The organism is Falsibacillus pallidus, assembly GCF_003350505.1.
Taxonomy (GTDB): Bacteria; Bacillota; Bacilli; order Bacillales; family DSM-25281; genus Falsibacillus; species Falsibacillus pallidus.
Genome location: NZ_QQAY01000004.1, coordinates 56,947 through 114,617, shown reverse-complemented (window position 1 = coordinate 114,617; position 57,671 = coordinate 56,947). Strand labels below are relative to the sequence as shown.

The following is a 57,671-nucleotide window of genomic DNA, read 5'->3' as shown; positions in this document are numbered from 1 at the left end:
TGGTTAAAAATAGGAATCACAATTGAATGATAATCCGCTTATTTTTATCCGATGAAGACAGGCTGTGCCATATATCTGCCTACTGCTGCTTTTAAAACAAATAATGTTCCTGACATATGACATCACCTTCTTCCCATTAGTTAATCTTATTATGTATGATTTACCAAAAAAATGCAACTCTTTTCTTCTAGGCAATTCACAATTTTTTCATTTTCGCATACGTTATTGACGAATCTAAAAATAGGAGCGAGATGAATGAACAATCAAGAAATCGAATTGCAGAAGGCATCCATGTATGATTTGCTCGCTTGCTACTATAAATATCTGGATCCAACAAAGCACATCCACTATTATCAACTTCACTTGGACCATTTGAGAAAAGCCTTATCCGCGCCTTCCACGACTGAGATACAAAGACAGCAAAAGATGGCAAATGTGCGCATCCTCCACGCCGCACCTGATCTATCGAGCGTTGATGTGTATATAAACGCCCAAAAAGTTCTCAAGCATATCTCTTTTAAACAGGCAAGCACCTATCTTACATTGCCCTCTGGGAAATACCATATTGATATTTATCCGGCAGATACAAGTGTCACAACAGTCATCAGTAAAAAAGTCACCATAGAACCAGGAAAGAACTACACCTTAGCTGCTGTAGGACAGGGCGAAAAACTTCAGCTTCTGCCTTTTGCAGATATACCGGGGGTTCCACCGAACGAAGCAAAAATCCGTTTCATTCATTTATCACCTGACACACCTGCTCTCGATATCGCAGTGAAGGGACGGGATGTTGTCTTCCCGGATGTGGCTTACAAGCAGGCAACTGAATATTTAGGCATCACTCCGATGACGGTGGAATTGGAAGCGCGCCGTGCTGGAAATAAAGAAGCGATTCTTCCATTCCCCATAATGAAATTCAAACCAAACCGAAGCTACACGATTGTTGCAGCTGGTTTGGCAAATGGCGAACCCGGTCTGGAAATCATCTTACTTAAAAATTAAAAACGAGCCCTCCGGCAGCAATGCCAAAGGGCTCGTTTCCTTTTATCATATTATTGTCCAGCTCCAGCGCCTAGCCCCTCGAGGTCATAAGCCGCACCTCTACGGAAATCAGGATTTCCTTCGAGTTCCGTCTTATGCGGGTCGGGGCTGATCGAGGCGCTTGCGCTTTTCTATTTGTCCAGCTCCGCTTTTCTTATTGAGTTGGAACCAATAATGTAAATGAGATATTATCGTCCTTCAGATTGAATTCATCTGCCCGGACTTTCATATCACTCTTTAACTTCATATTATGAAAAGAAACATAGACCATTTTATCATTGGGCTGGATTTTCACCCAATCCGGCAGCTTATAGGAATCCCTGATGAACTTTAACACATAGGAAACCGGAAGATTCAATCGTCCAAGTGAAATGGACTTCTGACGAAGAACCAGATCTCCATTTTTCAGAGCTTCAGGTTCAAATGTCATTTTCAGATTCAGATCTTGTGAAAAAACTGGAATGGTTCCATAGAGTTCAACTTCATCAGTCAACAAAACTCTATAATCGACAGGGCCATTCAACCCTTCTTTCTTGATGTAATGATTAATCATTTTATTTAAGTCTTCTTTTGTCGCATTTATATGAAATTGGACATCTTTGCCGTTGGAATATGCCCCCTTTGGATTCGGTTCATCTTTTGCCGGCATGAATGCCATTGCCAAAATGATGACAATTCCAAGGATAACAAGTCCAGCCAATCCAAAAAACGCTGTCTTCCATTTATTTCTCTTCATTCATCAATCTTCCTTTACTACTAAATTGGACTCCAATAATCCGTTGATCTTTTCCCCTTTCAATTCTTCAAATATACGGTCTGCTATCAATTTATAGCCTTTGTCATTAGGATGGAAATAATCCGTATAGAGCAGCTCTTCTTCCTTGTTTTCGAAAATATCCGAAATGGGTACAAATTTTGTTTGATCAAACTCCCCGAGGATATCCAAGCTTGCATTATTCCAATTGTAAACAATCTGCTGAAGTTCTTTTACATCTGAAAACCATTTAATAAAAGGATTATAAAGGCCGACTAACACAATCCCTGCATTTGGATTCTCATTCCTTATTGTCGTAAGAATATCTTTCAATCTCTTCTGATATCCAATCCTTGCATTCTCGAATTCTTGTAGTTTTAAGTTGGAAAAGTTATCACGGAACACTTTCATAACGTCATTTCCGCCGATTGTTATCATTACAATATCAGCTTGTTTGACTTTACCCTGCACTTTTTCTGTTTTCAGCCTTGAAAGCAGCTGGTCGGTTCTGTTTCCTCTGACGCCAAAATTATAAAATGTCACTTCATCTATACCCTTTTCACTTTCAAGACCTTTTTTTAAATAAGGTATATAGCCGCCTGAGTCGGTACTGTCCCCAACACCTTGAGTCAAGGAGTCGCCAACTGATACCACAGTCAGTTTTTTTGGAATAAAGTCAGATGGAGGATCCTGCTTTTCTTCCAACCCTACCTTACGAGTTGGGTTTTCAGCTGAAATTTGTGAGCATCCAGATAAAATAACACTAAAAACTAAAAGAAAGGTGAGAATTTTTTTCATCTCTGCCACCCCGCTTTTTGTCGATAAGTATATTATATCACGATATGATCTTCATGAAACCCGTCAGACAGAATGTAAAGAGTCATTGCAGACAGACTCCCATGGCTACCTGCTTGGTCCTGAAGTAAAAGTATTGAAAACTTGCTCCACAAAAACTTTGTAATTAAAAGATTGAGCAATTAAATGTTTTGGCCACGGTGCTTTCGTTGCACTCTCTCTGAAATCCCCCAGACTTTGCCCAAACCCGGGTCCGCTATCCACATTAATCTTAATGGGGAATTCCTTAAACACGATTTCAGCTTTTGGGGTCAATGACCAGATGGAAAGTAAATCATGAAGGGGGGCACCGATGATACCCGGATAGTTTTTTTCATAAAATGCATAATAATAATCCACTAATGGTTTAATGATTTTACCCGCTTGATCATTTATTTCATGAAAGTATTTGTCAAGCAGATTAATGTTTTCCGGTGTTATGATTGAATATCTTGTTACATCAAGAGGAATGATATGAAGTTTCATCGGGGAAAGCTGAATGACTAAATTTGCAGCATATGGGTCACTGTAAAAATTAGCTTCTGCAGCAGGGGTCACATTTCCAGGAGATAAAAACGCACCGCCCATTATGTAAATATCCTTTATATATTTGATTTTTTCAGGATACAGAACAAATAAAGTAGCTAAGGAAGTGAGCCTCCCAGCTGATAGAATGCTTAAATCATATTTATATTTTTCAATCAGGTTTACGACATCAAAAAAATTTTCAAGGTTGTTGCCGCTTGGAATATTTTTAGGGATAATAGGGCCAAGCCCTGCAGGACCATGAACTTCTAAGTAGTATTTTGCCGGCAGGCCGGTCAGAGGAGTTACAGCACCGCCGAAAACCGGGATATCGGAAATACCTGTGACTTGCTGAATAAATTTCACATTTTTGACAGCCTCTTCTCTGGATACATTTCCATAGTCCGCTACAACCCCAACAATTTCTACTTCCTGGCTGTAGTAAGCGAATAATGCAGCCACCACATCATCGACTCCGAGATCACTGAAAAGCAAAATTTTTTTCTTTCCCATATTATGAACACCCCCGTCTTTTTATTTATATGCAAAGAATCTACTCTTCCCCACGTATAATACAGACGTAATCAAAAAAAATGCCCCAATGAGGGCATTTTTGATCATTCAGCGTAATAAATAAAGCCGATGGCACCAGGACCCGTGTGTGTACTGATGATAGGTGTTGTATCATCGATGTATACACCTTCATATCCTGTGACTTCCATTATTTTCGACTTTAAAGCTTGAGCCAATTCCATATTGTCAGCATGCATAATTGCCGCTGCTTTTATCGTTTTCCCAGCGATATCATTGACGAATTGCTTCGATAAGAATTTCACCACTTGGGAATAGCTTCTTACTTTTGCGACTGGGCTGTATTCGCCGCCCTCTAAAGATGCGATAGGCTTGATATGAAGAAGAGATCCCAATAAAGCCTTTCCTTTCCCGATGCGTCCGCCCTTGACTAAATTCTCCAATGTATCTACCACAACATAAAGATGTGTGGATTCCCGTATTGTCTTCAATCTCTCAAGGATGCTTTCCATGTTTTTTCCATCCTTGGCCATCTTGGCTGCCTCGAGTACTTGAAAGGCCAACCCCCTGGTAATAAATCTTGAATCTACTACAGTCACTGAGGACTTGGACATTTCTGCAGCGCTTTCAGCTGTCCGTACAGTTCCACTCATATTTCCAGTCATATGTATGGATAAAATTTGGCTGCCATCGCTTCCCAGATGATCATACATTTCAACAAACTTGCCAATAGGAGGCTGTGAACTTTTCGGCAGCTCCTTGGAATGTTTCATTTTTTCAAGAAATGTTTTTGGTGTTATTTCGACCCGATCTAGAAAGGTTTCGTTATTTATGGAAATGGAGAGCGGGATTACATTTATACCCCATTCTTCAATTTCTTCTTTTGTTAAATCCACCGTGGAATCGGTGACAATCTTGATTGAACTCAAACTATCCACATCCTAACACTGCTATGGTTTCAATTATTATATCTTTAAAAAGGGAAGATGAATATCATTTTTTCAAACTGGATGCTTTTGGCAAACAGGTGAAACCTTAGTGACTCCCCGCAAAAAAAGATGGCCGCACATAATGCACAGCCACCTTTCCATAAAAAAGATCAAGCATTATTCTTTAATTCTGCCGGCTGATATATCTCTTGATATTCAGTCCATTTTAATACTTTCTTTAAATGCATCTTAAAGGAATACACCTTATTAGGCTGAGCTTCGCGATCAATATTCTTTAAGAATGACTGCAGCCTTACATGCATTTTGAAATAAAGCGGATTTTCCTCGTGCAATACTGGAATTTCGATAACTTTTACCTTCTGTCCATTTTCCGATTTGAACTCAAGGCTTTTTAACAGCAAAGTATCAATCCTCTTTTTCACCCGTTTGTCTTCATTATACCCTATTTCTGACCGCAATACCTGTCTTAAATTGTCGTTAACTATATTTTTTATGTTTGTTGGATTTTTTTATACATTCCTTGCTGACATTCCTTGTGGAGTTGACTAATGAGGAGACAGCATAATTCGTAAGACTTCCATCCTCAATGGGAATTAGCAGATGTTTTACATCGTGAAATGGAGAATCAGACAGCCAGTGATGGATTGCTGAATCATCTTTCAGAATCACCGGCATTCTTTCATGAATACCCGCCATATCTTCATTCGCCTCAGTGGTAATGATCGTACAAGTAGTATCTTCGTTATTTCTATCCCATAGTGCTGCAAAAGCAAATGGTCTTTTTTCTTTTAGTTGGATCCTATATGGCTGTTTGCTGCCATCAATAGTACTCCATTCGTAAAAGCTGTCTGCCAAAATGATCATTCTTCTTTTTTCTAAAAGTTTATTATAGCTTGGCTTTTCTTCAATAGATTCTGCCCGGGCATTTATTAAAGGCTTCCATTTTTTCATATCTTTAACCCAATATGGGACGAGCCCCCATTTTATATAGCCTGCTTTTCTTTCATTTTTCTTTTGTACTGCGCCTAAAACATTTTGAGTTGGTGCGATGTTGTAGGATGGCTCGAAAAGTTCAGGGAAATCATCAAGGAGAAATTGTTCGATCAAGTCTTCTTTTGATGCATTTAATGTATACCTTCCACACATAACCTTTCACATCCCTTCTGCCTTTTCAAAGGAAATTCAGAAAATATTTGCAGCTTTTATGATTGAGGTTTATGATAATTTAAAATAAAGAGAAAGCGAGGTTCAATTATTGACATCCACTCATTTTGAAGACTGGAAAGAAGAATTGGCCAACGCCATTACACATGGGATCGGATTTTTATTGAGCATCCCCGCCCTTGTCATTCTAATTGTGATTGCTTCACATAAACAGGATGGCTGGTACATGGGCAGCTTTTTGGTTTTTGGGATTTCTATGCTTCTATTATATCTATTTTCAACGATGCTACACAGCTTTAAACCTTCTAAAGCAAAAAGGGTTTTTGCTATCCTTGATCATTCTGCCATTTATTTATTGATTGCAGGGACCTATACCCCTTTTGTCTTAATCACGCTAAAAGGAACCCTGGGATGGGTGCTTTTTGGATTGATCTGGCTTCTTGCGGTATGCGGAATTGTATTCAAGTGCCTTTTCATTGATAGGTTTCAACTGCTATCCACTATTTTTTACGTCTTGATGGGATGGCTCATCATCATTGCAATCCAGCCCCTGTATCACAACTTGACCCCTTCAGGTTTCATGTTCTTGTTGACTGGCGGGATTCTTTATTCAGTTGGAGCAATATTTTACATCTGGCAAAAGATACCCTTCAACCATGCAATTTGGCATCTGTTCGTACTTGGCGGCAGTGCACTCATGTATTTCTGCGTGCTATTTTATGTTTAAGACTAAATGTAAAGAGGGGCACAGGGCCCCTCTTTATTTTTTTCTATATTTCATAAACTGGTAGTCATATGGGTTTTTTTCATTTTTAACACCTTTTGTTGACCAAACCAAATTCCATTCATCCCAGATTACATCACGAAAGTATGTATCCCCTTGAAATGTTTCTTCAATTTTTGTGACATACATTTGATCGACTTCATCTATAAACAGGCGGAAAAGTTCTGCCCCACCGGTTATGAAAACTTCTTTATCCTGATTATCAATCCAATTCAGCAATGATTCTTTTTCATGAAAGAGCATGTAGTCGCCTTTTTTATATGCGGCATCTCTGGTTAGTATAATATTCGTCCTGCCTGGTAATGGCTTCCCGATGGATTCATACGTTTTTCTCCCCATTACGATCGGGTGATGCATGGTTGTTGTTTTGAAAAACTTAAGATCTTCCGGAAGTCTCCACGGAAGCGAATTGTCACTTCCGATCAAACCTTCTTGATCCATAGCAAATATAAAAGAAATCATACACTCACAGCCCCTTTTATATGTGGATGGGACTGATAGCCCGTTAATTCAAAATCTTCAAATCGGAAGCCGAATATATCCTGCACTTCAGGATTGATCTTCATCGTTGGGAGTGGGTATGGATCCCTTTCCAACTGAAGTTTGACTTGGTCGATATGGTTGGAGTAGATATGGACATCTCCAAAAGTATGAACGAATTCTCCCGGTTCAAGACCGCATACCTGCGCCACCATCATCGTTAAAAGCGCATAGGATGCAATGTTAAACGGCACCCCGAGGAAAACATCTGCCGATCTTTGATAAAGCTGACAGGACAATTTTCCATTCGCAACGTAAAATTGAAAAAGACAATGGCATGGCGGAAGGGCCATCTTGTCAATTTCCCCGACGTTCCATGCATTCACAATCATCCTTCTTGAGTCAGGGTTATTTTTGATTGTTTCTATCAGTTCAGTGATTTGGTCAACTGTCGTCCCGTCGCCGGTACTCCAGGAGCGCCATTGCCGCCCATATACCGGCCCCAATTCGCCATTTTCATCTGCCCATTCATTCCAGATTCGAACACCGTTTTCCTGCAGGTAGCGTACGTTGGTATCGCCTTTTAAAAACCATAGCAGTTCATGGATGATGGATTTCAGATGAAGTTTTTTTGTGGTGATCAGCGGAAAGCCTTCATTGAGGTCGAATCTCATTTGATAGCCGAACGTACTGAGCGTTCCTGTCCCTGTTCGATCTTCTTTTTTTGTTCCATTTTCTAATACATGTCGGCATAAGTCTAAATATTGCTTCATCTGTTGTCCCCCTAAAGAATGATTACCTCTATTATGAAATAAAAAGATAGTATTCGTAAACCTTGTTGTTAAAATCTTAATGCCGATTTTAACGTCATTGTACCTGTTGTGTACGTTGAAATGGAGTATCCAGGCTCTTTTCTAACTATATTTCTTGCATAGTTTGCATAAGTTAGCACGTTTTTATGGCTAAAGCAGCAAACTTTGAGAAAAGAGCCAATAAAAAAAGAACCTTTCAAGGAAGGTTCTTTTTAATCTCAAATAATATCAGCCTATGCAGACATCCATTTTGGCGGGGTATTTTTATCCCAATAGATCATCCCTAGATCATAGTGGGTCTGGAACTGATCATGGTATGTATGATAATGAAAATTGAAGTAATATCCTTCGAGCGGCGGGTGGTCCCTTCTAACATGAAAGCGAATTACGTCATTCCCGGTATTGGCATTATAGATATGAAATATTTTTTCACTTGTTCCACCGCTTGGATCTTCTGAAATGGCCAGATGGCTTAGGTCCTCTTTCGGATATTGGTCAATGGTCATCTCGATTGCCTTTTGAATATTCGGCAGGATGATGTCCTTGAATTCATTTTCGATGACCGGAGTAATTTTTTGCCCGAATTTTTCAAAGGATTGCTTCTCTGCTTCTTTCATGACTATCCCAATGATTGCATCCCTTGAATCGGTATCATCAAATAGGCCGCTTCTTTCTGCCTTGTCATCATAATTATTTTCAAGTTGTGGAGTAGTCTGCTGTTCTGCTTTATCTAATGTCTGATTCTCGGCCATGAACGCCTGTGACGGTGTTACCATGCCGAAGGACAAGATGGAAATCAGGACAACAAACGATTTGCGAAGCCATATTTTCATGCTAAAAATCCTTTCTTGCGAATTGATCGTGTCATCTCTTCATAATTATTATACTAGCTTTCTACGAACAAATGTAGAAAAGGTTTCAAATTATCAGACAGAAATTGAAAAATAGGAAAAAAGTTTGTTCATAGTGAAAAAAGGAAATAATAATAAAAACAGGAAAAAGGGGTGTATCTGGATGGCTGATACTTTTGCTGTCATTGGATGTGTAGTAATGCTTGCATACTTTGTTTTTTTATCGATAACAGATTAATTAAGAAAAGCGGAGCCGACTGTTCAGAGGCGTAGAGACTGGAGCGCAGCCACACGAGATAAAGGAATCACGTTGAGCACAGCGAATCGATGATGACTTATCGTAAGTGTGCTGAGCGAAGTCTCCCAGCCTCTAGGAGGCGGAGCTGGACAAAGAAAAGCGCAAGCGCCTCGATCAGCCCCGACCAGCATAAGACGGAACTCGAAGGAAATCCTGATTTCCGTAGAGGTGCGGCTTATGTCTCGAGGGGCTAGGCGCTGGAGCTGGACAGAACTGAAAGGGCGCCTGAATACTCAGAGCGCCCTTTTACTTATCCAGGACTCCAAAATGGAACTTGGATGACTTGCGGATAATCTGCCGAAAACCATATTTTTTAAACAAAGGGGAGCGAAAATGCTCTTTGAGTACAACCTTTTTTGCTGCCACCCTCTTGGCCTCTTCAACTACTTCATCTGACAACTCAGTATAGACTGCCCAATCCCGCATCGCATTGATTCCCTCTGACTCCTTGATGGATTCTTCGAACATGGGATCAAGATAAACAATATCAAATGAACCATCCTCGCAGCTCTTTAAGTACTCCAGGTGTGTGGAGGAAATAACTTCAATCCTTTTCATGGCAGCATCCAATTCTGGAATGCCTGTCCCCCAGGAATGAAGTCCGGCAGCTACTATATAGGCTACATACGGATTACCCTCAAGACCTGTAATTTTTCCGTCCTCGCCTGCCGCGAAGCTCATTACAATACTGTCCGATGCAAGTCCGAGTGTACAGTCCAATACCTTCATACCCGCTTCAAGCTCCATGACCTCTATTAATGGATCCGATTCCCCTTTGATCAATCTCTTGACCCTGAAATTGGCAGAGTTCGGATGAAAGAAAAATGGGACCTCTCTCATGGAATCCTTTTTGAAATGATATAATTCCATTCTCGTCTTCCCCATTACAATGCAATTATCCTGTAGTCTTTCCTGCATGGAAACCAGTGTTTCTTTTTTTCTGTCCACATATGGGATGCCTAATTCCTGTGCAGCAATTTTAGCTCTGTCAGTCAGATTTTCATTGGTTCTTTCTGATGTAGTTAAAAACAAACTCTTCACCTCTTTTACATTCAAATAGAAAGGATGCCATTTAGGCATCCTTTTCGCTTCATTAACAATGTTTATCAAACGCACCCATTAAATTATGGATGATTTCTTCCATTGTATGATCTTCTATGTCTTCCCTTGGAATAAAATGAAGAACTTCTTTTCCTTTAATAAGTGCCATGGATGGAGAGGATGGTTCAAAGCCTTCGAAGTATTCCCTCATTTTTTCAGTAGCCTCTTTATCCTGGCCGGCAAAGACAGTTACAAGATGATCAGGGGATTTATCAGATGCTACAACCGCTTGAGTGGCTGCAGGACGAGCCAATCCTGCTGCACAACCGCATACAGAATTGACGACCACCAGTACAGTCCCTTCATTGTTCTCCATAAATTCCTCTACTTCTTCTCCAGAAAGTAATTCCTTGAAGCCAGCTCTAACCAATTCCTGTCTCATAGGAATGACCATCTGTCTCATATATTCTTCATATGCCATTGACATTTACGTTTCCTCCTTTATTCTCTTTCTTTCTTATTTCTCGCTTCCGTCATTTGTTTCCAAACCGATCCTTTTGCTTCTTCGCCGCCCTCAATTCTTTCAATTGCCATTTTAACTTGGAGGCTCACTTCGAATTCAGGATCATTTTCTGCGTTCTTTAAAGCTGGAAGCGCCGTTTCATCTCCCACTTCGTATAAAAACATCGCTGCACGCCATCGGACAATTTTGCTTGTGTCCTTCAATGCTTCCATCATTTCTTCCATTGCTTCTTCATAGCCCAAGTCGGATAAGCAATCTCCCGCTGTCCGCCTTACCATGACCGTTTTGTCCTTAAGTCCTTTATATAGAAATGGAAGGACACTCTTATCCTCGATCATCCCTAAATATACGACAGCCAAACGGCGAATAGAAGGTTTTTCATCATTCAATGCCTGCTCAAGAAGAGGAAGATCCTCCAACTCAGGATCGTCCATTTGATCGAGGAGCTGGTATCTTTTGCGCCAATCAGGGTTGTCAAACATTTCAACTGTCACTTTTTTCTTTTGGCGTACTGTTTCGCTTTTCTTCTCAGGGGACTGTGCTTCACTTACCAGTTCATCCAATCTGGATTGAGGATAAGCTGCCACGATTTCTTCCTTAAGTTCTTGACCGATTTGGTCAAGTTCTCCGTAGCGGATGCCGTAGTCTTTCCATTTTCTTGCCAAAACTACATTATCTTCTTGCTTTTGCGCAGCACCCACTGCAGTTATATATGCTTCAGGAAGGCCGAATCTTCTTTCCTCATTCCCATCAGTCAGTTTGATCTGCATTGGAATGCCTTTGAAAAATTGTACGGAGGCATTTACTTCACCGAAGTGCTCGTCGGGTTTGATCCCCTCTTCTCTAGCATCAGCTTCTTCACCAAAAGCCGTCCGCACTTTAGGAAGAATTTCCTGCCAATCCACCTTCCCATATCTTTCTACCGCTAAAAAATCTGCAACATGATAAACACCCTTTACACCTTCAATCTCCAGGATATCCTGGATGATTTTTGGTGCATCGGAAGCAGTTTCTTTTTTATAGTTATTGCTTTTTCCCGAAGGAAGTTCTTGATTCAAAATAATTTTCATTGTATTAGGGCTGGGAGTGGGTTCTATGGATTTAATATTCATAATCAAACAGTCCTTTCCACGAAAAAATCCATCATCATTGTAACATAAAGACTTTTTTATCTGCTAATCCGCAAGCTCGGATAAATAGGACCACCGTTCAATCAGCATTTCCAGATTCTCATTATATTGTTCAATCTCTTCCATCAGGACTCTTGCTTTATCGAAGTCACTGCCGACATTTTCCAGATCATTCTGCGCGTTTTCAAGCTTCTCTTCTGCAGAAGCGATTTTTTCTTCGATTTCTTCCCATTCTTTCTTTTCCATATAGGTCATTTTCTTCTTTTTAGGAGTCTCTTCTGCGACCGTCTTCATTTTAATTGGAGCCGCCTTCTCTTTACTCTCCTGTGCTTCTTTTTCTAAATATTCACTGTATATCCCGTAAAAAGGAACTATCATTCCTTCCCCTTGAAATACAAGCAGCTGTGTTGACGTTTTATCCAAGAAATAGCGGTCATGGGAAACAGTGATGACTACACCAGGGAACTCTTCTATATAATCTTCGAGCACTGTCAGAGTCTGAGTATCCAAGTCATTTGTCGGCTCATCAAGCAGGAGCACATTCGGTTTTTGCATCAATAGCCTAAGGAGATACAGACGCCTTTTCTCTCCCCCTGAAAGCTTCCTGATAAGCGTCCCATGGGAATTCATCGGAAACAAAAACCGTTCGAGCATTTGTGCAGCTGAAACAGTTTCTCCATCTGTCGTTTCAATGACGTCCCCATATTCCCTGACATATTCAATCATTCTCATATTTTCATCCATCTCTTCATGGTTCTGTTGGAAATATGCGATTTTCACCGTCTGTCCAATTTTAATCTCCCCGCTATCGAGGACCATATTGCCGGCGATCATATTTAAAAGAGTGGACTTCCCGCTTCCATTTTTACCGACGATGCCAAAACGGTCTCCCGGTTTCACAAGCCAATCAAAATCCTTCAAGATACATTTATCTCCAAATGATTTCTGAGCATTTGAAAATTCAAGAACTTGTTTTCCAAGCCTGCTTCCTTTAAAAGACATTTCCACTTGTTCTTTAGCAGGAACGCTTCCCAATTGAGACTCAATGGATTCAAAGCGCTGTATCCGCGCCTTTTGTTTAGTCGACCTTGCTTTAGCGCCTCTTCTCATCCAGGCAAGCTCATTGCGGTAAAGATTCCTTCTTTTATCCTCCGATGCGGCCATCTGCTCTTCCCGAAGGGCTTTTGCTTCAATAAAATCCTGATAATTTCCTTTGTATTCATAAAGGGAGCCATTATCAAGTTCAAATATTTTATTTGTGACATAATCAAGAAAGTACCGGTCATGAGTAACGAGCAGCAAGGAACCGCTGTATTTTGACAGATAATCTTCCAGCCATTTTACAGATTCATAGTCGAGGTGGTTGGTAGGCTCATCCAGTATCAGGAGGTCCGGAGTCTCGATAAGCACCTGGGCAAGAGCCACCCGTTTCCTCTGACCTCCGGAAAGTTCCGCCATTTTTTGCTTGAAATCTGTTATTCCCAGCTTCATTAATATCGTTTTTGCGGCTGAATTTGCTTCCCATGCCTGATTTGCATCCATATCTTTTTGGAGCCTGAAAAGCTGCTGCTGGATCTCTTCGTTCTCAGGCTGTATTTCAAGCTTTAATAGGGTCTCCTCATATACTTTGAGAAGCCGGATGATTTTGGCTTCGCTCAGAAATACCTGATCGAGCACCGATATTTCTTCATTGACCTCAGGTTCCTGAGGAAGGTAGCCAATTGTATAATCCTTTGGAGCACTCATCTCCCCAGTATCAGGAAGGTCGATCCCAGCAATCAATTTCAAAAGACTCGACTTGCCTGTCCCATTTACCCCGATTAAACCAATTCTATTTTTTTCTGATATTGTAAATGAAATATTATTAAAGAGATCTTTTTCTCCATAAGATTTAGATAGTTGTTCAACTGAGAACATTTTCATTCATAACCATTCCATTCTTTATAAAATTGCTCTAAAAATTGTTCCATGAAATGATGGCGCTCATTAGCGATTTCTTTCGCTGTATTGGTCATCATTTTTTCTTGAAGCACTAATAGTTTTTCATAAAAATGATGTATTGAGGAAGATTTCCCTTGGCGGTACTCCTCTTTCGTCATATTCTTTCTGACATTGATGGCAGGATCATACATGGGCGATCCTTTCTTTCCACCGTATGCAAAAGTCCGGGCAATCCCTATCGCTCCGATAGCATCCAGGCGATCTGCATCCCTTACAATCATTGCTTCCACTGAATTCAATTCTGCTTCATGGCCGCCATTGAAAGAAATGCTGTAAATGATTTCAAGGATGTGCTGTTCCTGTTCTTTCTGCAAAGAACAGGAATCAATCCATTCCGAAAGGATCCTTTTCCCTTTTTCTATATCCTCATTCAGCTTCTCATCGGGAATATCATGCAAAAGAGCGGCCATCTCTATAATAAAACGATCGCCTTCGTTTTCTTGATCTGCGATGTGAAGCGCCATTTTCCTGACCCTGTCAATATGATGCCAGTCATGTCCTGATGAATCACCTTTTAGACAGCTCTTCACAAATTCCTCTGTCTTCCTGATACAATCTTTCATTATCAAACCACTTCCTTGATCATATTTTATCATGTTATCCCCTTAGCCTTTAACAACTTCATACTTTTTGACAGAACAAAAGCGCAAGCGCCTCGATCAGACCCGACCAGCATAAGACGGAACTCGAAGGAAATCCTGATTTCCGTAGAGGTACGGCTTATGACTCGAGGGGCTAGGCGCTGGAGCTGGACGTAGATTAACTTACTTTAAAGTTATCTACAAGGTAACATTTTTATAATTTCATAAACGATAAAAAAAGCCGGCATTTGCCAGCTTTTACGTTTTAAGTTGAAATAAATTGATTAACTTTCACAGAACCAGCTGATTCCTAATGTATGTTCGCCTGCATGCAGACCGATGACCGCCCCGAGTGGATGTATTGAACATTTAACAACAGGAAACATCACCTTAATATTATTCTTCCATTTTAAAGCTTCTTCATCATGGAGACCATATAAAATAAAGATTTCCTTAATAGCCCCTTTATCAGAAGAATCTTTTATATAATCCGCCATTTTTTCTAACCCTTTTTTTCCGCTCCGCACCTTTTCCTTTACAAGCAATTGTCCATCTGAAATGGAAATGATCGGCTTGATATTCATAAAGCTGCCAATGAAAAATTGAAGCCCATTCATTCGCCCGCTTCTATGAAGCTGTTCTATACTTCCGACAAGTACATAAGTTTCATTTGATTTCAATAAATCCCCTATTACTTCAACAGCTTCTTCACTCGAACCTCCGTCTGAAATAACTTTCATCCCAAGTTTGATAAGATATGAGAGCGGATATGATAAAATCTTCGAATCTATCACCTTTATGGGATGGTCAATCATATTGGCCGCCTGTACGGCAGTGGAATAGGTACCACTTAAATGTGAAGATACGTGGATGGAAATAATGGAATCATATTCGTCTTTTAGTTTTGAATATAGTTCTACAAAGGAACCGACTGATGGCTGTGAGGACTTTGGTGCATTTTTTAGTCCTTTCAGCTTTTCATAAAGTTCTACCGGTCCAAGGGTCACCCCATCAAGATATTCTTCCTCATCCAACAGAATTGTCATTGGCAGCACATACAAATCAGGATGGGATGAAAGCTCTTCATCCAAACACACTGTGCTGTCGGTCACCCAGGCAATCTTCAATCCATTTCCCCCTTGTCTATCCCCTATCTGCTAAGGGCTGTCAGTGTTTTTACTGTGTGATGTGTCATCTCCAGCAAATCATCAACCATTTCTTCTGTAATAATCCGATTAAAGGTCAAAAGGAGAGATCTGGCAGGTGGATTCAAGGAAGAAATAATGTTTTTTTCCTCGAATTCTCTATCCGTCCCCCACATTTCTTTAATCAAATTGATATTTCGGTCTGTAAGATCTACTTGGTCCCCTTTAAACTCGATCTCGGCAACTACACCTGGAGAACTGTCAGTAAGAGCCAGCAGCTCTGATGCCAATTGCTGCAACCCTGCTTCTATCCTGATGGAAGCGGTGATTCGGCATTCTTTAGAAGATAGAGAAGCCGTGACTTCATACAGTCTTGAAAGAGATGCGAGATCAATTGAGTCCTTCCGGCCAATGACCTTGATTTCCCCGCTTAAATCAAGATCATACAGCGCACCTTCAAGAACGACCTTTAAATTTTCATATGCCGTAGGATCAAACATAGCTATCTCCCCAAAGTTAATATAATCTATTTATTATTTTTGCTAATTAGAAACCTTTTTTAGAATAGACCGACAGCTCTTCCCTCATCGTCAACGTCCATGCCATTTGCTGCTGGTTTCTTTGGCAAACCTGGCATGGTCATGACATCCCCGGTCAAAGCAACGACAAATCCTGCCCCAAGCTTTGGAATTAATTCCCTGACGTGAATAGTAAATTCAGATGGCCTTCCGAGCTTATTAGGGTCATCTGACAGCGAGTACTGTGTCTTGGCCATGCATACTGGCAAATGTCCCCATCCATTTTTTTCAGCTTCCTTCAGTTGCCTGAATGCTTTTGTAGAGAATTCAACACCCTTGCCTCCATAAACTTTTTGAACGATTGCCGTTATTTTTTCTTCTAATGAATCGGAAACATCATACAGGGAGTGAAAGTTATTTTCTTGATTTTGAATCGCTTGAATAACTTTTTCCCCTAAATCCAATCCACCTTTTCCACCATGTTCCCACACCTCTGTCAAAGATGCAGATACTCCATTTTCTTCGCACCACTTCAACAGGAGAGAGACTTCCTCCTTTGTATCAGTCACGAAACGATTGACAGCCACTACAAAAGGAAGTTCGAACTGTTTAATCGTTTCAATGTGCTTCTTTAGGTTATCTAGACCCTTTTCAAGCGCCTGTACATTTTCTGTCATTAATTCTGTTTTAATGACTCCACCATGCATTTTCAACGCTCTGATTGTTGCAACGATGACAACTGCACTCGGTTTTAACCCAGCAGCCCTGGATTTGATATGCAGGAATTTTTCTGCACCTAAATCCGCCCCGAATCCAGATTCTGTAACGACGAAATCAGCCAGTTTAGCTGCTGTTTTGGTTGCCATGACGCTGTTGCAACCATGGGCAATATTTGCAAACGGTCCGCCATGGACAAGAGCAGGTGTATGCTCTACAGTCTGTACCAGGTTGGGCTTCAGTGCATCTTTTAAAAGAAGCGTCAATGCTCCTTCAACACCTAAATCTCCTACTGTCACTGGCTCTTTATCCACATTGTAGGCGACCACAATAGAAGAGATCCTTTTTTTCAAATCTTTCAGATCAACTGCAAGGCAGAGCACCGCCATGATTTCGGAAGCAACAGTAATATCAAATCCATCTTCCCTTGGAACACCTTGAACGGGCCCACCCAAGCCGATGACCACTTTTCGGAGTGCCCTATCGTTTATATCAAGCACCCTTTTCCAAATAATCCTTCTTGGATCGATTTTCAATTCATTCCCTTGATGAATATGATTATCAATCAATGCAGATAAGGCATTATTAGCCGCAGTGATGGCATGGATGTCGCCTGTAAAATGCAAGTTGATATCTTCCATGGGAAGAATCTGCGAATAGCCTCCGCCCGCAGCTCCTCCTTTGATTCCCATTGTCGGACCAAGGGAAGGCTCCCTCATCGCAATGATGGTCTTCTTCCCAAGCTGGCTCAATGCATCACCCAAACCGACTGTTACAGTGGATTTCCCTTCACCTGCCGGGGTGGGGTTGATTGAAGTCACCAAAATGATCTTTCCCTCATCTGTCTGAGGCAGATTATTGATCGCCTCATAACTGATTTTTGCTTTATATTTCCCGTACAATTCTATATCGTCTGGTCCCAATCCAATTTTCGCTGCAATAACACTGATGGGCTCCATTACCGCTTCCTGGGCAATTTGAATATCTGATTTATAAACCGGCTTTGTTTCCATGCATCCTACCTCCAGAGTATGTAAACTTCAAACTGATTAAGATTGTTGAGAATAATAGACTTCTTCAAATGGCTGTACAACGACAAATCCATGTCCTTCGAATTTCATTTGGATGGACTCTCCGCTGCCTCTTCCAAAAAATGTTTTCAATGAAATATCTGTCACAAACTCGGGGCTTAAATTACCCGACCATGCCACTGTAGCGTTTGGGTCGGTATATACCGGATTACCGGGTTCCACCAGCAATGTCAGAGGTTCATAATGAGAGGTGATGGCAACCATGCCTATCCCCTTAAGCTTCACATTAAAAAGCCCGCCGGAAATAATCCCGGCAATCCTTTTCATTAACTTGATATCCCAATCAATCGTTTCTTCAAATGCCAATAGGTCATTGCCGTTTACAAAAAGGCTTTCCCCTTGAAGATTCAAAATGGATATTTTCTTTCCTTGGTCAGCCAGATAAAGTTTTCCGCTACCGGAAGCTTTCATGAGGGTCGTCCCTTCACCCGTGAGTGCTTTTTTAAACATTTTTCCTATTCCATGTTCCAAAATGCCTTCTCGCGTAAATTTCACTTGACCCCTGTATGAAATCATTGAACCTGTCTTAGCCCAAACCTTCCCTTCAAGGTTTACTTCAAGAAAGCGGGGGGTCTCCAATTCGAATAGTCCCTGACCTTTATCCTGCTGTTCTGTAGCCTGTATGAATTCCTGAATCGAATAACGTTGATCCATCATTGTCAACCCTTCCTCTTTACGCTTTTAGCATGAATAATGTCATAAAACTCAATGCTTGCTTTAATTCGCTGGACAATTGATCTGCCATCTTTTTGTCCACTCCCCTTTTCAGGACATGCCGTTCAGCGATTTTTTCCCATCCTGCCAGTTCCGCCAGTTTTTCGAATTCCCATGGCATCATCGTATTGCAGATAACTTGTTGTCCGGTCAATCTGGCAAAGCTGTTGATTCTCGGCTGGGCTGTCGGACCAAGGATTCCAAATAATGCATATCCACCTTTTTTAACACTTTGAAGTATGTCCTTCAACACCTTGAAAGGATCTTCTGTCCATTCCAATGAGTTGATTGCCATAACACCGGAAAGTTCATTTTCCTGAAACGGGATTCGATTTAAATCACCCACTATGAAATCGAGTCTTTCACTTTTGTAAGCGTTGGACATTTCAACCATCCTTGGCGAAATATCCATCCCTGTTACACGATAGCCCTCTTTTGATAATAAGAAAGCACCGCAGCCATCACCACACCCGAGATCACCAATTTCACCATCTAATGGAACATATTCTTTAAAGAAAGGGACGATGTCCTTCCTGCTCCCGGTTTCCCACATCTCTTTACTGTTTGCATGCCAGAAATCAGCTCTATCATCCCAATCCTTTTCTGCTTTTTCATGCCAATTATATGCCACTCCATCCACTCCTCTAAATCTATTTCCTTCTTTATATATTATGGATAAACCTAAAAACTCCTGCCAATATTAAGATTATGCTAATCGGGCATACTTTTTAAAAAAAGGAGGATGTTTATGGAATCGATTGTAAAGGTGCAGCGTAATCACAATGGGAAGATCATAAGTTTTGAGACAAATACCGGAAGAATCATTTCCTACCAAAAGGCACTTGCTGAAGCTGAGGACGGAATCATTTCCAACGTTGAAATTCAAGGGGACTCTGATGGGTTTTCTTTTTTATCACACACGGATTCAGAAGATCCCGGCTTCAACCTATTTCCCCCGATTTATTGACAGAAAAATTCATGAAGTATTAAAAAATCCATCCTTCATAAAACAAGGATGGATTTTATTAGTTTGCGGTATCAATACAATTTTATTCGTCGCTTTTGTCTTGTAGAGATTTAAGATTTTCAATCCTCACTGGTTCTTCTTCAAAATACTGAACAAGGTCACCAATGCGGTCAATTGAATCCCAGCTTAAATGATGCTCAATCCCTTCAACATCTTCATAAATATGCTCTTCTTTTACGCCAATCATCTTCAAAAACTGTTCAAGAAGTTCGTGGCGGTAAACCAATCGTTTCCCGATTTTCTTCCCTTTAGGGGTCAAAATCAACCCTCTATACTTTTCATAAATTAAATAATCGTCCTTATCTAGCTTTTGAACCATTTTAGTAACTGAGGAGGGATGGACGGAAAGGGCATCTGCTATATCCGAAACACGGGCATAGCCTTTATTTTCAATCAACAAATATATTTGTTCTATGTAATCTTCCATACTGGGTGTCGGCATCCCATATCCTCCAATACACAACATTTTAACCAATCATTAAAAGTTTACTATAGTTCCGGTCATTTAACAAGCAAAGCAAGTGATTACAGCCCGGTATGCCGCTCATATTAAAAAAGTTGAAAATTTCAACTACTCCGTCTTCAGCTTCTTGACTAACGATTATTGATGTTGTATATTTAAGTCATCATTTAGTATACTTTTATTTACATACATAAAAGCTATATATAAATGATAATATTTTTGAAAGCATCTCAAGATGCTTGTGTACATTTAGGAGGATTTAAGCATGCAAAACGGTAAAGTAAAATGGTTTAACAACGAAAAAGGTTTTGGATTCATCGAAGTTGAAGGCGGAGACGATGTATTCGTACATTTCACAGCTATTCAAGGCGACGGCTTCAAATCATTAGAAGAAGGCCAAGAAGTTTCTTTTGAAATCGTTGAAGGAAACCGTGGACCACAAGCTGCTAACGTTGTAAAATTATAATTCCTGAAAAAAATATAAAGGCTGACATTTTGTCAGCCTTTTTTTGTTATTCTTTTTTTGCCTCTACTCAAGACAGCTTCTTGCCGTATTCTTTTAATTTTTGGCCAACTGTACACTTTTGAATACAAAATTTATGTGCATTCGTTTTACCAAACTCCTTGCGATGATAGGCTTTTAAAAAGCAATCTTCACAATAAGTTGCAAGGATCTCTTCCAATTCTGCGTATAATTCTTGTCTATTCAAAACTTGCCATCCCTTTCAATCCTCATCACTTTTATTGATCATTCCATTACTATGAACTTTTATACCATCCAATGCCTGCTGTGCAAGCTTATCTGCCTCTTTATTATGATTCCTCGAAATGACTTCCACGTTGGCTTTTATTCGGAGCCGCTTCATTTTTTCTTCGATTTTATCAAGCCATTTATTAAACACCTCATCAAAACAAGGCCATTCTCCGGTCAGTTGATTCAATACCACTTGGGAATCCCCTTTAAACGTACAAGGGATTGATGAAACCCCAAGTTCCTCAAGGATATTCAATGAGGTATATAGAGCAGCATATTCAGCTTCATTGTTGGACTCAAGCTGGAGAAGTCTTTCATTTTCCCGTACCCTCCATTGCTCTTTTCCTTTTTTATAATAAACAGCCACTCCAACCCCTGAAATCCCATCGTCTTTTTTAAACCCACCATCAAAATAGACAATTACATCATGGGGTTCCTGCTCAACTTTTTGTTGAAGTTTTAGAAATTCTTTTTGATTCCATTTGCTCCCCATTTCATCTTCGATGGAAAGTTCTGCGACACGCCCTGTTTTGATTAAATCATTAATGATCACTTCTACTTTATCGAAGGGAATCCAATCTGACTGAAATTCAGCAGGATAGACACCTTTATACTTCCAATTTATTTTTGCCTGCATATTCATCTCCCCTTCAAATAGGATGGGATGCGGTTGTACAAACATGGCACCCCCGCTATAATTATTAAGTATTTATAATCTTATCGAATTTCAATTCGTTTATCTATTTTCTCACATTTTTTTAAAAAAATCCTTCATTGAATTGAAAGGCGGCGTAAGGAATGGTTGAAGTATATATAGATGGTGCAAGCGCAGGGGATCCCGGTCCTAGCGGGGCGGGAGTATTCATAAATAATAATGGATCCGTTGAAAGATATACGTTTCCTCTCGGGAAAATGAACAATCATGAAGCTGAATTTGTTTCCTTCTTAAAGGCAATGGAGATTTGCGTTGAGAAAGGTTATCGAATCGTTTCAGTCCGGACTGACTCAAAAGCAGTAGTGGGGGCGGTTGAGAAAGAATTCGTCAAAAAAGAAAAATACCGGGTCATCTTTGAAAAGGGATTGGAGCTTTCAAAGCAGCTGGACCTCTTTTTTATCAAATGGATTCCGAGCAAGGAGAATCGGGCAGATGAACTTGCAAGAAGAGCGATCCGCGAGAATGGAGAAATGAACGAATGACAAGGAAATGGGTATATGACCTTCTTTTAATATTTGTTGCGTTTGTGTGTGGAACAACATTTGTCATTGTTTAAAATGCAAATGCCAAAAAAACAGGTGCATCTAAAATCTATGCACCTGTTTTTAAGCAAGCAGCCCAATATCCTTTACAAATTGTAAAGCTTTATGGCGGGAATTGATTTCATTTTCTTTCAATGTTTCAAGGAGCGAAATGTAAAAGCTCCCGTCAAATGTTTTCTGCGTCTTTAAAGTTATTTCAATGGCAAATTTTACGAGTTGATCGGATGCATCGGTAGAGCGCTGGCCGAAATATATGAATCCGATTGCATCTTGTTCAAATTTAAAGCCTCTACCTTTCATATCAAGCAGAAATTCCCCTAAAGAAAGATCCTTTTTCACTTTACTCTCCCCATCCTTACCTATTTCTGCTCTTTAATCTTACCTTAAATCCGTTTCTTTTGTCATCCCTTTTCGACACCGAATGACAACGATAAGCTTTTCAACCTTCAATGATAAAAAGCTTGGGGGACTACCCCCAAGCTTTGATTATAATGGCGTTTGACTATCCAATATATTCCTCTAAGCCATGATTTTGCACTAAATATCTTCCCAATGATCTTAATTCTAGAGAGTTGACTATTTCAACACAGCTTTGAGGCACTTTGCTCCATTCAGCCAGCCCATGTTCAAAATCAATCGGCACTTCGCAGTGGATTTCAGCCAGTCTCCTTGAAAGATGAAGCATTTCCAGATCACCTTCAATTTTTTTGCGCTGTCCTGGAGTTAATTTATCAAGATTCTCTAATACTCCTTCAATAGAGGAATGTTCCTGTATCAGCTTCAATGCAGTCTTCTCTCCGATTCCTTTGACCCCGGGATAACCATCACTGGAATCTCCCATCAAAGCTTTTACATCGATAAACTGCCTCGGTGTGATGCCCTTCTCTTCGAAGAAACCATTTTTTGTGTACCATTGATAATTCCCGAATCCTTTTTGCAGGATAAGGACTTCAATGTGATCATCCAATAATTGAAGCAAATCTTTATCACCTGTCAAGATAGTGACTTTTGTGGAAGGGTCTACAGACTTTGCAATGGTTCCGATGCAATCGTCCGCTTCATACCCGGCCAGTCCGATATTGGGCAGCTGGAATCCGGAGACGACTTCTTTTGCCAAATCAAATTGCGGCAGCATCTCAACTGGGGGAGCTTCGCGATTAGATTTGTAATCCACAAATAATTCGTTGCGGAAGGTTTTGCTTCCCATATCCCAGCAGACAGCTGCGTGAGTGGGCTTTACTGCATTCACTGCAGTCAACAGATGCTTCATTAGGCCTTGGACAGCATTAGTAGGAGTTCCGTTCGAATTAATCATATATTGTCCAGTCACCGCTGTTGCGTAAAAGGAACGGAATAATAAAGCCATTCCATCAATTAATAGCAGATTTTGCTGACGATCCAAAATTATCACTCCTTCGGTCAAACATTATAACACGTTCATCATTTCTTGCTTATATTTTCTACAGGATTTTCAGGATAAGATACCCAGTCACTGTAGCTTCCGGCATATAGCTTCACATTTTTGTAACCCGCCTCCAAAAGGGAAAGCACATTCGGAGTTGCAGTGACACCGGATCCGCAATAAACAATAAGGGGATCTTCTTTTTGGAACTCTGAAAATCTTTCTATCTGATCTTCAATCGTCTTCCATTTCCCATCCTCGAATCCTTCTGACCAGTCTTTATTCACAGCACCAGGTATATGCCCTGCAATTTTATCGATTGGCTCCTCTTTCCCTATGTATCGAGAATAGGACCTCGAATCAATCAATATCGCGTTCTTTTTGCCTTCAGATACTTCTTTGACTTCCTCGCAGCCTGCGAGCATATCATTTTTGATGTGAAGTTCATAATTTCTGGGCTCATAGGAGGGAATTTCTTTGTCTATCGGAAGGTCCTCATCAAGCCACAATTGATATCCTCCATTTAGAATGAAGGCTTCTTTATGGCCTGCGTACTTCAAAAGCCACCAGCACCGTCCAGCAAAAGCGCCATCTCCTCCGTCATAAATGACTACTTTCATATCAGGATCAATCCCCGCCTTCTCAAGCGTTGATTTAAATCCCTCCATGTGGGGCAGTGGATGTCTCCCTCCATGTTCCCTTACCGGAGAAGACAAATCCTTTTCCAAATCCAAATAGATTGAACCTGGAATATGGCCTTTTTGATATTCCTCCCTGCCCTTTTCTGGACTCCCTAGATAAAAGCGACAGTCGATCAGTCTGAATTCTTCCCCTTTTTGCATCATCTTCTGCAATTCTTCTAACTCAATGATGTATTTCAAAGTTCTGCCTCCTTCGAACGTTTGATCATCAAATCCTTCACTTTCTTTTTTGGATCCCAGCAGTTAAATACGTAATCTGGCTTCGTTTCATATCCAAGTCTTTTGCAGTAATATTTCATATGGCCGTTAACCTTGGAAGCTTCAAAATGGATGCAGGATGCGCAGACATGATAAGGATTTTTTCCGTGTGCCCGCATCCTTATCAAATCCTTTTCTCTAGAGCCGTCCTGATTTCTTTCCACTCACTTACATCTACATCCTGGCTCAAGACTTCTTCCCATGCCGTGTATTGGTCATGACAGTCCTCTTTTACGGAATCCAAAAGAATGTTGAATTGCTGATTAATATAGTCGCCAAATGATTGTTCCATTTTTATCTTTTGTTCATCCAAGTAGTTTTGAGCAGCAGGTTTTAACAAACCTTCCAATTCTTCCTGCATAGCTTTTTTCTCATTCTTCTCAAAGAATGATTTTGGGTTTTTAAAATATTTAAAGGATTTTTCCAAGTAGGCAAGATCGTCGCCCTTGAAGGCATCTTCGAACGTCATGCTTGCCTTATCCGCTGGCTGATATTGATTGAAAACCAATTCATTATTGATCCTTTTTGTCTTATGCTGCAGATCATCAAACTGTCCGATCAGCCATTTTTTTGCTTTATTTTCAAGTCTAAGAGCAGTGGCCCTCATTTCCTGAGAAAAATCGAATCCTAATGTGGAAACTAAATCATTCAGAGCGGTTTCAAGCAATTTTCTATCATTTTTTTGAAGGAGTGCGGGATTAAATGACTCCTTGAAGAAATCTGAAAATCTGAAAAATACTCTTTGATGAACATAATGCAAGAGTTCGGATATCTCTTGTTCAAGCCTTAGGAGGATATCATTGCTGTCTGCCGCAGAAAAAACATCCATTAAAGCAGCGAGACTTTCCTTCAACGCTCTCTTATTCATTTCTTTTTCTTCAATGGATTTTTCGGAGCTAAGGATGATCTGATTAACTCTCTCTGCCACCTTTTCTAATTCTCTATTGGCTGAATCAATGGCCATGGCTGTTAAATCATGTTCAAGGAAGGATTCAAAAGCCCTGCTGAATTGTTGAATCTTTGATTGCTCAATGCTGCTTTCCTGCAAGGCAAGCAGGCTTGAGACCCCATATAGTCTTGGATTCCTTATTCCATAGGTAAGAAGTTGATCATTTACATAGTTTAACACTTCTTCTTTTTCATCTTCTGACTCTGCCAGATCTATGGCATTCACAATAAAGAACATTTTATCAAGTTCAAAAGCATCCTTAACACGACCAAGTTGAATCAAGAATTCCCTGTCAGCTTTTGAAAATGCATGATTGTAATAGGTGACAAAAAGGATTGCGTCCGAGTTTTTAATATATTCGAATGAAACCCCGGTATGGCGTGCATTGATCGAATCTGCCCCTGGTGTATCCACCAAAGTGATCCCCATTCGGGTTAATGGGGAATCATAGTGCAAATCAATGGATTCGACGAAACATGACTGGCGTTCATTGGCTACAAACCCTTTAAAATCGTCCATATCCACTGATAATATTTCACCAAGACGGCCGCCATACTGCCCATATCCTTTTTGGAAAGCATCTAAAAATGAAAGATGTACTTTTTCTTTCCCTTCCCCATTATTCCCTTTAAGAATGGATGGGATTTTTTCCACCGCTTCATCCAATGTGGAGCATGCCGAACCAAACATTTTCAGTGACTGTTGAATATCTGCGAGCATATTCTCCTTCGATTTGAAATGGACTACAGCTGTCCCGTGTACATATTCTTCTGTCGGCGGGCATATTCGGTTAATAGAAGCGGTAGTCGGATTAGGTGAGACAGGAAGAACTTTTTCACCTAATAGCGCATTAGCAAACGAAGATTTCCCTGCACTGAATGCCCCGAATAATGAAATGGTAAAGGCACGATTGCCAAGCCTATCCGCTTTCTCCATCAATAATCGCGCGGTCTTATCAAAGCCGACCTTCCCTTTGACCGCTGCTGCAGCCCTTCTTAATTTATCTGCCATTTCAGAAACAGAAATGTTATGAGATGATGCTGCAGGTGCATTCCCTTCATCATCCTGAACGGCTTTTCCGTCTCCGGCGTCAAAGGTATCCTCTTCCAAATCATTGTCAGGATTGTAAACCTCAACATTAGAATGAGAATTTTCCAATTCCGAAATATACATTTGAATTTCACTGTCATTGGGTTCAATGCTTTGATTGAAAAAGGCGGTTTTCTCAGCCGTTTGTTCACTGACTTTCATCATCTTCCTAACCGCATCTGCCTTTTCCTTTATTCCTTCCAGCTCTAAAGAAATCCTGTCTTCCTCAGCCCTGCCAAGATCTGAAATAGCTTCTCTATACTTCTCAATCAGATTTACCGAAGCCTCTTTTGCTTTCTTCTTCAGTGCATCTGCAATATCGTTCGTATAGTTCAGGACATAATCCCCTGTTGCTCCTGCCCCTTTTTTCACCATATCCTTCAGCAGTTGTTCGTCAAATGAGACTTCAATTTTCTGTGCCTGCTGCAAAATGCTTGGGACATCCAAAGCCAGTTCATTATATTGATCAGTGAACAATTGTCTCAGATGCCATTCCAACTGTGATTGAACCTGCACTTTCAAGCTCTCATAGAAAGCAGAAAGCCTCGCTTTTCTTTCATCTTCTGTCTTTTTCTTCCCAAAAAGGAAGCCTACTTTAAAATCAGATTGGATAGATTGCAAGTATGCTTCAGCAAAACTCCGCGTTTCAAATGGAAGCAAGTAAGCATTTTTAAGAAGAACATCGATCTCCTTCCCAATCGATCCTTTCCAGTTTTCCTGATTGTCTTTTATTTGAGCTAGTTCAGCCTCTAACCGCCCTTCTTTCTCAAGCATTGTTAAGTAATCTGTTTCAGGAATGGAATCGAGTATTTCCTTAAGAGGAGACAACCTTGATTCTTCCTCCGATTTCAGCCATGCTTCATGTTCTTCTTTCAGACGGCTTATAGCTGCTACGGCTGAGCGGTGCACAAATGCATCTTTTTCCTTCATTTTCTCAGAAATTAGGGATTGAACCTCTTTAAATTGATTAAATAGAACCTGGGCATCTTTCGTTGAAGTAAAAAAGATTCCTTTAGGGTGTACATTCCAAGATTCAAATGAGCGGATGACAGATTCCTTGAAATCATGGAAATCTAGCTCTTCGTCCCGATGTTTATCGATTTGATTGACAATCAGGTAAAGCTCTGTCCCGTGTTTCAATAATTCCTTTGTATAAACAAAGTTCAGTTCTGACTGAACATGGTTATAATCCATTACATAAAAAACGATATCTGCTAAATGGATGGCAGATTCTGTGGATAATCGATGGGCATCATCAGTCGAATCGACTCCTGGTGTATCCATGACTGTGACACCTTTAGGTATCCTGCTATCGTTCTTCTCAATTTCAATGGATTGAACATCTTCTCCATTTTTACAGAATTCCTTTATCTTTTTGAAATCATATGGTGATGGAAACAAAAGTGGGGCCCTGTAGCGATAATGCACCATTGCATAATCTTCAGAACCGCTTCTGATTTTCACTAGATTAGCGCTTGTAGGAATCGGACTGGATGGAAGGACCTGTTCCCCAAGCAGCTTATTGATCATAGTTGATTTACCGGCAGAAAAATGGCCGGTAAAAGCGGCAATGAACTCACCTTTGAATATCTTTTGTGACAATAAAAGGGCTTTTTCTGCTCTTTCAATATCCCCATTTTGATTGAATTTTTTATTTAAGACATATACTTCTGACAGCAGCGTCTCTGTTTGGACTTTCGATGCATTCTCCATGACAATAATTGCTCCCTGTAAATTAGTTTACTTTTTTTGATAACGCTTTTATTGTAACGGATTTTTTCATGTATTCCTATTAAATGCACAAAAAATAAAAACGTTCACTTTAAAAAGTGAACGCGATAATATCCAATATGCTATTGGACACTTATGATTGTGTATTTGTGACTTTCAGGATGTTCTTTAATACATAAGCCAGTACGAATCCATATATGATAAGGGTAGAAGCGGCAAATAGCCAATTCATTCCGTTCACCAGCCTTCCAACTTTAAATGAGATTGATTTTCAAGTTCAATTAAATCGTAACATAAGTGATAATCATTTTCAATGGAAATTCATTTTGAAAGTTTCGGGAAAAACCGGTTTTTATGAAGATGACCCTCTACATGGTCATCCACAAGAATGAGCGCCCGCTCCTCCAAGGGGATCCTGATGGACAATATCACGGCATTCAAAATGGCGAAAATAATCATTGTCAGATATGCATTGAACATGAAAGGTATAATCAAGAGCTCTAACGTTACGATAAGATAGTTAGGATGCTTGATAAACTTATATGGTCCTTTAGTAGTCAGTTTTGCCTCTGGCAGGATAATGATTTTTGTATTCCAAAACTGTCCCAAGGAAGATATCACCCAAACCCTTGCCGCTTGAGCCAACAAAAATCCTGTAAAAAGGAGGACCCATAATGAATTCATTCCCCTTCTGGATATCATCACCTCTGCAAAAAGAGCAGCAAAAAACAAGCTATGCATTCCTGTCATAAAGTAATAATGGAGTTTACCAAATTCTAAAGCACCTAGTTCTTTCATTCTTCTCTCATTTTTCTTCGCCAGCAAAAGCTCAGTAAGCCTTTGAAAAATTAAAAAGATAAAAAACACTAAAAAAAATGTCATCATTCCCACCTCATTAACAGCAATTCTGAACTGAAGCCCGGTCCGAGTGCTGCTGCCAAACCGACTTCCCCTGCTGCGATCTCCTTCAAAAGGAATTCTCTCAATACATATAAAATCGTGGCCGAAGACATATTTCCATATTTCTTTAAAATATTCAAAGGGATATCAAGCATGGAGTCTTCAAAACCCAATGACGCTTGATAAGCTTGAAGTACTTTTTTCCCACCGGGATGTGCAATGAAATGAAATATATCCTTCATTTCCATACGATTTTCTTTCAAAAATTCCAATACATTTGGACGGAGCCAGTTGGTCACTATCGATGGGATGTCTTTTGAAAAGACCACATGGAGGCCATCATCTTCAATGTCCCATCCCATTACATCCAAGGAATCTTTCATTAGTGTGGAACGAGTCTTTACAATGGAAGGTAAAGGTCTCTTTCTTTTTGGGGATACGCTGCTTTCATCCCCGCACACTAATGCGCAGGCCACACCATCTGCAAAAAGGGACGTTCCGACCAAGTTGCTTTTCGAGTGGTCATTATGCTGAAATGTCAGACTGCAAAGTTCAATGCTCAAGACCAATACTTTTGCATTTGGATATGCCAAACAATATTCAAATGCCCTGGATAGTCCAGCTGCCCCCCCTGCACATCCCAATCCCCAAATAGGTATTCTTTTTGTATGTGGAGAGAAGGGAAGAACATTCATGATTCTCGCTTCGATGCTGGGTGTCGACAATCCGGTTGTACAAATCGTATATATGGCATCAATCTCATCATACGGAACTGCTTCCGCCAGAAATTCTTCTGAAGACAGGCATTTTTGGATAGCTTCTGCCCCCAGCCGTACAGCTTCCTTAATGAAAAAATCATTTTTCTCTGAAAAACGATGGTTTTCTGCAAACCATTTCAGATCCTTTACAAAATAGCGCGTTTCAATTTCTCCATTTATGAATACGTTTAATAGCCGGTTCACATTCAGATTCGTTTTAGAAAATAAAGATCCTATAAAACTTTTCGCGTCCTTTTGATCGATAACATGTGCAGGCAGCCCAACTTCCACTGAAACGACCTTTGGCATAAAAGTCCGCCTCCTTACTCATAAGTTAAGGATAGGTTTTCCTTATTTAACTTGAGTATTCAACAGGTCTTTAGACAGGGGATTTTCGTGCTATCTTTTCCGGAAAGTTTTCAGATTAATGGGAAATTTTTACCCTATTTTCCATCATTCTATGGTATTATATTTTTAGACAAAATACCGGGGGTTTCGACATGACTATTACAAAAGCAGTTACAGATGTCCTGAATTGTACGATCCATTCAATCAAATCGGTCATCCCAATACCGTTGCAGATCTCAAAGCCATCAATGATTTCAAATGCTTATTATCATGATAGTATTGCAGTATTAATTGGGATGACAGGAGATATAAGAGGAAGGATCATGATTGACGGCCAGGAACATGTTTTTGCTCAAATAGGTTCAGCCATGTTTGGAATGCCTCTTGAAGGAGAAATGCTTGAATCGTTTTCCGGTGAACTAGGTAATATGATAGCCGGCCATTTATCGACTCAAGTCTTTCAAGATGGTTTTTCAATGGACATAACACCTCCAACGGTCATGTCAGGAAACTCCAAGGTTTCAGGTTTTGATAAAGCATTCCGGCTTCCAATATTACTTCAAGAAGTAGGGGAGCTCACAATTATTCTAATGGTCGATCAAAATATATAAATGCTAAGTCCAGCCTTGTTATATAGAAAAAAAGAACGAAAGGAACCCTTAACGGTACCTTTCGTTCTTTTTTAAAAACCATTTATGGTCATTCCACCGTCGACGAATATTGTTTGGCCAGTTATGTATTTGCCTGCATCTGAGGCAAGAAAGACTGCAGGTCCAACCAATTCTTCCAGCTCCCCTATCCTCTTTAATGGAGTGACTGCAAGAATATCATTTACATAATCAGGATCCTGAAGAAGCTTCTCAGTCAATGGAGTCTTGAAATACCAAGGACCGATGGCATTGACATTGATGTTATCGCTGCCCCATTCAAAGGCGAGGACCTTTGTCATCTGAATCAAGGCTGCTTTTGTTGCAGCATATACCACCCCGGTCCTTAAAGCCACAGTCCCTGCTACAGAAGCAATTGTAATGATTTTTCCATCTTTCTGTTCTTTCATGATTTTTCCGGCTTCCTGAGATACCATGAATGCGGATTTTAAATTCGTATCCATTATCTTCTGCCATTCATCATCCGTTACAGAAAGTGCATTAGACCGGATATTCATACCTGCATTATTGATGAGGATATCAATTCTTCCTGCTTCTTGCACAACCTGTTCTACGGCGCTCTTTACTTCAACCCTGGATGTTACGTCTGTGGGAAGTACATATGCTTTTTTTCCAAGGCTTCGAATGGCATCCGCCGTGGATTCCAGGTCCTCAAGGGTTCGGGATAAAAGAGCTACATCCGCCCCAGCTTCAGCAAGCCCGATGGCAATTGCCTTCCCAATCCCTCTTCCAGCACCAGTTACCAAGGCTGTTTTTCCATCAATACGAAAAGACGGCAAATACATTAAATCCACTCCTTGCTTTCAGAAATTTCTTTCTAATCTTAGCATAGAGTTTTGTGGACTACTATGAATCTGCCTCAGTCGTTCTCTTTTTACCATCCTGTACTTCTATGAAAATCTTTTTCTGTCCATAACTTCCACAGTTTTTGCAAATGCCTTCTGTCTCAGAAAGTGTCCGGCACCTGTCACAATAATACTTTTCCATATTTCTCCCTCTCCTTACCATCCTTCCATTAGTTTATTGTGATTTGCTGCCGCCCGTTCCAAAGGCAATCATGACAAAAGAAAAAAGAGAAGCTTCTGCCCCTCTTTCTTCTCATTATTTAAGATAGTTTATAGATTTCATCATATTTCTGTTTCAGGTAGTTGATCAAATATGATGCATTCAATCCTTCTCCTGTAGCATCTTTGAGAATTTCAAGCGGTTTTTTCGTTTTCCCAAACCGATGCACATGCTCTGTCATCCAGTTTTTGATAGGCTCTAAATCGCCTTTTTCCATAAGTTCATCGAATTCCGGTAAACTTTCATCCATTTTATGCTTCAATTGGGCTGCATACATATAACCAAGGGCATAAGAAGGGAAATAGCCGAAGCTTCCTCCTGACCAATGGACATCCTGTAAAACGCCTTCCCCATCATTTGATGGTCGGATACCGAGGTATTGTTCATATTTGTCATTCCAAATCTCAGGCAGGTCCTTGACTTCAATTTCATCATTGATCAGAGCTTTTTCAATCTCATAACGGATCATGACATGAAGTGGATAAGTCAATTCGTCTGCTTCAATTCTAATAAGGGAAGGCTTAGATTCATTGATTGCCCTGTAAAATTCATCAAGTGGAACGTCATCAAATTGTCCATTGGAGTAGGTTTTCAATAACTCATAATTCTGAGCCCAAAAAGATTTATTCCTGCCTACAAAATTCTCATAAAACAGAGACTGGGATTCGTGGATGCCTGTTGAAGTCCCCGTACATAACGGCGTCCCTACAAGTTCATTAGAAATATTCTGTTCATATAGTGCGTGGCCACCTTCATGGATTGTGCCAAATACAGCGTTTCTCCAATCATTTTCATCATACTTAGTGGTCACCCGTACATCTCCCGGGTTCAAACCGATCATGAACGGATGCACGGTCTCGTCCAGTCTTCCTGATTCGAAGTCATAGCCCATTTTTTCAAGGATTTTCAAACTGAATTCTTTTTGCTTCTCTTTAGGGAAATGTTCAGAAAGATATGCAGTTTCAGGTTTATGATCAGACTCAGAAATCTTGTGTACCAATGGGACGATCTCGCTGCGAAGCTCGCTGAAAACTTCATCAAGGACTTCTACGGTGATGCCCGGTTCATAAAGGTCCAATAAAGTGTTGTATTTGTTCCCTTTATATCCCCAGTAGCCAATGAATTTTTTATTGAATTCCACTAGTTTTTCCAGATACGGGCGGAAAAGCTCAAAATCAGCTTCCTCTTTCGCCTTCTCCCATACACTCTCTGCTTTAGAGCATAAAACAATATATTCTTGGAATTCGGCAGCCGGAATTTTTTTATTGCGGTCATAATCCGATTTGATTTCATGTAATGTTTTTTTAGTCACTTCATTCAATTCATTTTCCTGTGGTGATAATTTTGCTATGTATGCAGCCATTTCTTCAGATACTGACATGGCAAATGCTTCAGATGAAAGCATCCCGATTACTTCTGAACGCTGTTCGACTCCTTTTTTGGGAGCACCTGTCCTTAAGTCCCAATACATTAAACTGATTGCTTCATTATAAGCTTGCATTTTTTTTACGTAGTCTAAAAAGTCTTTTTCTAAGCCAGCAATCGCTGTTGTCATTGTATTTCCCCCTAACAATTGAATAAATCCCTATTCATGATATCATACTTTTCTGAAAAAAGGAAAAATATGCAATGTACAGGATAAAATGCCAAAAAAAGAACCTCCTGAAAATGGAGGTTCATTCAAATTAAACAGTTGTTGTTTGTGGGGCCACCGGCAGCACTGACTGCAGGTTTTCTGCGTAGGTTTCCAGCTCTTCAGGGCTCATCAATACTGAAATTGAGCCTGAATCCTCTGAGGTTCTGATCAGTCTTCCTATTCCCTGCCTGAAACGCAGAAGCATGTATGGGAGATCTACTTCCCCGAACGCATCTTCCGCTCCTTTTCGCTTTGCCTCGAAGACAGGATCCTTTGGCGGGAATGGCAATGAAAACAGAACGACGTTTGATAAGGATGAACCAGGGATATCCAGTCCTTCCCATAAATGATAAGAGCATAGGAAGCTTTCTTCAACTGATTGGAATTCTTGAACAAGCGTACTGATTTCCTTGTCCCCTTCAAAAAGAACCGGATAATGGATGTCCTCAAGGTTTTTAATTTTCTCCTTGAAGGTCTCAAGTTCAGATTTTGAATTAAATAGGACAAGCGTTTTTCCATTTGAATGTTTAATAGAGGAAATGGTTTCTTTTATACGGTCCTCAAAACCATTTGCCGCAATAAACTCCACTTTCATATTCTCTTCGTAGTCGAATGGGGACTCCACTGAAAGTGATGAGAAAGTATCGATTCCCAAGCTTTTGCTTATATAAGTGAAGTCTTTGTTATTTGAAAGTGTTGCAGAAGAAAAGATAAACGGCAGCTTTTGGGAGAATACTTCCTCTCTTAAAATATCTTCGACAAGTCTTGGCATAATTACAAGAGTGCTTCCTGAAAGCGACTCTTCAAACCATACAATCCCTTTATCATCTTCAATGAACAGCTTTAGGGAATAGACGATCTGATCCAAGTATTCTTCAACGATTTTCAGATCGTAATCATTGATGACATACATCTCCGCATCTAAAACCAATTCCTCCAAAAGATCGTCAATCATGTCTTTCAATCGTGTTGCCTGTTTAAGTACAATCATAGCCTTATTCACTTGCATGCGTTCAGATCCTTCTACCTGAACGAGATTTTCCTTAAGTAGATCGAACCATTCATCATTCAAAGCCAGAACATCTTCAATGATATTCAATGTTTTTTCCCTTACATCATTGGATAGCAATTTTTCCAATAAATCATTTAATGTCTGCCAAGTAATGCGGTATGTCAACGCTTTTTGACTGGCAAATTCCAAAAGATGCCCTTCATCAAAAATAATAGAGCTTGCCTCAGGCAGTAAGGGAAGTTGTCCTTCCCGGACTCTTGATTCTTTTGTCCACACATGTTCCATATAAAAATCATGTGAGCAGATGATCAAGTCCTCTGATTTACGATAATATTCGCGATTCAATGTCTGACCGCATCTATGGCGCAAGTCGCAGGAGAAACAATCCTGAAGAGGATCCCACCCGATTTGTGTCCATTCTTCATCTGACAATGCCGAATAATCCTTGCGGTCGCCGTACACATCAAATTTGTTCATGGAACCAGGCGAGTGGACAAATTTTGGGAGCTGGTCGAACACATCATCAAAGTGGTCGTTATCAGTCTTTTCTAAAACACCGTTCAATTTTTTCAGACATAAATATTGTTCGCGGGATTTTGCCAGACGCACATCGATAGACAAGTCCAATGCTTTTTCAAGCTTTTGAATATCGCCGCCTTCTTTGACCAGCTGTTCAATCAATGTTTCATCTGCACATGCAATGATTGCCGGTTTCCCTGTATATCTTGCATAGCAAAAGGCATACAATAAGTACACAAGTGTTTTGCCTGTTCCCACCCCTGCTTCTGCAAAGATGACTTGTTTATTTTTATAGGCATTCAAAAGCTGAAAAGCCATATAAATCTGTTCGTCTCTTATTTCAAACCCTTTTTCGGGTAAAACATCGTAAAATACATCTCCGATCCAATCATTCAATTGGTCATAGAAAGATTCTGTTTTGGATAGGGAGAATGGCAGTGTTTTCTTCATTTTGTGCCTCCGTTCATTATTCAATTACCAATAAGCAATAATTTCTACTTTACCTGAGAATCAATGAAATTTCCATATGAAAGTTTTCACAAAAGAAACGCAGGAGCTTGTTGCACCTGCGTTTCTTTATTTAAGAAGTTTACGTACAAAACGGATTATTTATTCCACAGCCTGACCATGTTCTTGCTCTTTTTTTCTTGGCGGCCTTGGCCCCCAGTATTGATAGTAGTCTGTTCGGATGAATCCATTGAAGAGTTTTCTTTTTTTGGTTGCGGGTTTCCCATAGCACGCTTCGAAGTTCTCATTCGATGTCAGCATATAAATAGACCACGTATCAAGCTTTTTGAAGGCCTCTCCCATTTCGCGATACATCTTTTCAACTTCAGGCTTATCTCCAATCCGTTCGCCATAAGGAGGGTTTCCTGCAATAACCCCGTATTTTTTCTCGCTCGTGAAATCTTTTACCTGCATCTGTTTAAATTGAATGATTTCACCTAATCCTGCTTCAAATGCATTTTCCTTTGAAATGTTGATCATCCTGTGGTCGATATCAGTACCCATGATATCCAATTCACGATCATACTCAGCCAAATCTTCACTCTCAATCCGTGCCTCATCCCATACCTTTTGTGCAATCCACGGCCATTGCTCCGAAATAAATTCCCTGTTGAAGCCAGGGGCAATATTTTGACCGATCAATGCAGCTTCGATAGGAAGGGTGCCTGATCCACAGTAAGGATCAACAAACGGACGATCCGGCGTCCAGCTTGTCAATTGTATCATGGCTGCTGCAAGCGTTTCTTTAATAGGCGCTTCCCCTTGGCCAGTCCTGTAGCCGCGTCGGTGCAACCCGGCACCGCTTGCGTCTATCGTGATCGTAGCTGTATCCTTCAGCAAAGAGACTTCTATCTTAAATAAAGGGCCTGTTTCTTCAAGCCAGGAATTTCGTTTATAATGGCTTTTTAATTTTTCGGCAATTGCTTTCTTCACAATTGCTTGACAGTCAGAGACACTGAATAGTTTTGATTTCACTGATTTTCCTTGAACCGGAAACTCTGCATCAACGGGCAGGAAATCCTGCCAATTCAGTGCATTAGTCTTTTCAAACAACTCGTCAAAAGAATAGGCTTTAAATTCCCCTACCTTTATCTTTACACGGTCTGCCGTCCTTAGCCATAAATTAGAACGTGCAATGGCTGTTTCGTCCCCTTGGTATGTAATCTTTCCATTTTCGACTGTACAGTCATATCCTAAATTCTTTACTTCATTGGCCACTATGGATTCAAGTCCCATTGCAGCTGTCGCAATAAGAGAATATTTCGACATACTTTCACCCTTTTCCGATCTATTTTCAAACAATTGTCAACCTCAGCTTATATATGATAAAAGCTCTCCTTTATGAGAAGGAGAGCTTACGTAATAAAAGTATCATTATCAACGTCCTGTAAGCCATGTTCTGTACCTTTGTACTGCAGGCGACTATCGTCTCGTACTTAGGTGGTAATCATCTATCTACAAATGCAATGCACTTGTCCTTCTCTTTGTTCGATTCCTCAAAGAAGGTGCCCCTACCATAATTTGGGTTTCTCGCTCGTGGGGTTTACCTCGTTCCACCCTTATGATTTCTCATAAGGCTCCGTCACTGTGGCACTTTCAAAGTAGTCACACCATATCTTGCGACTTAGGTGTTTTCCCTGCCGTCAACCCAGAATTACCGGGCTGCCCTAGCTTATGAATTCACTAGGCACGAACACTACAGGCATCTCAGCACTGTGCGAGCATGGACTTTCCTCTACAGCAAAGCTGCAGCGATTACCTGAACGTTAATAACGCTTCATACAATGACCAATTATAGGCCATTCACGGAGCTAAATCAACTGGAAATTTAATTTTCTCGATCAATCGTACAGCTTGCTGCCAAAAACATGCTTTTCCAGGTTGGAAAGGCGCTTCAAGATATCAAAATTTGTTGTACCTGCAGCCTGTTGAACTGGCGGTTGGCGTCGCGTGGAATCATCTGCCTGTTTCTTCAAGCGCATATTTTCCTGTTGAAGCTCTTCAATTGTTTGATGGAAAGTCTCATAGTCTTTTATGACCAAATCAAGAAACTTATCAACATCTTCAGGCTTATACCCTCTCATTGCTTGTTTGAATTCTTTTTCTAAAATATCTTTTGCAGTCAATTTAATTTTATCTGATAACATGCATTACACCATCCTATCATTACCCATTATTATTAATTTTTTCAAATACTACTGTTTTTGTCAATTTTCTTGGATGTATATTTTGTGAACATTTCACTGATTTTCCCACTGTTCTTCTTCTATTATCGTTTGCAATTCATAAAAATCAATGGTTCGAATTGGAAAATCCCGCACTTCCTGATATTTTTCGGCTAATTCCAAAATGAATTTTGGCGATCCTTCTTTCTCAGGATCGTATAATGCAAGAAGTCCATCGCTCTTATGTAAAAAAATTCGATCTCGATTTCTGAATTGATCCGGGCTTGTATAAGGTTGATTAGAAATGGTACCAAGAAAATCAGCTTGTGAAGTCACCAGGTCATAATATTCCTTCTGAGGTTCCTTCCATTTGGAATGCTGATCAATAAATGGCGTCAATACCGCAAGCTGTATATCATAGTCTTCATCCTTTAATTCAAGAACCATCTCAGCTGCCCAGAGTTCCACTCCCTGCTGGCCAGAAATCAGCACCCATTCCAATCCCTCTTCTGCTAATCGTTTGATTTCCTTTTTCAATGCTTTTTTTATGATTCTGACAGCAGGGTCATCATTATTAAATATTCCCAGCTCAAAAGGTTTATATCCAGTAACCATAAGAACTTGAATCATTATCGATGCTCCTTTAATAAATAATAAAAAAACAAGGGCTAGCGATTTAGCCCTTGCAGCCGTTTCTGATTATCTTCCGTATCCGTAAGGACCCATTTGCTGTCCCATAGGACCCATCTGTTGTCCCATTGGGCCCATTTGTCCCATAGGACCCATTGGTGCCGGGCCAGGTCCTGAGCAATTAAATTGTTGGTTGGATACTTGATTTACCATAGATTGTGTTTGAGGGAAGTAGTGTTTATGCTGGTACATTGTATGGTTTACATTAGTTGTATGTGACGGATGAATATGCGGTACTTCCACTGTTGAAAAAGTATGATTTACGCAGCATTTTGTAGGATGAACAACTGCAGGAAGTACATGTGGTGGTCTGCAATACATGGTCATATCTCCTTCCTATTTTATATTTCTTACACTAACAAAATATGTAAAGGGAAGGGAACATGTACTAATACAAATACCTATTTTTACAGCATTGTATAAAAACTATCCCTCATGTTGGTGAGAACAAATGCCATGATGAAAACAACAACGAAAAACAGAAAAAAGATTGTTCGATACAATTTAAATCAGCCCTATCCTTAAATCTTGAATACATTTCAATATTTTACAGGTTTCGACAAATTGGCACAATAGGTTTGGGCGTTAAAGAAACATTTCAAACATTAAATTTTGTTAACAAAATTGGATTTTCATTCCTCAACGTTCTTTTTTATCTTTTGGTTAAGGCGTTCCAATCTTTTTTGCAGGGATTCGATTTTTTTGTTAGTCACTTTTTTGTTTTCCTTGTTTTTCAAAGCTGTTTCCAAAGCGATATAGGCAAACTCAAGAGCCTGTTTCAGACGACGAAATTGATGTTCCTCTATTTTTGCTAATTCTATCATCGATTCCAGCTGTATCCATCCCTCACATTCCTTGGATGCTTCGAGCCACAACTCATGTGCCTTTAGATAATCCTTTTCTCTTTTATAATAGAAGGCTAAGTGAAATTTTGCTTCACCAGCAGAAGGATCCTTCTTTTTAGAAGCTTCTTTTAATGAAACAAAAGCTTCCTCTTTATTGCCCACATAATCAAACCATTTTCCGACGTTCAGAGCTTCTTGATCAGACCTTTTAGGATCAGCATTTAAAATCTGAAATGACAGATGGACATAAAGGGATACAAGGGATAAAATATCTTTTTCATTATGGATCAGGATTTTTATCAACCCTTCCGGATCTTTTCTTTCTACGAAATCGAAATAGATCATGGGGGCGAGAAAGCCCGGCACATCATCGACGCGGTGAAAATCAAGGATTTCTTTTTCGACATCCGTTAATTTGACTCTATCAAGTTTGTGCTTCCACATCCTTCTGGACGCATGGAATAAATCGAAATGGCCGAATGAGGGAAGCTTTGGAACATGTTCCCTTATCAATGTATGCCTTGTTTTAACCTGCGGCCAGTCAAATGCCTTCCCATTATAGGTGACAAGTGTTGTATAATCCACTTTTTCAAGAAAGCTTTGATATAGAGGGATTTCGTCTCCTGGCTGTGGGAGGATATGCTGTTTTAAAACTAGTTCCTTTCCTTCCACTCTGGCATACCCCAAAAGGAAAATGGTGTTCCCAGCCCCTCCTCCGAGTCCTGTCGTTTCTGTATCAAAAAAGAATAAATCTGACGCATCATGGCCAAAAGAAGATAGGGGATGCCCCTTACCAAACTCATTCCAAAGATCTACAGCCTTCAACAATTCTTTAAATGAATATTTTCCGTGTGCAGTCTCCAATGGATATCTTACTTCACGAATCAGACAAAAGCTTCCATCGAAGCAGTATGGAGATACATTCACTTTTTTCCATTCATCCATAAAAGGGATTTCACCCTCGTTGGCTATTTTCACTTCCTCCACAGAGGGTGTATTTTCTTTGTCCTCTTTTGCAATATGATGCTTCATCCGTTTCAATTTATTTTTAAGGGACATTTATCACACCTCTTTTAAAATCGTCATGCACCAAGCAGTTTTAAAAGCTCAAGTGCATCTTTTTTTGATGATAGAGTTTCTGTGCCGATGCAGGATGGGCAGCCATTATTACATGGACAGCCGTTAATCAGTTTCTTGCATTCACGAAGAATCATATCAGCTTGTTCAAATACTTTTTTGCTTAGCCCAATACCTCCTGGATAATGGTCGTAAATGAATATCGTAGGAAGTTCATTGTGTTCAGCCTTCACTTGCGGTACAACCTGAAAATCCTGAGGATCACACATGACAAAAAGTGGGATGATCGCTTTCATAGAATGAGCAAGTCCGATAAGCCCCTGCTCGATTTCTTTTGAAGATCGCTGTTTTTCCTCATTTTTGATTGAGAGCCAGCAAGAGTTCGTATGAAGTTCCTCTTCCGGCAGATGAATAGGTCCTGAACCAATATTCTCATGTGTATCAAACTTTATCTTTTTAAAAATGGTTGCCATTGCTCTGACGGATACATCCCCATAGCCCATTTCTATTTCAGAGAATTCTTTTTGTTCATCGGCTTCGAGCACCTGAAGGGATACAGCTAAATTAGCATCTGTAAAGTAGTCAACATCTACTTCTTTCACATATGCTTTTTTCTCTTCCCAATCCAACTCCTCGACTTGAAATTGAGTTCCTTGATGCAAATAGATAGCTTCATCGTGCAGCAGCGTCATTGCACTGAATCGATCCATTTCCCCGATAACCTTTGTTTGGGATGGGATGCTATAATCAATTATGATCACATTTTCCTGTGAAGCCGAACGAAGACTGATGTTATGGGCAGGAAATGCATCATTCATCCAATGATATTTGCTGCCATTTTGATGCAAGATCCTCTCCTCGACAAGGAATTCCAGAACCTCATCAATTTCGGTGCCTCCGAATAAATCTCCACTTTTAAAAGGCAGCTCATAGGCTGCACATTTAATATGATCAATTAAAATAATCAAATTGTCCGGATTAATTCTCGCGACTTCCGGCGATTGATTAAAAAAGTATTCTGGATGTTCGATGATATATTGATCGAGCGGTGTGGAACTGGCGACCATAATGACCAAGGATTCCCCATGCCTTCTTCCTGCCCTTCCAGCCTGCTGCCAGGCACTTGCAATCGTTCCGGGATACCCGGTCATGATACAGACCTGAAGCTGCCCGATATCGACGCCAAGTTCCAATGCGTTGGTACTCACCACACCATAAATTTCTCCATTTCTCAGGCCTTTTTCAATTTCCCTTCTCTGAGTGGGCAAATACCCTCCTCGATACCCCCGTATCGATTTTGGACCGAGTTCATTCTTCACAAGCTCTTTCAAATACGTAAGAATGATTTCAACCCTCACCCTGCTTCTGGCGAAAACAATGGTCTGAATTTTATTCTTTAATAAATCTCCTGCAAGACTGCGCACCTCAAGTGTTGCACTCTTTCTAATATTCAAAGGTTTATTCACAATAGGCGGATTATAAAAAACAAAGTGTTTCTTTCCGCTTGGGGCCCCATTGTTATCGACTAGCTCCATTGATTCTCCTGTAAGCTCCTGTGCCAGCTCCAATGGATTCGCTATGGTAGCAGAAGTGCAGATGAACTGTGGATTGCTGCCATAATAAGCACAGATTCTTTTAAGTCTTCGGATGACATTTGCAACATGGCTGCCAAAGACCCCGCGGTAGGTATGCAGTTCATCAATTACGATATATTTCAGGTTTTCAAAAAGGGATACCCATTTCGTATGATGCGGTAAAATGGCAGAATGAAGCATATCAGGATTCGTAATGACAATATGCCCTGCTTTCCTTACTTTTTGGCGGATATTCGCCGGCGTATCACCATCATATGTATAGCTGTTGATAGACAGCCCCGACTCCTGGATCAACTCGTTCAGTTCACTTTTTTGATCCTGGGCGAGAGCTTTTGTAGGAAATATATATAATGCCCTTGACTGATCTGAATCCAGTATGGATTGCAGCACAGGAAGATTGTAGCAAAGAGTCTTGCCTGATGCCGTCGGAGTGATGGCAACAAAACTTTTTCCTTGTGATGCAATACTATAGGCGGATGTTTGATGGGTATATAATTCTTTTATTCCCCGTTTACTCAAAGTATCTTTTATGGATGGATGAATATCCGAAGGAATCGGATCGGTTTTGGCTTCTTTTTCCTCCATCGTATGCCAATGAACTATTCGTTCGATATATTGGGAGTCCCCTTTTAAATAATCAATGATATCTGTCAGCTTTTTCTTCCTAAACATTCGATTCACCTCATTATCCTTCTATCTTATCGAATATTTGTTCGTTTATAAAGAGGGAAACATTATGAAATTCGATGTTTCCATTACATAGGCACTTTCTATAGCTGTTTTCATATAATGAATCGAAAGATACTGAAAGGAGCTCAAGTGATGCCTCAAAAACCGAATGATGGACTGCCTCCAAAAAAGACCCAATCGGTGCATTTTGGAGAAGTGATGGATTCCATGAATGAACTGTTCAGAGAGAAGCCGCTTAAAGGGATTCTCGAGAGCATTGATGACTTCTTTTCAGCCCCATTTCCTTCCGGGCATAACAGCCTGAATGTAGAATGGGCAGAAACAGATGATTCTGTAATCGTCACTTCAAAGCTTCCGGGAATCAAAAAAGAGCAAATATTCATTAACATCTTCCCTCAATATCTCACGCTGGCTGTCCAGGATTCAGAAACTCTTGCAAAAGAAGATCAGAACCAGGGTACCTTCTTTAAAAAACATGCCATGCAAAGATCTTCAAGGACCATCCAGCTTCCTTCTATTGTAAATGAAAAGAACGCAAAGGCGACTTATGAAGATGGACTGCTCGTCATTAAGATTCCGAAGCTTAAAGGGAAGCGACTTCATATTGATTAAATAAAAAGAGGCTGAAAATTTACTTTCAGCCTCTTTTTATTTATTATATCTTGAACATTCCGCCGAGCCCCTTGACCATCGAACTCACCTGGTTCACTGCACTCATCATCTGCCCTGCAGTATTCATCATTTTATTAAAATCGATATTTCCGTCTTGTCCCTTGAACGAATTCATCACAGAACTCATTGGAGAACCTTGTGGTTTTTGAAGAAAGCTCGCTTTTGGATATGGATTCGCATAGCCTTGACTTTGCTGTTGAAGGTTCATTTCCGGCTCCGGCGGTTGTAGAGGGTTCTGAAAAATTTGGGATGACTGCTGATATGGATAATAGGCGCTTTGGCCATATGGATTGGCGCCGTTTCCTTGCTGGGGAAAAGGCATGCTGCCCGGGCCATATTGTGGATGAGGCATCATATATGGTCCTTGCCCCGGATATAGTGGGGCGGGCGGCTGCTGATAAGGGTTCCTCCCTTGATTCAACCTTTGCGCCATGCCGGGTGAATCCCATTGTAAACCATTTAATCTCCTCACTTGACTACCTCCTAAAACATAGCTGTGTGATAGTAGTCTATGCGTTGTTGAATAAATGGTGAAATGTCCTATTCAGAGACTCCCCCAGATAGGGAAATCAGAAGGTATTTCCAGATATGTCGACTCACGTTGAATATTGTCGGAAGTTAAATAATTCTTAAAATAAGGAAAAAAAACTTTTCATGTTACCATGAAAAAAAGAAGATAGGGAGGCATTAAAATGAATGTTCAAGAATTAAAACAAAGGTTTGAACAGAAGAGAGCATTTGCCACTGAGGATTTGAATGAACTTTTGGTTTTTGCCAAAAAGGCTTATCTTTACAACGAACTATCTGCTTATGAATACAAAAAAATTGTAGAGGAACTTGAATCTGCATACGGAACGGAACATATTAAAAATCAAAATACTCACTAATCAATAGTTCTTAAGGGATGATGCCACATTGCATCATCCCTATTTATCTTAAGACTTTAATTCGTTGTAAAGCTGATTCAGTACGTAGTCTATGGATTGTATATGGCTTTTGAATTTGTTCCAGCTGGTTTCCGGGAAAAATGCCTGGATGGATACCATTTGAAGATTCTCATTTGTGTGAACGATCTGCCTGGGATGAATATTTTTTCTTGAGGCATCGTTCAACCATTTTACCGCCAAAGTTTCCCATTCATCCCCGATTTCTTTTATGTGGTCAGCAAATGGTTTAACCTCTGTAAAAAAGTCCCCTTTTTCCTTTGTCTCCCTTACCTCCAGATAACGGGTATGAGCTTTTTCGTTCAATGATATAAGTTCTTTAGTCAATTCTAATAATCTATTCTTTTCCACAGGATTCTCCACTCCATAATAAAAAGCAGCGTGTAAGCTGCTTCATTTTTAAATATAAATATTATTTTAAAGATTGAGTCAGCTAAACTCAAGCTTAAGCCCGTTCAAAAATACATTTCCTTGTAATTTTGCAGTTTCCTGAATCCCCATGAGTTCATCCATTCTATTTAAATGAACGTCCATTTTTGTATGGATTTCCATCGCATCCGCTTTTAGCTTTGAACTCACTCTATCCTGGATATCCTTTTCCAACTGATCCAACTGTGCTTCAATATCTTTTAATTTCTCTAACACTGATTCGCTGGCTAACATGATCATGCGCCTCCCCTTTATTCTTTACTCCATAATTCTTCGTCTTTTATCTACTTCCTCCCCCCCTGACAAAACTAGAAGCATTTCGTCAAAGAAAGTGATTTTTCACCCATCACAGTTTGCACTTTCGACAATTTGTTCCTCAACGGGAATGGCTTTGCAGGATTAGTAAACAATATAGGCAGGAGGTGTTTAAACATGAAGAATAAAGGGAAAAACACAAATGAAAAACAGGAAGTTCGCCAAAATACTAAAGCGGGATCCGGCAACCCAAAATTAAACGGTCCTAACCGCCCTTCGACCTGATGATTTAATTGGACTACCATAGCACACGATGTAAAATGAAGGGTTGATCCAAATGAGAGTTCATTTTTGACAAGTGCTTTTTTGGCAAAAGCTCAATTATGAATTCTCATATATACGGATCAGCTCTCTTTATTTGCCGTCAAACAGTTTTTTATCGTCAAGATTCTTTTCTGTTGAAATTGTTTATGCAAAAACCAATCGGTCAAATGGATACCTTCTTTTAATTGAGCTGGATAAAACCATTTCTCTTTCCAACTTCCTTCAAAGGACCAGTCTGCCTGTTCTCTAATATGATGTTCAACCACAGGATAAACGGTCCTCAAAAAAGGGGTGGTTCTTGATAGACGGTGCTTGAATCCTTTTTCATAATCATATCTTGAACCTGTATGTTCAACTTTCATGGAAAAATCTAAAAATCGGGGGTATAAATCCGGGTGGAAAAGAATATAATCCAATCTTTTTCCGAGTTCAATCCGCTCATCAAGCTTGGTAAATTTGGAGACAGCTGCCCCATATAAATTTCCGATTAGGGTAGGAAATACTACGCAGCTGAAATGAAAATATTCCTGAAAGTGAAAAAGGATAGTTTTAAATACCCTTTTCTTATAAACGGGATGACTTATAATAGGTTTTTGAATCAGATTCTGTTCGTTGATGATCAAAGCCTTTGTTAATCGATCACTGTCTGAACCGTGCCAGAAGGTTTGCCATTCCTTTATCATAAAATCGGACACCATAAAATTTTTCAAAAGATGAAACATTGGCTTTCTGGACACCGTCGAATATTGATAGATAAGAAGCTGTGGAAATGCGTCATGAAAAATCAGCCAATTCGCTCTTTCGTAAGTTAGAAACAGCCTCTCCCTGATTTCCTGGGATATCCCCTGCAGAAAGCATGTGCTCATTAAATCGCACATATTCCACCCCGCGTTCCGGGAAACCATGGAGGCCAGAAAAGACCAGCGGATTTCGGGATGAAGAAAATAAAATTTTTGATAATATTCTGTTCTGGATATGTTATCTAAGTTTCCTTTGAAAACAATAGCCCTTATATCATCTATTATTTCTGATTCAGTCATTTTCTCAAAGCTTTTGGGAAAGAAATTGTGAAAATCGTCTTTTTTCTTCATATATTCCGCTCCCTTGGTTTTTCTAACGTTATATTGGGTGGAATTGACGCTTTTTATTCACACATCCATTCTTGCTTTCTGCTATTATAGGAATTAGCTTGAGAGGTGAGTTTTCCATGAAATTCCATTATCCGAATGGAAAAAAATTTGTACAGCCCGCAGTTAAATCGTCAAAAAAAGATAAAGCAAATAACCAGGTTGTCTACAGCAACCGTGGAATGACACTGGAGGAAGACCTGAACGAAACAAATGAATATTACTTGCATAAAGGAATGGCAGTCATTTATAAAAAGCCCACGCCTGTCCAGATTGTGAAAGTCGATTATCCACGCCGGAGTGCGGCAGTCATCAAGGAAGCATATTTCAAACAAGCTTCTACCACAGATTATAACGGAGTATATAAAGGTGCCTATATTGACTTTGAAGCGAAAGAAACACAAAATGCCACCTCTTTCCCCTTAAAGAACTTTCATGAGCACCAAATATCCCATATGAAGCAAGTGGTAAACCATGGAGGAATTTCATTTGTCATTCTTCGATTCTCTTCAACTGATGAAATTTTCTATTTAAAAAGTGAACATCTAAGTTTCTTTTGGGAGAGAATGAAGAATGGAGGAAGAAAATCCATTTCAAAAGCTGAAATTGAAGAATTCGGATTTAGCATTCCGATCGGACTCCATCCAAGAATCGATTATTTATCAATTGTAGACAATCATTACAACTTTGATTACTAAGGGTATTCCCTTATAGATAGAAAGTGAGGAATGCTGAATATGGCAGGTAAACAAATGTCACGAGAAGAACGCCGTAAACAACAGCAATCTAATAAAAAAGGCAAAAAGAGAAAAGGAAGTACCTTTAAGAAAATAATATTAACCATTTTCATCATTGGATTATTGGGACTTGCTGCGGGTGCAGGCACCTTTGCCTATTACGCAAGCGATGCCCCTCCATTGGATGAGAAACTGCTGAAGGATCCCCTCCCTTCAGAAATTTATGATATACATGGAAAGATGGTCACCACCATTGGCTCAACCAGACGGGACTATGTCCAATTCAAGGATATTCCTGATACTGTAAGAGATGCTGTATTGGCTACTGAGGATAATAGATTCTATCAGCATCATGGTATCGATCCGATCCGACTTGCAGGAGCTGTTCTTGCTAATATCACGCACGGCTTCGGCTCTGAAGGAGGAAGCACCATCACTCAACAGGTAGTGAAGAATTCCTACCTCTCACAAAATAAGACGCTGAAAAGAAAAGCACAGGAAGCATGGCTTTCCATCAAGCTCGAACAAAAATATACCAAGGATGAAATCTTTGAAATGTATGTCAATAAGGTATATTACAGCGATGGCGTCCATGGCATCGAAACGGCATCCAAGTATTACTATGGCAAGGATTTAAAAGATCTATCCCTGCCTCAGGTAGCCCTATTGGCCGGATTGCCTCAGAGCCCGAATAACTATAACCCATTCGATCACCCGGAAGCTGCGAAAAAACGACGTGATACTGTTCTTTCCCTGATGTATCAGCATCATAAGATTTCAAAGGATGAAATGGAAAAAGCGAAGAAAGTATCCATTGAATCCATGTTGAAGAAAAAAGAAGAACGTCAGCGCAACGATCAAAAGTATGATTCCTTTGTTGACGAGGTAATCAAAGAAGTCAAAAAGATGGGAGATTACAACCTCTTCTCTGATGGCTTAAAGATCTATACGACACTCGATCCCGATGCCCAGGAATATGTTGAAAAAATGCTGGATGGAAATGATATTGTCCAATATCCGGATGATAAATTCCAGGCAGGCATCACCCTTCTGGATACTAAGACAGGTGAAATCAGGGCAATTGGCGGCGGACGCAACCAAAAAGTCAAGCGAGGATTCAACTACGCAACTGACAGCCAAAGACAGCCTGGATCGACCATCAAGCCAATCTTGGATTACGGCCCTGCCATCGAATATCTAAAATGGTCCACTTATCATCAGTTGGATGACAAACCATATAAATATTCCACAGGTGACGAAATCCATGACTGGGATCAAAAGTATCTCGGTGAAATGTCCATGAGGAAGGCCCTTTATATGTCCCGTAATATCCCTGCCCTGCAGGCCATGCAGGCTGTTGGATTGGATAAATCCCGTGAATTCGGAAGCAGACTGGGGCTTGATTTTAAACACTTCTATGAGTCGTATTCCATTGGAGGAATTGACGAAGGTGTTTCTTCCCTTCAAATGGCTGGAGCATATGCGGCCTTCGGAAATAACGGCATCTATAATACTCCTCATGCAGTCAAGAAAATTGTCCTGCCTGATGGGGAAACAGAAATTAAAAGCCCGCATGAACCAAAAGTGGCGATGAAAGATTATACAGCATATATGATCACAGATATGCTGAAGGATGTATTGACAGCATCAGGCGGTACTGGACATATGGCTAATATCCCAGGTCTTCCTCTAGCAGGGAAATCCGGTACTACGAACTACAGCGAAGACTATCGCAAAGAAAACGGCATCCCTAAAGCTGCTGTCCCAGACGCTTGGTTTGCCGGCTACACCACCAACTATACCGCAGCGGTATGGACTGGATATCCTGATAGGAAAGATCCTATACAGCCTGGAAGTGATCAAAAAATATCCCAGCTGCTATTTAAAAACCTGATGGAACATGTTTCTGAAGGAAAAGATACCCCTGATTTCAAGAAGCCGAACAGTGTAGTGGAGGCAAAAGTGGAAGCTGGGTCGAACCCTCCTAAGAAACCAAGCGAGTTCACTCCTGAAGACAAGGTTCTTTATGAACTGTTTGTCAGAGGAAAAGAACCTACTGATGTTTCTCAAGAGTTCGATAAGCTTAACGCCCCATCAAATGTTAAAGGAAAATACAACCCAGACAGCAACCAGATTGAACTTACGTGGGACTTTGATGACAGTGAAGCGAAAGATGTTAAATTCGAAGTCAGCGGTTCTGTTGCCGGTGGTAAACAGCAGGCAATCACAACCACTTCAGATAAGGCCATTAACATTAACAATCCTCAAGCTGGAGAAACGTATACGTTTAACATCGTAGCCGTTTCAGGCACTGAAAAGAGTGATTCAGCATCAGGGACTGTAACTGTTCCTGGCGGCAATGAAGGAAATGACAATGGCCAAGGAAATAATGGTGAAGGTACTGATAACGGTACCGGCAGCGGTTCTGGCGGTAATTCCGGATCTGATAATGGCACCGGGGACGGTTCTGGCACCGGGTCTGGCAATGACGGTTCTGGTTCTGGTTCTGGTACTGGAACTGGCGGAGGTTCTGGATCCGGAACTGGCGATGGATCTGGCACTGGTGACGGGTCTGGCTCAGGTACCGGGTCTGGCACTGGAACCGGGTCTGGCTCAGGTACCGGATCTGGCACTGGTACCGGGTCTGGCTCAGGTACCGGATCTGGCTCAGGTACCGGATCTGGCACTGGCACCGGATCTGGCACTGGCACCGGATCTGGCACTGGCACCGGATCTGGCACTGGTACCGGATCTGGCTCAGGAACTGGATCTGGTACTGGTACCGGCTCAGGAACTGGTTCAGGAGATACTGGCGGGACCAGTACAGGCGGCGGGCAATAAAAAAAAGCAGGACCGCCTCTACCCTTCCTAATAAATTTAAAAAACCTCCTCAAACCCTTCGGTGGGTTTGGGGAGGTTTTATAATTTCTTCAGGATTTTTTTCATTGCAAAATGTTTGGCTGTCTGCTTCATTTGCTCATTGAATAACTCCGAAAGCTGTTTATAGGCATGGAAATAGCTTGTACTTTCCATCAGGAAGCAAAGCCTTTCTTCAACATTTACTGGTTTGATTTTTAAGCTTCCCAAACAGGAATCTAACTTGTTTAAGGAGACAGGCTGCCCATTTGACCAAAATAAGTACTTAAAGAAAGTACAGATCGCTTGCACCATAATGGGCTTTACACCCCTATCGCGTATAGAAAACATAGACTGCAGACGCTTATCTAACTGATTCCATTGGTCTTTTAATAAAGGCAGATGAAATTCAGGATAAGCCCACGGCATTTCCCCCTTTTTTTCCAAAAAAAATAGGAATTCATCAAAGAAATAGATTTCACTTTCACTATCCGGCCAGAAAAATTTAGGATCAGGATAAAAAAAAGAATGCTGTAATTCATTGGGGACATGCATCAACTGCCCTTTATCAATCATTTTAGCTGCTTCCCCTTCATTCTTTTCCTGCCTTCCCTGCACAAATCAAGAAGCGGACAATCAGGGCATTGAGGGTTTTGCGCCTTGCAGTGATATCTTCCGAAAAATATCAAACGATGATGAGTGGCAGACCATTCATCCATTGGCACTTTCCTCATAAGCGTATTTTCAACTTCCAGAACACTATCTTTCCATCTGCATATCCCAAGTCTTTTGCTAACACGTTCGACATGGGTATCTACCGCAATAGCAGGAGCTCCATATGCAACTGACATGACGACATTGGCCGTTTTTCTCCCTACCCCAGGGAGCTTAACGAGATCTTCCCTATTATCAGGGACGATTCCTCCGAAATCATCCAGCAGCATCCTGCAGAGCTTTTGAATGTTTTTCGCCTTATTGCGATAAAGTCCGATGGATCGAATGTCGTTTTGCAATTCTTCTAAAGATACCTGCAAATAGTCCTCCGGCGTTGTATATTTTTCAAACAGGTCCTTCGTCACTTTATTGACCAGTACATCAGTACATTGAGCTGAGAGGGCAACAGCAATCACAAGTTCAAATGGATTGCGATGCCTTAGTTCGCAATGAGCATCTGGAAACATTTCAGCGATTTTATCCAGACAGAATCGGATTTGTATTTTCGTTAACATTGATAATCACCTTAAGTTCATCCTTCCGGCAACAGCGGCTATTGCTCCAGCCAATTGTAGAACGGCACTGTATTCGAAGAAGTTTTTTCGTATTCGATTGGTCCTTTTCGAGAACTGCCCCTGAATTTCTCTCCATGTTTTCTGGCTTGTTCAATTGTTTCAATACCATTCTTTTTCCATTCAAAGAGAATTCGATCGATATAACGGAAATTCAACTTTCCAGAAATAACCGATTCCTTAAGAGCTGCTTTTATTATGACAGCATCATGATGATCTTGATCCATCCACATCCCAAGTGTTTCGCATTCCAACGGTGATAGTGGACGTCCGAACTCTTTCTCGAATATTGTATAAAGCTCATTTTCATTGAAGCTGCTTTGTTGACGCTGCGATTGCTTTTTTTCTTCCTGCAAGCAATCCAAAAGTTTCAGCCACAAAGGCTTTAATGAATATTTTTCAAATAATATATCCTCTGTCGTATTTCCTTCTTCTATCGAAATAAATCCTTGTTGAACAAGTTTTCTTAAGATGGACGCACATTCTCCCGATGTAATGGTCATATTGGAAGACAATTCTTCAGGCGTCGGAAAGGAGTTACCTTTATTTTGAAAGGAATATACCTGCAAGATCAACATGATATCCGTCTCATTAAGACCCATTCTTTTATAATTTGTAAAAAGGATTGAAGGAATATTAACTGTTCCTTCTTCTATCCAAGCTAATAAAATATCTTTTTCCATACTAGACGACACCTCCCTTTCAGTATAGCATGGACGCTTTAGAAATGGGATGGCAACATTAGTTGCAAATTCCCATCATGAAAAAACTCCCACCAAATGAATGATGGAAGTCTTAAGATTTCAGGCGGAATGGGATGCACTCCCCCATAATTTCCCTTAAACGGTCAGCTTTTGACTAATTTCGAATCTACAAAGGTGTGGATCCGTTCCACTGCTGCTTCTAATAAATCTAATGAAGTGGCATAGGAGAGGCGAATGTTGTCCGGCGAGCCGAATCCTGATCCTGGAATGACTGCAACTTTTGCCTCTTCCAAAAGAGCAGCTGCAAACTCATCCACATTTTGATAACCCGTTTTCAAGGCAGCTTCTTTGACATTGGGGAATAAATAGAAAGCACCTTGTGGTTTTAAACATGTTATTCCTGGAATGGCAATTAACTTATCATAAACGATTTCGAGTCTCTTCTCGAAGGCTTCCCTCATCTCTTCCACAGGACTTTGTGTTCCCATATATGCTGCAATGGCACCGTATTGGGATGTTGTCGTGGGATTGGATGTAGAATGACTTGCTAAATCCGTCATCGCTTTAATGACAGCTTTGTTTCCTGCAGCATATCCGATCCTCCAACCAGTCATGGAATGTGATTTGGATACACCGTTGATGATGATGGTCTGATCCTTGATCTCCGGTGAAAGCTCAGCAATGGAAATATGACGGCTGCTCCCATATACAAGCTTTTCATAAATCTCATCAGAAATGATTAAAATATTATTTTTCAAGCAAACTTCTGCTATGGCTTCAAGCTCGAACTTGGAATAGATCATACCCGTTGGGTTGCTCGGTGAATTCAAAATCAATGCTTTTGTCCGTTCACTTATCGCAGTTTGAAGCTGCTCGGCTGTTATTTTATAGCCATTCGACTCTTTTCCGTCAATATAGACAGGCTTTCCTCCTGCAAGCTTCACCTGTTCAGGGTAGCTGACCCAGTAAGGAATCGGAATGATGACTTCATCATTTTCATCTAAAATCACTTGAAAAAGCGTATAAAGCGCATGTTTCGCTCCACTTGACACCATAATTTCGTTTCTATCGTAAGAAAGCCCCTGATCGTCTTTCAACTTTGCTATGATGGCATCTTTAAGCGCTGGAAGTCCTCCGGCGGGCGTATACTTTGTCTGGCCTTCATTCATGGATTGGAAGGCAGCATCAATGATGTGCTGAGGTGTATTGAAATCCGGTTCACCCGCTCCCAGTCCAATTACGTCGATTCCTTTTGCCTTCATTTCTTTTGCCTTGGCCGTAATTGCCAAGGTTGTAGAAGGAGTCAATGCTTTAACACGTTCAGCCAATCTAATATCCACGAAAAAGTCCTCCTCATTAAATATTTTCGATTTTCTTCCACCATTCACCTGATTTGAAAACAATATAGAAATAATTCAAATCCTTTTCATCATCCAAATAAGATATTTCCCAAACTGGCCCAACATCTTCCATGCCCAGTCTTACTCCAAGGATTTTTCTTGGTGTCTTCTCTTCTTTTAGTTTATTGAGGGCTTCCTTTTTGGAAATTCCATCTGCCCAATCCACTTCTACCAAATCATGTTTTTTATTTTCAGGTATGAATACTGCCTTTTTTGTTCCATCCGCATCTTTTCCTACAACCGTATAGTAGGTACTGCTTCCGTTATAAAGATAAAATTGCTCAACTTCCTTGATTCCGGCTGAATTTTCTGCTGTCTCAACAGCTGTTTTTTCAGCCTTGCTATAAGGTTTATGCCCATATAGATATAAACTTATTGCAAACCCCATGATGATAACTAAAAAGACAATAATAATCAGAATCCATTTTTTCAATTGCCTGCTCCCTATGTACGATAAATCGTAAAGACTGCAGTATTCTGATCATCTGGATCCAATGCAAGTCCAAACATCAGATCTTTTTGCTTAAGGGTGCGATTCAAGGCGTCCACAATTTTATATAAATCGGGATTATTTTCGATCCTGACTGTTGATAATATTTCGATTTTACTCTCCATAAAAGTTCCTCCTCATTAAACAAATATTGTTACTAATAGGCCATAAACGCATCGGCAACAATAATGGTACTGAAACACTCACTTAAACATTATAACGCAAATTTAAATCCAACCGATTATAATATTGGTGTCGTTTCACAAAAAAAAATTCTAATCCACACTCGTTCACGCTGCTCTATCAGCAGCGTATTTTTTTATTTCCTAAGAGTCAAAGCCACTCTTCGATAAGATCGGTGATTTCATCCAGCTCCGCTTGTATAAGAGGGATTCGTGGAATGGAAGAAATGAATGACTTGCCATAGGAAGTTGTAACGATCCTCCTGTCAAATACAATGACTATGCCCCTATCCTCATTCCCCCTGATCAACCTACCAAATCCCTGCTTGAACCGAAGAATGGCTTCTGGCAAAGCAGAGGCTGTAAAAGGATTGACCCCATTGCTTTTCAACTGTTCATTTTTTGCCTGGACCAGTGGTTCATCCGGAGGTGAAAACGGCAGTCTCACAATGACTAGACATGATAAATCTTCCCCGGGGATATCTACACCTTCCCAAAAACTATTGGTGCCAAACAATATTGCTTTATCAAATTTTTGAAAGTTCTTTGTCAACCTGGTCCTGCTTCCGCCGGAAATCCCTTGAGCCATTAAAATGAAATCCTCAAGAATCCCACTGTCCTTAATCAGGTTATACGTTCTCTTCAACATATCGTAGGAAGTAAAAAGAATGAGCATCCTTCCCTTGGTTGCTTGTGCCAGTCCAATGATATAATTGCTGATTGCATCTATATAATGCTGCATCGGAACCGTTTTTATATCAGGAATATCCCTGGGCACAACAAGCTTCGCCATTTTTTCAAATTGAAAGGGTGAAGAAAGTTGGAGCTTCAATACACCTTGCTCTTCCAAACCGATTTCATTCATAAAATAATCAAATGATCCATCAACTGACAACGATGCGGATGTCATGACGATGCTTTTTTTCTGAGTAAAAAGCCTTTCATTCAATGGTTTTTGCAATGATACTGGCTTGCCTGACAGCAATATACTATTTGGAATCGATTTGAGGTCTGCTTCCATCCAGGCAACAATTTCCGTAGACGGCCTTATTATTATTTTTACAAGGTTATCCTCCATTGCTGCCCATTCAAGCAGGAAGCTGTGCATTTCCTCTAAAAATGCTTTTTCCTCTGTACTTAATTTCTTTTCCTCGGAGCTAAGCAATTGAAGTCTTTTTTCTAGTTCCACCCTGATATGCTTAAGTTCAGACCGAACCCTTTCCGCACAATGAACGGCTGACTGCCAGATTCTTTGCTTGCTCAATTCTTCATTCATGCGGATTGTCACTTTTTGCATATGCTGCCTGCTTTTATCCTTTTTGCTGACAATTTGCGAAAGGACAGAAAATAAGTCATCTAAATCCTGGTCTAGATTTGATAAATGATGGTCGATTTCAAAGGCATGGACTGCCGGGCTGATAGAAAGTTTTTGTAATACCGACTCAAGCTTAGAAAATAGCTGTTTTCTTTCACTCGTACCTAATTGTCCGATCAAAAATTTCAAGCCGATATAATCAAGTGAAATCCCTGAGTGATTCTTGGCTGCTTTTTCTAAATGATGAGCCTCATCTATGACAAGGAAATCGTATTGCGGGAGCAAGTCATTCTGATTCATGGCATCACTCATGAGCATGGAATGATTCGTGATGATGATATTGGCATCATCTGCTCTTTTCCTTGCATGCAAATAAAAGTCACGCTCAATCCATGGATCCTTTTCTTTTGACATATACCACCCATCATGTTTAATCCGATTGCTGAAAAGCCTGCCGCCGCTTGTTAAATTCAGTTCCTCAAGGTCCCCGGTTTCCGTCTCTGTCAGCCATACCAGCATTTGCATTTTAGAGAGAACGGAATCGTACTGATACTCCTGTTCCTTTAAGGAATATTCGAATTTAAGCAGATGGATATAGTGGCTCCTGCCTTTTAAAAGTGCAGTGCGAAAAGAGGACCCATACCCTTTTTCCAGTGCAGTTATCTCTTTATTCATCAATTGGTCCTGCAATTGATTCGTATATGTACTGATTACTACCTTATTATTAGTTTGTAGTGAAAAGAAGATGCATGGCATCAGATAGGCAATTGACTTCCCGATTCCAGTCCCCGCCTCAATAACTGCATGTCTTTCTTCTAGGAACGATTCCATTATTGCATCCATCATTTGGAACTGTCCTGATCTTTTTTCGAAAAGAGGATTCACATTACTCAATAGTTCTTCTTTTTCGCTTTCCACTTTTGGATATGCGATGCTTCCTGAAACATCAGGTAGTTGGGAGCTGTTTTTCTTTAAGAGCGCCATCCCTCTGAATACCTCCAGGTGAGGGGGAAGATTCTCAATGTGATGTCTTTTTTCACCGATGATTTCATTGATTACCTTTGAAACATCACTTTTAAGGTGATAAGACAGATTTAGCAAAGACTCCAGCGTTACAATCGGCAAATCCCTTAATTTAGCTGTAAGGCGATTTAATAATAATGCAGTGGCATAAGCATCACTGTCTGCTCGATGCGGCTGATCATGGCTTAACGAAAATCCCTCGGACAGCTCAGTCAATTTATAGCTGTCTGCTGTTGGATAAACGACTTTTGAAAGTTCTACTGTATCCAATGAAGGCCCGATAAATGGAGCATATCCTGCTTCCTCCAGCTCATTTTGCAAAAAGCCAAGGTCGAAGCTCACATTATGGGCAGTAAAGACAGCTCCCTCCAACAACGAAGAGACTTTTTCAGCGATTTCCTCAAACAATGGAGCATCTTTGACCATCTGATCATCAATGCCAGTCAGTTCAGTTATAAAGGGTGGAATGGGATGAAGGGGATTCACAAAAGAAGTGAATTGCTCCAATATTACATCATCCTGCATAACGACTGCAGATAATTGAATGATTCGGTCTCCTCTTTTAGGTGCATTCCCTGTTGTTTCCAGATCCACCACGACAAATTTTTGCGACATGCTTCTCACACCTTTTAATTCTCTATCTAATAGCCGTTTCATTTTAACATACTTCGAATTATATCACCCTTTCTTACAAAAATAAAAAGGCTTCACTTGGAAGCCTTTAAGGAGTGGACTACTTTCCGGAAATCAACCGATAATGGTTGCTTCCGGTTCGTGGGATATCATTTCAATGATTTGATTTTTTTCATTCATTATGGCTACTTTAGGTTTATGAGATCTTACTTGTTCATTTGCCACAAGTGCATATGAAATGATGATGACGATGTCTCCAACATGTACAAGGCGTGCAGCTGCCCCATTAAGGCAGACTACTCCGCTTCCCCTTTGCCCTGCAATAATATATGTCTCAAATCTTGCACCATTATTGTTATTGACAATTTGCACCTTTTCATTTGGCGCCATTCCTACTGCATCAAGGATATCCTCATCAATGGTTATACTGCCGACATAGTTTAGATTTGCTTCTGTGACTGTTGCACGATGGATTTTTCCATTCATTACTGTACGGAACATTCTTCTTCCTCCTTAAGCCCCTGCTGAAATAATAATATTGTCAATTAATCTTGCATCTGAAAACTTCACTGCTGCGGCAATAATGAATTTCCCTTCCAACACATCCATTTTTTTTAAGGATGGATAGGAATAGATTTCAATATAGTCTATCTCTCCGCTTGTTTCGTTCTCTATTCTTTCCTTGATGCCACTGATCAGTGCA

The 57,671-nt window shown here is 40.3% G+C and carries 62 protein-coding genes and 1 other RNA gene (1 of these 63 running past the window's edge); 10 read left to right on the top strand and 53 right to left on the bottom strand.

Going from position 1 to position 57,671, the window contains the following annotated elements; all coding sequences use genetic code 11:
- Positions 1-255: 255 nt before the first annotated feature.
- Positions 256-1,002, top strand: a complete 747-nt coding sequence (locus DFR59_RS09520; RefSeq protein WP_114745391.1) for a DUF4397 domain-containing protein — start codon at positions 256-258, stop codon at positions 1,000-1,002.
- 193 nt (positions 1,003-1,195) lie between these two features.
- On the opposite strand, the gene DFR59_RS09515 is transcribed toward DFR59_RS09520, so the two are convergent.
- The 6 genes from DFR59_RS09515 to DFR59_RS09490 form a co-directional block, all read right to left on the bottom strand.
- Complete coding sequence (locus tag DFR59_RS09515; protein ID WP_114745390.1) at positions 1,196-1,777, bottom strand: YpmS family protein; 582 nt, start codon at positions 1,775-1,777, stop codon at positions 1,196-1,198.
- A gap of 3 nt (positions 1,778-1,780) precedes the next feature.
- Entirely contained in the window at positions 1,781-2,593 is an 813-nt protein-coding gene (locus DFR59_RS09510) for an SGNH/GDSL hydrolase family protein (protein ID WP_114745389.1), read from the bottom strand.
- Between the two features lie 105 nt (positions 2,594-2,698).
- The gene (locus DFR59_RS09505; protein WP_114745388.1) at positions 2,699-3,667 is read right to left on the bottom strand and encodes a nucleoside hydrolase; all 969 of its coding nucleotides are present in this window, start codon (positions 3,665-3,667) and stop codon (positions 2,699-2,701) included.
- Positions 3,668-3,771: 104 nt separating this feature from the next.
- Positions 3,772-4,614, bottom strand: coding sequence for a DegV family protein (locus DFR59_RS09500; RefSeq protein WP_114745387.1), 843 nt, complete (start codon positions 4,612-4,614; stop codon positions 3,772-3,774).
- 170 nt (positions 4,615-4,784) lie between these two features.
- Positions 4,785-5,036, bottom strand: a complete 252-nt coding sequence (locus tag DFR59_RS09495) for a DUF2535 family protein (protein WP_114745386.1) — start codon at positions 5,034-5,036, stop codon at positions 4,785-4,787.
- Between the two features lie 76 nt (positions 5,037-5,112).
- The gene (locus DFR59_RS09490; RefSeq protein ID WP_114745385.1) at positions 5,113-5,781 is read right to left on the bottom strand and encodes an SOS response-associated peptidase; all 669 of its coding nucleotides are present in this window, start codon (positions 5,779-5,781) and stop codon (positions 5,113-5,115) included.
- Positions 5,782-5,890: 109 nt separating this feature from the next.
- On the opposite strand from DFR59_RS09490, the gene trhA reads away from it, so the two are divergent.
- Entirely contained in the window at positions 5,891-6,526 is a 636-nt protein-coding gene (gene trhA / locus DFR59_RS09485) for a PAQR family membrane homeostasis protein TrhA (RefSeq protein WP_114745384.1), read from the top strand.
- A 33-nt stretch (positions 6,527-6,559) separates the two neighbouring features.
- Here trhA and DFR59_RS09480 read toward each other — a convergent pair whose 3' ends face one another.
- The 13 genes from DFR59_RS09480 to DFR59_RS09420 all read right to left on the bottom strand — a co-directional run bounded on the left by DFR59_RS09480 (position 6,560) and on the right by DFR59_RS09420 (position 19,116).
- Positions 6,560-7,045: a dihydrofolate reductase gene (locus DFR59_RS09480; protein WP_114745383.1), complete on the bottom strand. Its 486-nt coding sequence runs from the start codon at positions 7,043-7,045 to the stop codon at positions 6,560-6,562.
- The gene (locus DFR59_RS09475) at positions 7,042-7,836 is read right to left on the bottom strand and encodes a thymidylate synthase (RefSeq protein WP_114745382.1); all 795 of its coding nucleotides are present in this window, start codon (positions 7,834-7,836) and stop codon (positions 7,042-7,044) included. Before DFR59_RS09475 ends, DFR59_RS09480 begins: the two co-directional genes overlap by 4 nt.
- A 272-nt stretch (positions 7,837-8,108) precedes the next feature.
- Entirely contained in the window at positions 8,109-8,708 is a 600-nt protein-coding gene (locus DFR59_RS09470) for a YpjP family protein (protein WP_114745381.1), read from the bottom strand.
- 562 nt (positions 8,709-9,270) lie between these two features.
- A complete protein-coding gene (locus tag DFR59_RS09465; RefSeq protein WP_114745545.1) occupies positions 9,271-10,056 on the bottom strand; it encodes a class I SAM-dependent methyltransferase in 786 nt (261 codons plus the stop codon).
- Positions 10,057-10,117: 61 nt separating this feature from the next.
- Positions 10,118-10,552: a BrxA/BrxB family bacilliredoxin gene (locus DFR59_RS09460; protein WP_114745380.1), complete on the bottom strand. Its 435-nt coding sequence runs from the start codon at positions 10,550-10,552 to the stop codon at positions 10,118-10,120.
- Between the two features lie 14 nt (positions 10,553-10,566).
- Positions 10,567-11,700 carry a conserved virulence factor C family protein gene (locus DFR59_RS09455; protein WP_114745544.1) on the bottom strand — a complete coding sequence of 378 codons (1,134 nt, stop codon included), beginning with the start codon at positions 11,698-11,700 and terminating at the stop codon, positions 10,567-10,569.
- A 63-nt stretch (positions 11,701-11,763) separates the two neighbouring features.
- On the bottom strand, positions 11,764-13,641 hold the full coding sequence (locus tag DFR59_RS09450) for an ABC-F family ATP-binding cassette domain-containing protein (RefSeq protein WP_114745379.1): 1,878 nt from the start codon (positions 13,639-13,641) through the stop codon (positions 11,764-11,766).
- Positions 13,638-14,315, bottom strand: a complete 678-nt coding sequence (locus tag DFR59_RS09445; RefSeq protein ID WP_245948434.1) for an HD domain-containing protein — start codon at positions 14,313-14,315, stop codon at positions 13,638-13,640. Before DFR59_RS09445 ends, DFR59_RS09450 begins: the two co-directional genes overlap by 4 nt.
- Before the next feature lie 269 nt (positions 14,316-14,584).
- Entirely contained in the window at positions 14,585-15,427 is an 843-nt protein-coding gene (locus DFR59_RS09440; RefSeq protein WP_114745378.1) for a DegV family protein, read from the bottom strand.
- Between the two features lie 23 nt (positions 15,428-15,450).
- Complete coding sequence (locus DFR59_RS09435; RefSeq protein ID WP_114745377.1) at positions 15,451-15,945, bottom strand: hypothetical protein; 495 nt, start codon at positions 15,943-15,945, stop codon at positions 15,451-15,453.
- A 59-nt stretch (positions 15,946-16,004) separates the two neighbouring features.
- Positions 16,005-17,693 carry a formate--tetrahydrofolate ligase gene (locus DFR59_RS09430; RefSeq protein ID WP_114745376.1) on the bottom strand — a complete coding sequence of 563 codons (1,689 nt, stop codon included), beginning with the start codon at positions 17,691-17,693 and terminating at the stop codon, positions 16,005-16,007.
- A 36-nt stretch (positions 17,694-17,729) separates the two neighbouring features.
- Positions 17,730-18,425 carry an AIM24 family protein gene (locus DFR59_RS09425; RefSeq protein ID WP_114745542.1) on the bottom strand — a complete coding sequence of 232 codons (696 nt, stop codon included), beginning with the start codon at positions 18,423-18,425 and terminating at the stop codon, positions 17,730-17,732.
- Positions 18,426-18,444: 19 nt separating this feature from the next.
- Positions 18,445-19,116 carry a class I SAM-dependent methyltransferase gene (locus tag DFR59_RS09420; protein WP_245948433.1) on the bottom strand — a complete coding sequence of 224 codons (672 nt, stop codon included), beginning with the start codon at positions 19,114-19,116 and terminating at the stop codon, positions 18,445-18,447.
- A 117-nt stretch (positions 19,117-19,233) separates the two neighbouring features.
- Here DFR59_RS09420 and DFR59_RS09415 point away from each other — a divergent pair, with 117 nt between their 5' ends.
- Entirely contained in the window at positions 19,234-19,452 is a 219-nt protein-coding gene (locus DFR59_RS09415; RefSeq protein ID WP_245948432.1) for a DUF3892 domain-containing protein, read from the top strand.
- 82 nt (positions 19,453-19,534) lie between these two features.
- Here DFR59_RS09415 and mntR read toward each other — a convergent pair whose 3' ends face one another.
- Positions 19,535-19,954: a transcriptional regulator MntR gene (mntR, locus tag DFR59_RS09410; RefSeq protein ID WP_114745374.1), complete on the bottom strand. Its 420-nt coding sequence runs from the start codon at positions 19,952-19,954 to the stop codon at positions 19,535-19,537.
- 286 nt (positions 19,955-20,240) lie between these two features.
- Here mntR and cspD point away from each other — a divergent pair, with 286 nt between their 5' ends.
- Positions 20,241-20,441 (top strand): cold-shock protein CspD, encoded by a 201-nt coding sequence (gene cspD, locus DFR59_RS09405; protein WP_009791749.1) that lies wholly within the window; start codon positions 20,241-20,243, stop codon positions 20,439-20,441.
- 67 nt (positions 20,442-20,508) lie between these two features.
- On the opposite strand, the gene DFR59_RS09400 is transcribed toward cspD, so the two are convergent.
- Together DFR59_RS09400 and DFR59_RS09395 are read right to left on the bottom strand one after the other, a co-directional pair.
- Positions 20,509-20,685 carry a zinc-finger domain-containing protein gene (locus DFR59_RS09400; protein WP_114745373.1) on the bottom strand — a complete coding sequence of 59 codons (177 nt, stop codon included), beginning with the start codon at positions 20,683-20,685 and terminating at the stop codon, positions 20,509-20,511.
- 15 nt (positions 20,686-20,700) lie between these two features.
- A complete protein-coding gene (locus tag DFR59_RS09395) occupies positions 20,701-21,411 on the bottom strand; it encodes a reverse transcriptase-like protein (protein WP_245948431.1) in 711 nt (236 codons plus the stop codon).
- A gap of 116 nt (positions 21,412-21,527) precedes the next feature.
- Between DFR59_RS09395 and DFR59_RS09390 the strand changes: the two genes are divergently transcribed.
- Positions 21,528-21,926, top strand: coding sequence for a reverse transcriptase-like protein (locus DFR59_RS09390; protein ID WP_114745371.1), 399 nt, complete (start codon positions 21,528-21,530; stop codon positions 21,924-21,926).
- A 123-nt stretch (positions 21,927-22,049) separates the two neighbouring features.
- Here DFR59_RS09390 and DFR59_RS09385 read toward each other — a convergent pair whose 3' ends face one another.
- The 7 genes from DFR59_RS09385 to DFR59_RS09355 all read right to left on the bottom strand — a co-directional run bounded on the left by DFR59_RS09385 (position 22,050) and on the right by DFR59_RS09355 (position 30,083).
- The gene (locus tag DFR59_RS09385) at positions 22,050-22,325 is read right to left on the bottom strand and encodes a DUF6123 family protein (protein WP_245948430.1); all 276 of its coding nucleotides are present in this window, start codon (positions 22,323-22,325) and stop codon (positions 22,050-22,052) included.
- Positions 22,326-22,488: 163 nt separating this feature from the next.
- On the bottom strand, positions 22,489-23,388 hold the full coding sequence (locus DFR59_RS09380; protein ID WP_211318542.1) for a 5'-3' exonuclease: 900 nt from the start codon (positions 23,386-23,388) through the stop codon (positions 22,489-22,491).
- A 38-nt stretch (positions 23,389-23,426) separates the two neighbouring features.
- A complete protein-coding gene (locus DFR59_RS09375; protein WP_114745370.1) occupies positions 23,427-24,269 on the bottom strand; it encodes a sulfurtransferase in 843 nt (280 codons plus the stop codon).
- Positions 24,266-24,466 (bottom strand): hypothetical protein, encoded by a 201-nt coding sequence (locus DFR59_RS09370; RefSeq protein WP_114745369.1) that lies wholly within the window; start codon positions 24,464-24,466, stop codon positions 24,266-24,268. Before DFR59_RS09370 ends, DFR59_RS09375 begins: the two co-directional genes overlap by 4 nt.
- A gap of 5 nt (positions 24,467-24,471) precedes the next feature.
- Complete coding sequence (locus tag DFR59_RS09365; protein WP_114745368.1) at positions 24,472-28,098, bottom strand: dynamin family protein; 3,627 nt, start codon at positions 28,096-28,098, stop codon at positions 24,472-24,474.
- Positions 28,099-28,437: 339 nt separating this feature from the next.
- A complete protein-coding gene (locus DFR59_RS09360) occupies positions 28,438-28,998 on the bottom strand; it encodes an isoprenylcysteine carboxyl methyltransferase family protein (RefSeq protein ID WP_245948429.1) in 561 nt (186 codons plus the stop codon).
- The gene (locus tag DFR59_RS09355) at positions 28,998-30,083 is read right to left on the bottom strand and encodes a type III polyketide synthase (RefSeq protein WP_114745366.1); all 1,086 of its coding nucleotides are present in this window, start codon (positions 30,081-30,083) and stop codon (positions 28,998-29,000) included. Before DFR59_RS09355 ends, DFR59_RS09360 begins: the two co-directional genes overlap by 1 nt.
- Before the next feature lie 191 nt (positions 30,084-30,274).
- Here DFR59_RS09355 and DFR59_RS09350 point away from each other — a divergent pair, with 191 nt between their 5' ends.
- Complete coding sequence (locus DFR59_RS09350) at positions 30,275-30,733, top strand: chemotaxis protein CheX (RefSeq protein ID WP_114745365.1); 459 nt, start codon at positions 30,275-30,277, stop codon at positions 30,731-30,733.
- A gap of 71 nt (positions 30,734-30,804) precedes the next feature.
- Here DFR59_RS09350 and DFR59_RS09345 read toward each other — a convergent pair whose 3' ends face one another.
- The 11 genes from DFR59_RS09345 to DFR59_RS09300 form a co-directional block, all read right to left on the bottom strand.
- Positions 30,805-31,575, bottom strand: a complete 771-nt coding sequence (locus DFR59_RS09345) for an SDR family NAD(P)-dependent oxidoreductase (protein ID WP_114745364.1) — start codon at positions 31,573-31,575, stop codon at positions 30,805-30,807.
- A 320-nt stretch (positions 31,576-31,895) separates the two neighbouring features.
- Entirely contained in the window at positions 31,896-33,410 is a 1,515-nt protein-coding gene (locus DFR59_RS09340) for a carboxypeptidase M32 (RefSeq protein WP_114745363.1), read from the bottom strand.
- A 130-nt stretch (positions 33,411-33,540) separates the two neighbouring features.
- The gene (locus DFR59_RS09335) at positions 33,541-35,472 is read right to left on the bottom strand and encodes an ATP-dependent DNA helicase (RefSeq protein ID WP_114745362.1); all 1,932 of its coding nucleotides are present in this window, start codon (positions 35,470-35,472) and stop codon (positions 33,541-33,543) included.
- Between the two features lie 159 nt (positions 35,473-35,631).
- Positions 35,632-36,798 (bottom strand): THUMP domain-containing class I SAM-dependent RNA methyltransferase, encoded by a 1,167-nt coding sequence (locus tag DFR59_RS09330; RefSeq protein ID WP_114745361.1) that lies wholly within the window; start codon positions 36,796-36,798, stop codon positions 35,632-35,634.
- A 114-nt stretch (positions 36,799-36,912) separates the two neighbouring features.
- Positions 36,913-37,296: RNase P RNA component class B (rnpB, locus tag DFR59_RS09325), an RNA gene on the bottom strand.
- A gap of 74 nt (positions 37,297-37,370) precedes the next feature.
- A complete protein-coding gene (gene gpsB, locus DFR59_RS09320; protein ID WP_114745360.1) occupies positions 37,371-37,676 on the bottom strand; it encodes a cell division regulator GpsB in 306 nt (101 codons plus the stop codon).
- Positions 37,677-37,769: 93 nt separating this feature from the next.
- A complete protein-coding gene (locus tag DFR59_RS09315) occupies positions 37,770-38,321 on the bottom strand; it encodes an SLOG family protein (protein WP_211318545.1) in 552 nt (183 codons plus the stop codon).
- A 72-nt stretch (positions 38,322-38,393) separates the two neighbouring features.
- Positions 38,394-38,705 carry a spore coat protein gene (locus DFR59_RS09310; RefSeq protein ID WP_114745358.1) on the bottom strand — a complete coding sequence of 104 codons (312 nt, stop codon included), beginning with the start codon at positions 38,703-38,705 and terminating at the stop codon, positions 38,394-38,396.
- Positions 38,706-38,791: 86 nt separating this feature from the next.
- The gene (locus DFR59_RS20400) at positions 38,792-38,887 is read right to left on the bottom strand and encodes a hypothetical protein (protein WP_245948428.1); all 96 of its coding nucleotides are present in this window, start codon (positions 38,885-38,887) and stop codon (positions 38,792-38,794) included.
- Positions 38,888-39,016: 129 nt separating this feature from the next.
- Positions 39,017-40,288, bottom strand: a complete 1,272-nt coding sequence (locus DFR59_RS09305; RefSeq protein WP_114745357.1) for a ribonuclease H-like domain-containing protein — start codon at positions 40,286-40,288, stop codon at positions 39,017-39,019.
- Positions 40,289-40,311: 23 nt separating this feature from the next.
- Positions 40,312-42,573 (bottom strand): DEAD/DEAH box helicase, encoded by a 2,262-nt coding sequence (locus DFR59_RS09300; protein WP_114745356.1) that lies wholly within the window; start codon positions 42,571-42,573, stop codon positions 40,312-40,314.
- A gap of 150 nt (positions 42,574-42,723) precedes the next feature.
- On the opposite strand from DFR59_RS09300, the gene DFR59_RS09295 reads away from it, so the two are divergent.
- Entirely contained in the window at positions 42,724-43,203 is a 480-nt protein-coding gene (locus tag DFR59_RS09295; protein WP_114745355.1) for an Hsp20/alpha crystallin family protein, read from the top strand.
- A gap of 43 nt (positions 43,204-43,246) precedes the next feature.
- Here DFR59_RS09295 and DFR59_RS09290 read toward each other — a convergent pair whose 3' ends face one another.
- The gene (locus tag DFR59_RS09290) at positions 43,247-43,735 is read right to left on the bottom strand and encodes a YppG family protein (RefSeq protein WP_245948427.1); all 489 of its coding nucleotides are present in this window, start codon (positions 43,733-43,735) and stop codon (positions 43,247-43,249) included.
- Between the two features lie 220 nt (positions 43,736-43,955).
- Between DFR59_RS09290 and yppF the strand changes: the two genes are divergently transcribed.
- Positions 43,956-44,150: a YppF family protein gene (gene yppF, locus DFR59_RS09285; RefSeq protein ID WP_114745354.1), complete on the top strand. Its 195-nt coding sequence runs from the start codon at positions 43,956-43,958 to the stop codon at positions 44,148-44,150.
- Positions 44,151-44,198: 48 nt separating this feature from the next.
- Here yppF and DFR59_RS09280 read toward each other — a convergent pair whose 3' ends face one another.
- The 3 genes from DFR59_RS09280 to DFR59_RS09270 form a co-directional block, all read right to left on the bottom strand.
- Complete coding sequence (locus DFR59_RS09280) at positions 44,199-44,558, bottom strand: YppE family protein (RefSeq protein WP_114745353.1); 360 nt, start codon at positions 44,556-44,558, stop codon at positions 44,199-44,201.
- 78 nt (positions 44,559-44,636) lie between these two features.
- Positions 44,637-44,870 (bottom strand): hypothetical protein, encoded by a 234-nt coding sequence (locus DFR59_RS09275; RefSeq protein WP_114745352.1) that lies wholly within the window; start codon positions 44,868-44,870, stop codon positions 44,637-44,639.
- 425 nt (positions 44,871-45,295) lie between these two features.
- Positions 45,296-46,255 (bottom strand): DUF2515 family protein, encoded by a 960-nt coding sequence (locus DFR59_RS09270; RefSeq protein ID WP_114745537.1) that lies wholly within the window; start codon positions 46,253-46,255, stop codon positions 45,296-45,298.
- A 167-nt stretch (positions 46,256-46,422) separates the two neighbouring features.
- Here DFR59_RS09270 and recU point away from each other — a divergent pair, with 167 nt between their 5' ends.
- Both recU and DFR59_RS09260 read left to right on the top strand, forming a co-directional pair.
- Entirely contained in the window at positions 46,423-47,040 is a 618-nt protein-coding gene (recU, locus tag DFR59_RS09265; protein WP_114745351.1) for a Holliday junction resolvase RecU, read from the top strand.
- A 39-nt stretch (positions 47,041-47,079) separates the two neighbouring features.
- The gene (locus DFR59_RS09260; RefSeq protein WP_114745350.1) at positions 47,080-49,920 is read left to right on the top strand and encodes a transglycosylase domain-containing protein; all 2,841 of its coding nucleotides are present in this window, start codon (positions 47,080-47,082) and stop codon (positions 49,918-49,920) included.
- Between the two features lie 78 nt (positions 49,921-49,998).
- On the opposite strand, the gene DFR59_RS09255 is transcribed toward DFR59_RS09260, so the two are convergent.
- The 9 genes from DFR59_RS09255 to panC form a co-directional block, all read right to left on the bottom strand.
- Positions 49,999-50,511, bottom strand: coding sequence for a YpoC family protein (locus DFR59_RS09255; protein WP_114745349.1), 513 nt, complete (start codon positions 50,509-50,511; stop codon positions 49,999-50,001).
- Positions 50,508-51,164, bottom strand: a complete 657-nt coding sequence (gene nth, locus DFR59_RS09250) for an endonuclease III (RefSeq protein WP_114745348.1) — start codon at positions 51,162-51,164, stop codon at positions 50,508-50,510. Before nth ends, DFR59_RS09255 begins: the two co-directional genes overlap by 4 nt.
- Positions 51,165-51,202: 38 nt before the next feature.
- Complete coding sequence (locus tag DFR59_RS09245) at positions 51,203-51,904, bottom strand: DnaD domain-containing protein (RefSeq protein ID WP_114745347.1); 702 nt, start codon at positions 51,902-51,904, stop codon at positions 51,203-51,205.
- 164 nt (positions 51,905-52,068) lie between these two features.
- Complete coding sequence (locus DFR59_RS09240) at positions 52,069-53,259, bottom strand: pyridoxal phosphate-dependent aminotransferase (protein ID WP_114745536.1); 1,191 nt, start codon at positions 53,257-53,259, stop codon at positions 52,069-52,071.
- Positions 53,260-53,281: 22 nt separating this feature from the next.
- Positions 53,282-53,758, bottom strand: coding sequence for a cell wall elongation regulator TseB-like domain-containing protein (locus DFR59_RS09235; RefSeq protein WP_114745346.1), 477 nt, complete (start codon positions 53,756-53,758; stop codon positions 53,282-53,284).
- An 11-nt stretch (positions 53,759-53,769) separates the two neighbouring features.
- Complete coding sequence (locus DFR59_RS09230) at positions 53,770-53,940, bottom strand: YpmA family protein (protein ID WP_114745345.1); 171 nt, start codon at positions 53,938-53,940, stop codon at positions 53,770-53,772.
- Positions 53,941-54,148: 208 nt separating this feature from the next.
- A complete protein-coding gene (gene dinG / locus DFR59_RS09225) occupies positions 54,149-56,950 on the bottom strand; it encodes an ATP-dependent DNA helicase DinG (protein ID WP_114745344.1) in 2,802 nt (933 codons plus the stop codon).
- Positions 56,951-57,082: 132 nt separating this feature from the next.
- Positions 57,083-57,469 (bottom strand): aspartate 1-decarboxylase, encoded by a 387-nt coding sequence (gene panD, locus DFR59_RS09220; protein WP_114745343.1) that lies wholly within the window; start codon positions 57,467-57,469, stop codon positions 57,083-57,085.
- Between the two features lie 12 nt (positions 57,470-57,481).
- On the bottom strand, positions 57,482-57,671 hold the final stretch of the coding sequence (panC, locus tag DFR59_RS09215) for a pantoate--beta-alanine ligase (protein WP_114745342.1). Its footprint extends 662 nt past the window's final position; 190 of the gene's 852 nt are visible here — the last part of the coding sequence; the start codon falls outside the window, past its right edge; its stop codon occupies positions 57,482-57,484.

Coding starts and splice junctions, on each gene's coding strand:
- DFR59_RS09450 (WP_114745379.1), bottom strand. CDS start 13,641: ATGAAAATGTTCTCAGTTGAACAACTATCTAAATCTTATGGAGAAAAA.
- DFR59_RS09475 (WP_114745382.1), bottom strand. CDS start 7,836: ATGAAGCAATATTTAGACTTATGCCGACATGTATTAGAAAATGGAACA.
- DFR59_RS09345 (WP_114745364.1), bottom strand. CDS start 31,575: ATGTATTTGCCGTCTTTTCGTATTGATGGAAAAACAGCCTTGGTAACT.
- DFR59_RS09515 (WP_114745390.1), bottom strand. CDS start 1,777: ATGAAGAGAAATAAATGGAAGACAGCGTTTTTTGGATTGGCTGGACTT.
- DFR59_RS09340 (WP_114745363.1), bottom strand. CDS start 33,410: ATGACAACAGCGATTGCTGGCTTAGAAAAAGACTTTTTAGACTACGTA.
- DFR59_RS09335 (WP_114745362.1), bottom strand. CDS start 35,472: ATGAAGAAAACACTGCCATTCTCCCTATCCAAAACAGAATCTTTCTAT.
- DFR59_RS09295 (WP_114745355.1), top strand. CDS start 42,724: ATGCCTCAAAAACCGAATGATGGACTGCCTCCAAAAAAGACCCAATCG.
- DFR59_RS09490 (WP_114745385.1), bottom strand. CDS start 5,781: ATGTGTGGAAGGTATACATTAAATGCATCAAAAGAAGACTTGATCGAA.
- panD (WP_114745343.1), bottom strand. CDS start 57,469: ATGTTCCGTACAGTAATGAATGGAAAAATCCATCGTGCAACAGTCACA.
- DFR59_RS09480 (WP_114745383.1), bottom strand. CDS start 7,045: ATGATTTCTTTTATATTTGCTATGGATCAAGAAGGTTTGATCGGAAGT.
- yppF (WP_114745354.1), top strand. CDS start 43,956: ATGAATGTTCAAGAATTAAAACAAAGGTTTGAACAGAAGAGAGCATTT.
- DFR59_RS09510 (WP_114745389.1), bottom strand. CDS start 2,593: ATGAAAAAAATTCTCACCTTTCTTTTAGTTTTTAGTGTTATTTTATCT.
- DFR59_RS09470 (WP_114745381.1), bottom strand. CDS start 8,708: ATGAAAATATGGCTTCGCAAATCGTTTGTTGTCCTGATTTCCATCTTG.
- DFR59_RS09460 (WP_114745380.1), bottom strand. CDS start 10,552: ATGTCAATGGCATATGAAGAATATATGAGACAGATGGTCATTCCTATG.
- DFR59_RS09455 (WP_114745544.1), bottom strand. CDS start 11,700: ATGAATATTAAATCCATAGAACCCACTCCCAGCCCTAATACAATGAAA.
- DFR59_RS09230 (WP_114745345.1), bottom strand. CDS start 53,940: ATGGAGAGTAAAATCGAAATATTATCAACAGTCAGGATCGAAAATAAT.
- cspD (WP_009791749.1), top strand. CDS start 20,241: ATGCAAAACGGTAAAGTAAAATGGTTTAACAACGAAAAAGGTTTTGGA.
- DFR59_RS09435 (WP_114745377.1), bottom strand. CDS start 15,945: ATGTTTGATCCTACGGCATATGAAAATTTAAAGGTCGTTCTTGAAGGT.
- DFR59_RS09310 (WP_114745358.1), bottom strand. CDS start 38,705: ATGTATTGCAGACCACCACATGTACTTCCTGCAGTTGTTCATCCTACA.
- DFR59_RS09245 (WP_114745347.1), bottom strand. CDS start 51,904: ATGGAAAAAGATATTTTATTAGCTTGGATAGAAGAAGGAACAGTTAAT.
- DFR59_RS09395 (WP_245948431.1), bottom strand. CDS start 21,411: ATGTTTGTACAACCGCATCCCATCCTATTTGAAGGGGAGATGAATATG.
- DFR59_RS09330 (WP_114745361.1), bottom strand. CDS start 36,798: ATGTCGAAATATTCTCTTATTGCGACAGCTGCAATGGGACTTGAATCC.
- DFR59_RS09425 (WP_114745542.1), bottom strand. CDS start 18,425: ATGGATCAACGTTATTCGATTCAGGAATTCATACAGGCTACAGAACAG.
- DFR59_RS09350 (WP_114745365.1), top strand. CDS start 30,275: ATGACTATTACAAAAGCAGTTACAGATGTCCTGAATTGTACGATCCAT.
- DFR59_RS09355 (WP_114745366.1), bottom strand. CDS start 30,083: ATGCCAAAGGTCGTTTCAGTGGAAGTTGGGCTGCCTGCACATGTTATC.
- DFR59_RS09365 (WP_114745368.1), bottom strand. CDS start 28,098: ATGGAGAATGCATCGAAAGTCCAAACAGAGACGCTGCTGTCAGAAGTA.
- mntR (WP_114745374.1), bottom strand. CDS start 19,954: ATGCCGACACCCAGTATGGAAGATTACATAGAACAAATATATTTGTTG.
- DFR59_RS09370 (WP_114745369.1), bottom strand. CDS start 24,466: ATGCGGGCACACGGAAAAAATCCTTATCATGTCTGCGCATCCTGCATC.
- dinG (WP_114745344.1), bottom strand. CDS start 56,950: ATGTCGCAAAAATTTGTCGTGGTGGATCTGGAAACAACAGGGAATGCA.
- DFR59_RS09430 (WP_114745376.1), bottom strand. CDS start 17,693: ATGGAAACAAAGCCGGTTTATAAATCAGATATTCAAATTGCCCAGGAA.
- DFR59_RS09270 (WP_114745537.1), bottom strand. CDS start 46,255: ATGACTGAATCAGAAATAATAGATGATATAAGGGCTATTGTTTTCAAA.
- DFR59_RS09360 (WP_245948429.1), bottom strand. CDS start 28,998: ATGACATTTTTTTTAGTGTTTTTTATCTTTTTAATTTTTCAAAGGCTT.
- DFR59_RS09390 (WP_114745371.1), top strand. CDS start 21,528: ATGGTTGAAGTATATATAGATGGTGCAAGCGCAGGGGATCCCGGTCCT.
- DFR59_RS09505 (WP_114745388.1), bottom strand. CDS start 3,667: ATGGGAAAGAAAAAAATTTTGCTTTTCAGTGATCTCGGAGTCGATGAT.
- nth (WP_114745348.1), bottom strand. CDS start 51,164: ATGTTAACGAAAATACAAATCCGATTCTGTCTGGATAAAATCGCTGAA.
- DFR59_RS09275 (WP_114745352.1), bottom strand. CDS start 44,870: ATGTTAGCCAGCGAATCAGTGTTAGAGAAATTAAAAGATATTGAAGCA.
- DFR59_RS09520 (WP_114745391.1), top strand. CDS start 256: ATGAACAATCAAGAAATCGAATTGCAGAAGGCATCCATGTATGATTTG.
- gpsB (WP_114745360.1), bottom strand. CDS start 37,676: ATGTTATCAGATAAAATTAAATTGACTGCAAAAGATATTTTAGAAAAA.
- DFR59_RS09260 (WP_114745350.1), top strand. CDS start 47,080: ATGGCAGGTAAACAAATGTCACGAGAAGAACGCCGTAAACAACAGCAA.
- DFR59_RS09305 (WP_114745357.1), bottom strand. CDS start 40,288: ATGTCCCTTAAAAATAAATTGAAACGGATGAAGCATCATATTGCAAAA.
- DFR59_RS09255 (WP_114745349.1), bottom strand. CDS start 50,511: ATGATTGATAAAGGGCAGTTGATGCATGTCCCCAATGAATTACAGCAT.
- DFR59_RS09445 (WP_245948434.1), bottom strand. CDS start 14,315: ATGATAAAATATGATCAAGGAAGTGGTTTGATAATGAAAGATTGTATC.
- DFR59_RS09300 (WP_114745356.1), bottom strand. CDS start 42,573: ATGTTTAGGAAGAAAAAGCTGACAGATATCATTGATTATTTAAAAGGG.
- DFR59_RS09415 (WP_245948432.1), top strand. CDS start 19,234: ATGGAATCGATTGTAAAGGTGCAGCGTAATCACAATGGGAAGATCATA.
- recU (WP_114745351.1), top strand. CDS start 46,423: ATGAAATTCCATTATCCGAATGGAAAAAAATTTGTACAGCCCGCAGTT.